This window comes from Methyloceanibacter methanicus, from assembly GCF_001723285.1.
Lineage (GTDB): Bacteria > Pseudomonadota > Alphaproteobacteria > Rhizobiales > Methyloligellaceae > Methyloceanibacter > Methyloceanibacter methanicus.
The window spans coordinates 1-56,803 of record NZ_LPWG01000003.1 but is presented as its reverse complement, the minus strand read 5'-3'; the positions used below and the strand labels follow the sequence as shown (position 1 = coordinate 56,803).

Here is a 56,803-nt window from a genome sequence, read left to right as displayed (position 1 = left end):
CACGGTCCTGTTCCTCGCGAACGATCTGCTCGATCTTGCGCAGGACCCGGTATCCCAAAGGCAGCCAGGAATAGATGCCGGCGCTGGATTGGCGGATCATGCCGGCACGCAGCATCAGCCGGTGGGAGACGATCTCCGCTTCCTTGGGATCGTCACGCAGAATGGGCAGAAAAAAGCGGCTAAGTCGCATCGTTATGCTCTGGCGGCGTTGTTGCGGGCGGTTTCCACGAGTGGCGGCTGACGTCTTGGTCTTTTTGTCCTGGGTCCTTAGCGGCGATGGGCCCCTAGCGCCCTGGATGCGGCTAATAGCCAAGTTCGGAGGGCGAGGCAATCGAGCCGGGCAACCTTTGTCGCAAGGCGGCGAGTTCCGTGCCGCGTGAGAGGCTCCGTCGGGCCGAAGGACGTGGCCGGATCGTCGTCGCACAAGGGGTCCGGGGAACGGCCCTGATTTTAGTCAGCCAACCCCTTTGCCGCGAAACAGGGCAGATTCGAGTGGAATGGGGCCGCGATCGGACGGCGTTCTTTCGGTTCACCAATAGGGTCATCAAATTCTTCGAATAAATCTGCGTCGACCGGTCACAATCATGGTGACAATTTGGCGCGGGCAAGCTAGGGTCCGCCCACAACGCAAGAGCGCTCGGTCCCCTTGGCGGATCGTGACGTGAAGCGTTTAGAGATTGGACAGAGTCGAAGACCAATTAGTGTCAAAGACCGATACGGTCCAAGTCTTGGGAGGAAAGACTCCTGGCGCGCGTCTTTACAATTGACAAGCGCAGCCGCTTTTCCGCCCCGCTCCATATCCGATCGGATAGGAGTTGTCCCGGCGGGAAGATAAGGAGTGAAACACTTAAAAGCAGGGTCCCTTGGGACCTTGCTTTTTTTTAGGCGGGCGTTGGGTCTTCGATTTGGCGTTGCGGTCTTATGACCAAACGCTCGCGCCTTGCGCCTCCGACCTCGTCTGCCACTCGGCTAATGCGCTTCTTGAACCGGTTCGTAGCGGGGAAAGAACGGAATGTCGTCCAGCGTGATCACGTGGTGCACCATCATCGCGTAGATGCCCGCAAAGACGATTCCGGACAGGATCGTCGTGGCGAGAATCTTCGGAAGCAGCTTCGGCTTATGCGGGGCGCTTTCGGCGAATCCGGCATTGCTCGCCTCGCCGGCTTCCTCCGAGGTCCGCACGCCGAAGGGCAGCACGGCGAACAGCATGATCCACCAAATCACGAAGTAGATTGCGATGCCGAAGGCGAGGCTCATGGCTTACGCCTCTTCGAGTTCGACAAGGGTCCCGCAGAAATCCTTCGGATGCAGGAACAAGACCGGCTTGCCGTGGGCGCCGATTTTGGGTTCGCCGTCGCCCAACACGCGCGCGCCGTCCTTCATCAGCTGGTCGCGCGCGGCCATGATATCGGGCACCTCGTAGCAGATATGATGGATGCCGCCGCTCGGATTACGCTCGAGGAAGGCCGCGATCGGAGATTTGTCGCCCAGGACCCCTAAGAGTTCGACCTTGGTGTTCGGCAGTTCGATGAAGACCGTTCGAACGCCATGTTCGGGCTGATCCTCTTCGGGAGAGACCTTCGCCCCCAACGTGTCGCGGTAGACCGCCGTGGCGGCCGTCAGGTCCGGCACGACAATGGCGACATGGTTCAAACGGCCAATCATGTATTTCTGCTCCAGCTTGGAAAACGCGTTTGTCCGGTAGTGTACGTGGGAATTGAGGCTCCCACCGGGCTCTTTTTGCGGCGGTTAGAGGACCGTCGTCAACACGGTGCAGACGGGTTTCTTGCCCCAGGCCTGATTCAGGCCGCCCGACGCCCCGGCGGACCGCCTCGGACACGAGTTGCGGGTCCTTGCGGCGCGGGCGCGGGATGCTCTCGACCGTCCCGATCGCGGCGTCGCGGGCGATCTCCTCGAGCGGCACGCCGTCATTGTCTTCCGCGGGCAAGCCCATCAGCGCGATTTCCGGATCGGCCACGAGTTCGCCTTTCGTCGTCAGGACGAGGGAGACCGAGGCAATACCGGCGAAGCCCAGCTTGCGGCGTTCCCGGACCTGGCCCTCATCGGCGGAGGTCAGAATCCTGCCGTCGCGGTAGAGCCTGCCGACGGGTACGTCGTCGACGATGGCCGCGGGCTTTGGCAGAAGCTGCACCATGGTGCCGTTGCGGGCCCGGATCACCTGTTTGACGCCGAGATCCTCGGCGAGTTCCGCGTGCGCCTCCAGATGCCGCCCCTCCCCATGCATCGGCACGGCAATGTCGGGCTTGAGCCAGTCATAGAGTTGTTCGAGCTCGCCGCGGCGCGGATGTCCGGACACATGCACCAACGCATCCTGGTCCGTGAGGATTTCGATGCCGTCGTCGGACAGCGCGTTTTGCACCCGGCCGACGGCCTTCTCGTTTCCGGGAATCGTGCGCGAGGAGAAAATCACCCAATCGCCCTGCTTGAGCGACACGTGCGGGTGCTCGCCGGAGGCGATGCGCGACAGGGCTGCGCGCGGCTCGCCTTGACTGCCCGTGCAAAGGGCCACGACCTTGTCTGGCGGCAACTGGGCGAAGGCCGTTTCCTGATGAAAGCGCAGTTCTGGATCGAGGTAACCGGTCGCCTGCGCCGCCTCGATGACCCGGTACATGGCGCGGCCCACCACAACGAGTTCTCGGCCCGCAGCGTGCGTCGCGTTCGCCACCGATTTGAGCCGGCCGACATTGGAGGCGAAGGTGGTGACGGCGACGCAGGCCGGCGCTTGCCGGATGAGGTTCACCAGGTTCTCGGCGACCTCGCCTTCCGAAGGCGAGACCCCTTCGCGGATGGCGTTGGTGGAATCGCAAATCAGCGCGTCGAGCCCCTCGCGGCCGATCTCACGCAAGCGGTTTTCGTCCGTCGGGGCGCTGGTGAGCGGCGTTTCGTCCAGTTTCCAGTCGCCGGTGTGGAGCACGGTGCCAAGTGGCGTCCGGATCGCAAGCGCCATGGGCTCCGGTATCGAATGGGACATGGAGATCAGCTCCACGTCGAACGGACCGATCTGGCGCCGCGCGCCCAAGGGGACGACCTCCAGCGGGAGATCGTCGTCATCCATCCGCATCTCGCTCAGCTTGCCGCGCAGCATTTCCGCGGTGAAGGGCGTGGCATAGATCGGCACGCGGCCGATCATCGGCCAGAGATCGGGGATGGCGCCGTAGTGATCTTCATGGGCGTGGGTCAGGACGAGCCCGGCGATGTTGTGGCGTTCTTCTTCGAGGAAGCGGATATCGGGAAGGATCACGTCGATCCCCGGTTCGAGCTCGCCGCCGAACGTCACCCCCATATCGACGATCAGCCAGGTATGCGCGCCTTCGCGCCCGAACCCGTACAGGTAGAGGTTCATGCCGATCTCGCCCACGCCGCCGAGGGGCACGAAGACGAACGTATTCTTTGTCTTGCTGTCCTTACCGGCCATGGCGTCAGTGCGCGAAGAAGACGTCGCCCGCCGTCACGGTGCGCGTGCCAGTGTCCGTCTTGAGCCGAAGCGCGCCCTCGAGATCGAGCCCTGCGTAGGTGCCCTCGATCTTCTCGTCGCCGATCTGCACGACGAGCTTCCGCCCGGTCGGGCCGGCGCGGTCCAGCCAGGAACGCCGTATGCTTGGGAAGGTGGCGCCCTCGTCCCAACGCGTCAGCCATTCGTGGGTGGTCGCGGCGAGAACCTCCAGGGCTTTGCCCGGCGCGACCGTCAGTCCGTAGGCGGCGAGGCTCACGGCAGGCTGAGGAACGTCCTCGGGATGGCTCGCCAGGTTGATGCCCGTGCCGATCACGACCGCGGAGCGCCTGTCGTTCGGCGCACCGAGATTCTCGAGCAGCATCCCGGCCACTTTCTCGTCGGCGAGCAGCACGTCATTGGGCCATTTCAGCAGAAGCTTCGAGCGCCCCTCATAGGCGATGAGCTTGGAGAGGGTCTCGAAGGTGATGATACCGGCCACAAGCGCAAGCTGGCTCGCCGTCTGGAGCGGGCAGTTGAGGCGGATCAGCAGGCTGGCGAAGAGATTCCCGAATTGCGAGGTCCATTCGCGGCCGGCGCGCCCCCTGCCTTTCGACTGCCGGGCCGACCAGATCCACAAGGGGCCCGGCTCGCCCATATCTGCGCGGCGCTTGGCTTCGTCATTGGTCGAGTCGACGGTGTCCAGCTGGACCAGGCGATAGCCTGCGGGGAGCTTCGGTGTAGTGCGCGCGAATTGGTTCATTCAGACCGGCGGTTAAGGGTTCAAAACGGCCGGGGCGTCGTGTCCCGCGGCGCGAAAGCGAGATTCGCTCAAAAGAGCGATTTTGCAGCGGTTCCGGCCGCCGCGACAAGCGGCGACGGATAGACGAAGAAGAACATGATCAGAAGCCCCGCGGCGCCGAGCACGACGGCGAGCGGCCGGGGCATCGGTTCGAAGCCCTTCACGGGCTCGTCGAAATACATGAGCTTCACGATCCTCAGATAGTAGTAGGCGCCGACGACGCTGAGAAGCACGCCGATGATGGCGAGTGCATACAGGCCCGCCTCGACGGCTGCGAGGAAGACGTAGAACTTGGCGAAGAAGCCGGCGAGCGGCGGGATCCCGGCGAGCGAGAACAGCAGGACGGCGAGCGCGAGCGCCATCAGCGGGCTCGTGCGCGACAGCCCGGCGAGCTGATCGATCTCCTCGACCATCTCACCGTCGCGGCGCAGCGACAGGATGACGGCGAAGGTTCCGAGTGTCATGACGAGATAGATCGCGAGATAAATGATCACGCCCTGCACGCCCTGCTCCGTCCCGGCTGCAAGGCCGACCAGCGCAAAGCCCATATGGCCGATCGAACTGTAGGCCATCAGGCGTTTGATGTTGCGCTGGCCGATGGCGGCGAAGGCGCCGAGCGCCATGGAGGCGAGCGCAAGGAAGATGACGATCTGTTGCCATTGGCCGGTAATGGCCGGGAAGGCCGAGATCACCACCCGGACGAACAAGGCCATGGCCGCGATCTTGGGCGCCGCCGCGAAGAAGGCGGTGACCGGGGACGGCGCGCCTTCGTACACGTCGGGCGTCCACATATGGAACGGTACGGCGGAAATCTTGAAGGCGAAGCCGGTCAGCAGGAACACCAATCCGAAGATCAGGCCGAGATTGGCGCCGGACGGCTGTGCCGCATTCGCGATCTGCGAGAACTCCGTGGACCCGGTAAAGCCGTAGACCAGCGATGCGCCGTAGAGCAGCATGCCGGACGACAGGGCGCCGAGGACGAAATATTTCATGCCGGCCTCGGCTGAGCGGCTCGAATCCCGCTTGAAGGCGGCGACCACGTAGAGCGCAAGGCTCTGCAATTCGAGACCCACATAAAGCGCGATGAGATCGTTGGCCGAAATCATCATCAGCATGCCGGTGGTGGCCAGCAGGAGCAGCACGGGATACTCGAATTGTATGCCCCCTGCGTTGCGCCAGAAGTCGCGCGACATGATCAGCGCGACGGCGGCCCCGGTCAGCGCCAGGAGCTTCAGCATGCGGGCGAACGGATCGACGATGAAGCTGCCGCCGAACAACGTCACGGACCCCTCGCCCATGGCGACGAAGAGTCCGGCGAGCACCAGGACGGCCACGGAAAGCCACAAGACAAGCTCGCCGCGCTCTTCGTCGCGGCCGCCGATGCCGACCATGAGGAGCGCCATGGCGCCGACCGCCAGGGTCAGCTCGGGAAGAAGGGGCAGAAGGTTGAGATGTTCGGTCATAGCGGCCTCGCTCACGGCACCAGCGCCAGGCGCGCCTGTTCGGCTGCGGCCAGGTTCGCCTTGAAGTCGGCCATCAACGCCTCGACCGAGGTCGCCGTCACGTCGAGGACCGGATTGGGATGGAAGCCGAAATAGATGGTGAGGAGGATCAACGGCACCATGACGGCGACTTCGCGCCAGGACAGGTCCTTGATGAGCTTCAACGCCGGATTGGTGATCTCGCCGAAGATGACGCGGCGATAGAGCCACAACGCATAGCAGGCCGACAGGATCACGCCCGTGGCCGCAAGCGTTGCGACCCAGGTGTTGACCTGGAACACGCCCATGAGGCTCAAGAACTCGCCGACGAAACCGGACGTGCCCGGCAGGCCCACATTGGCCATGGTGAAGATCATGAAGACCACGGCGTAGAGCGGCATGCGGTTCACGAGCCCGCCGAACACCGAGATCTCATGGGTGTGCATGCGGTCGTAGACGACGCCGACGCACAGGAACAGGCCGGCGGACACGAGCCCGTGAGAGAGCATCAGGAAGATGCCGCCCTGCAGGCCCTGCATGGTCAACGTGAAAATGCCGATCGTGACGAAGCCCATATGGGCGATGGACGAATAGGCGATCAGCTTCTTCATATCCTCCTGCGCCAATGCCACGAGCGAGGTGTAGATCACCGCGATCACCGACAGCGCGTAGATCAGCGGCGCGAAGTCGGCCGATGCCAGCGGGAACATTGGGATGGAGAAGCGCAAGAACCCGTAGCCGCCGAGCTTCAGGAGAATGCCGGCCAGCACGACCGAGCCCGCCGTGGGGGCCTGCACGTGCGCGTCCGGCAACCAGGTATGGACCGGCCACATGGGCAGCTTCACGGCGAAGGACGCGAAGAACGCCAGCCACAGCCAGGTCTGCATGTGCGGCGGGAAATCGTGCGCGAGGAGCTCGGGAATGTTGGTCGTCCCCGCCTGCCAGTACATGGCCAGGATCGCGATCAGCATCAGCAGCGAGCCGGCGAGCGTGTAGAGGAAGAATTTGAAGCTCGCATAGACGCGGTTCGAACCGCCCCAGATGCCGATGATGAGGAACATCGGAATGAGGCCGCCCTCGAAGAAGAGGTAGAACATCACGAGATCGAGCGAGCAGAACACGCCGAGCATCAGCGTTTCCAGGATCAGGAACGCGATCATGAATTCGCGCACGCGCGTCTTGATGGCGCCGTAGGTCGACAGGACCGTGAGCGGCATCAGCAGCGTGGTGAGGATCACGAACGGCATGGAAATGCCGTCGACGCCCATATGGAACCGGATCGGGCCGAGCCAGGCGCGCTCCTCGACGAACTGGAACTTGGCCGAGCCCGGATCGAAGTCGATCCACAACAGCAGCGAGATGGCGAAGGTGATCAGCGTGGTCCACAGCGCGATATAGCGGGCATTGCGGGCCGTGCTGTCGTCGTCGCCCCGCAGCGCGAAGATCAGCAGCGCGCCGACCAGCGGCAGGAACGTGACCGTCGAGAGGATGGGCCAACCGTAGCTCATGGCTTCAGCGCGCCCCCCGTCACGATGAAATAGGTGATCAGAAGCGCGACGCCGATCAGCATCACGAAGGCGTAGTGATAGATGTAGCCGGTCTGGAGCTTCACGACGCCCTTGGTGATGTCGAGGACCCGGGCGGCGACGCCATTGGGCCCGAGCCCATCGATGATCTTCCCGTCGCCCACGCGCCACAGGAAGTTGCCGAGCCACTTGCCCGGGCGCACGAAGATGCGGTCATAGAGCGCGTCGAAATACCAGGCGTGCAGGAAGAACTGGTTCGTGGCCGGGAAGCGCTTGAGCAGACCGAAGGGCACGAGCGGCCGCCACATGTAACAGTACCAGGCGATCAGGAAACCGAGCGTCATGGCGATGGTCGGCGACAGGACCAGCCAGAACGGCACGTCGTGGTGTCCGCCTTCGGGAAGCACGATGGATTCGCGCCAGAAGCTCGCCTGGTCCGCGCCGATGAACAGATGGCGGAAGCCGAGGCCGGCGAACAGCGCACCGGCGGCCAGGATCAGCAACGGCACGGCCATGGTCCAAGGCGGCTCGTGGGCATGATCGCGTACGTCCTTGGGACCGCGGAAATTGCCCTCGAAAGTCATGAACATGAGACGCCAGGTGTAGAGCGAGGTGAGGAAGGCGGCGATGAGCACCATCCAATAGGTGTATTGGCCGACCAGCGAATGGTCGAACCAGGTCGTCTCGATGATGAAGTCCTTGGACACGAAGCCCGACGTGAGCGGGAACGCGGTCAGCGCCAGCGAGCCGATCAGCATCATGAGCCAGGTGAAGGGGATGATCTTCCGAAGCCCGCCCATGCGGCGCATGTCCTGATTGTCGGCGAGGGTGTGGATCACCGCGCCCGCGCACAGGAACAGCAGCGCTTTGAAGCAGGCATGGGTGAACAGATGGAACATGCCCGCGCCGAACGCCCCCACCCCTTCGGCCGCGAACATGTAGCCGAGCTGCGAGCACGTCGAATAGGCGATGACGCGTTTGATGTCGGTCTGCACCACGGCGGCGGTGGCGGCGAAGAAGGCGCTGGTAGCGCCGATAAACGCGACGAAGGCGAGCGCGTACGGTGCCAGTTCGAACAGCGGCGACATCCGCGCGACCATGAACACGCCGGCGGTCACCATGGTCGCGGCATGGATGAGCGCGGAGACCGGCGTCGGGCCCTCCATGGCGTCCGGCAACCAGGTATGGAGCAGGAATTGCGCCGACTTGCCCATGGCGCCCATGAAGAGCAGGAAGCAGATCAGTTCCAGAACCGGCACCTGCCAGGACAGGAACGTCATGGTCTTGCCGACCTGGTCGGGCGCCGCGGCGAAGATCGTGTCGTACTGGACCGCGCCGAAGATATGGAAGATCGCGAAGATGCCGAGCAGGAAGCCGAAATCGCCCACGCGGTTGACGACGAAGGCTTTGATCGCGGCCGCGTTCGCCGATGGTTTCTTGTACCAGAATCCGATCAAGAGATAGGACGCAAGGCCCACGCCCTCCCAGCCGAAGAAGAGCTGCACCAGATCGTCCGACGTTACCAGCGCGAGCATGGCGAAGGTGAACATCGACAGGTACGCGAAGAAGCGCTCCTTATGCGGATCGTGGTCCATGTAGCCCACGGAGTACAGATGCACGACCGACGACACGGTGTTGACCACGACGAGCATCACCGCCGTCAGCGTGTCGACCCGGATCGACCAATAGGTCTCGAAAGACCCCGAATGCATGAAGCCGACGAGCGCGATGCGCACATCGTTGCCCTCGATGGCAACCTGATAGAACGCGATCCAGGACAGGAACGCGGCCACGAACAGCAGCGAGGTGGTCACGATCTCGCAGGCGCGCGCGCCAACCCAGCGGCCGAACAGCCCCGCGAAAAGGGCCCCGATCAGGGGGAGGAAGAGGATTGCGTGATACATCGCTTGCCGTCCTCAGCCCTTCAAGTGATCGATATCGGCAACGTCGATCGTGCCGCGATTGCGGAAATACACGACGACGATGGCGAGGCCGATTGCGGCTTCCGCGGCCGCGACGGTCAGGACGATCAGGGTGAAGACCTGACCGACGAGATCGCCGTGGAACGAGGAAAAAGCCACGAGGTTGATATTCACCGCCAGCAGAAGCAGTTCGATCGACATCAGGATGACGATGACGTTCTTGCGGTTCAGGAAGATGCCGAACACGCCGATCGTGAAGAGCACGGCGGCGACGGTCAGGTAGTGCGACAGACCGACGGTCATTGCAGCCCCCTTCCCGTTTCGACTTGCACGACCTCGACAGCCGTCTCGGGGGAACGCGCAACCTGGTCGGCGATGTTTTGGCGCTTGACGTCGCGCCGGTGGTGCAGCGTGAGCACGATCGCGCCGATCATGGCCACCAGCAGGATCAGCCCGGCGGCTTCGAAGAGATAGACGTAATCGGTATAGAGCAGCTGACCCAAGGCCTTCGTGTTGCTGACCTCGGCGGGCGGCGGTGCCGGCGCATCGTTCACAAGCGTCGGTGCCGTGACCCACGCGCCGACGACGAAGAGCAACTCGAACAGCAAGAGAAGGCCGACCACGAGGCCAATGGGAAGAATTTTGAGGACACCGGCCCGCAGCTCGGCGAAGTTCACGTCGAGCATCATCACGACGAACAGGAACAGCACCATCACCGCGCCGACATAGACGACGACGAGGATCATGGCCAGGAACTCGGCCCCGAGCAGCACGAACAGCCCCGCCGCGTTGAAGAAGGCGAGGATCAGGTACAGGACGGCGTGCACGGGATTCTTGGCGGACACGACCATGACGGCCGCGCCGATCAGCACGATGGCGAAGAGATAGAAGAACAGAGCGGTCAGCATCGGTGCGTCTCTCCCATTCCGGAGAGAGCGCCCAAAAGCGATCCCGCGCGTTCGCCGTGCCTAGTCAAAGAAACTCGCCCCTCAAAACGTGCCCCAAAATCCGGCCGTTGCGGCCGGAGCGTTCGCTCGACCGGCCTAGCGATAGGCCGAATCCAGCTCGATATTCTTGGCGATCTCGCGCTCCCAACGGTCCCCGTTCGAGAGCAGCCGCGCCTTGTCGTAATACAGTTCTTCCCGTGTCTCCGTCGCGAATTCGAAGTTCGGGCCTTCCACGATGGCCTCGACCGGACAGGCTTCCTGGCAGAAGCCGCAATAGATGCACTTCACCATGTCGATGTCGTAGCGCGTGGTGCGCCGGGTGCCGTCGTTGCGGCGCGGACCCGCTTCGATGGTGATGGCCTGCGCCGGGCAAATGGCCTCGCACAGCTTGCAGGCGATGCAGCGCTCTTCCCCGTTGGGATAGCGGCGCAAGGCGTGCTGGCCGCGGAAGCGCGGGCTCAACGGTCCCTTCTCGTAGGGATAGTTCAGCGTTGCCTTCGGCGCGACGAAATACTTCATCGCCAGCCAAAAGGCCGACACGAACTCCAGGAGCAGGAGCGATTTGGCAGCTTGAGCGAACCGTGTCACGCGTCGTCTCCCCTAGATCCCGTGCTGCCAGACCCGCAAGACCACGGCAACGACCAGCACCGCCGCAAGCGAGATTGGAAGGAACACTTTCCAGCCGAGCCGCATCAGCTGATCGTAGCGATAGCGCGGCACGAAGGCTTTCACCATGGAAACCAGGAAGAACAGAGCGCAGACCTTCAGGACGAACCAGATGACGCCCGGGATCCAGGTGAACGGCGCGAACGGCGCCGGCGGAAGCCACCCGCCGAGAAACAGAATGGTTCCGAGGCTGCACAGCAGAATGATGGCGACATACTCGCCGAGCATGAACAGCATGTAGGGGGTCGAGGAATACTCGACCATGTAACCCGCCACGAGTTCCGATTCCGCCTCGAGCAGATCGAAAGGCGGCCGGTTGGTCTCGGCCAGAAGCGAGATGAAGAAGATGACGAACATCGGGAACAGCGGTAGCCAGTACCACCCGAACAGGCCAAGTCCCCTATCCTGCGCCAACACGATCTCGGTGAGGTTTAGCGAGCCGGCGCACAAAAGGACCGTGATGATCACGAAGCCGATCGAGACTTCGTAGGAGACCATCTGCGCGGCCGAGCGCAGCGCGGAGAGGAAGGCGTATTTCGAGTTGGACGCCCATCCGGCGATGATGACGCCGTAGACTTCCAAGCTCGAGATCGCGAACACGTAGAGAATGCCGACATTGATGTCGGCCACGGCCCAGCCCTCGGCCACGGGGATCACGGCCCAGGCGGAAATCGCGAGGCCCGCCGTGATGATCGGCGCGATGACGAACAGTCCCTTGTTCGATCCGGCCGGGATAATGAACTCCTTGAAGAAGAACTTCAGGAGATCGGCGAAGGACTGCCACAGGCCGAACGGGCCGACCACGTTAGGCCCGCGCCGCATTTGGACCGCGGCCCAGATCTTCCGGTCCGCCAGTAGCACGAAGGCGATGAAGACCAGCAGCACCACGATCGTGACGAGGCTGTGCACGATGGTCAGGGCGGTGGGCCACCCATAGCTGGTCCAGAACTCAGCCATCGGTTCCCGTCGCTTTCCCGGCGTCCGCGCGCATCGCGCTCACGCTCGCCATGATGGCCGAGGCCCGCGCGATCGGGTTGGATAGATAGTAGTCGCCGATCGAGAGCCCGAACGGATCCTTGCCGGGCTTGGCCTTGTGGCTCGCGAACTTGACGATGGGGCCGGAGTCGGCCTTCTCGAGGGTGTCCAATTGCGCCAATTGGGGTGCAGCGGCGTACATCTTGCCGCGCAACTCTGTCAGCGTCGCGAACGGAAGCGGCTTGCCCAACGCCTCGGACAGCGCCTTCAGGATGGTCCAGTCCTCGCGGGCCTCGCCGGGCGGGAAGATCGCGCGCGCGGTCATCTGCACGCGCCCTTCCGTGTTGGCGTAGGTGCCTTCCTTCTCCGTATAGGCGGCACCCGGCAGGATCACGTCGGCGCGATGGGCGCCCTTGTCGCCATGGCTGCCTTGATAGATCACGAACGTTTCGCCGAGGGCCGACATGTCGATTTCGTCGGCGCCAAGCAGATACAGGATGTCCAGATCGCCCTTCCCGGCCGCCGCGATCATGTCTGCGGTGCCGAGGCCCTTCTCACCCGGCACGAAGCCGAGGTCGAGGCCCGCGACCCGGGCCGCCGCCGTGTGCAGCACGTTGAAGCCGTTCCACCCTTCGGCGATCGCGCCGCTCTCCGTCACGATCTTCGCGCCCACGGCGAGGATCTCGTAGCCGTCGGGCCGCGCGAACGCCGCCTGGCCCAGGATCACCATGGGCTTCGAAGCATCCTTGAGGGCCTGGGCGAAAGTCGTGTTTGCCGCTGGCCACGTCCGCCAAGGTTTCCGGGCCCGCGCCAAGCCGCGCGAGGGATAGGTCAGGTTGACATCGGTCCCGATCAAGCCCACGGGCAACCGGCCTTCCAACTGCTTCCAGCGCTTGCGGATGCGCGCGTTGAGCACCGGCGCTTCGACCTGCGGATCGCAGCCCACAAGAAGGATGGCGTCGGCCTCCTCGATACCCCCGATCGTGGTGTTGAACAGATAGGTGGCACGTCCGAGAGCCGGGTCGAATTTGGCGCCGCCCTGGCGGCAGTCCACATTCGCGGAACCCAGCTGTTCGGCCAGAGTCTTGAGCGCGAACATCTCCTCGGCGGCCGCGAGGTCGCCGGCGATGGCGCCGAACTTCGCGCCGCTCGTGGTCTTCACACGATCCGCGATGGCGGTCAGGGCCTCATCCCAGGTGCAAGGGGTGAGCTTGCCGTCCTTGCGTACGTAAGGCCGATCCAGCCGCTGGGTCCGGAGGCCGTCCCAGACATGGCGCGCCTTGTCGGAAATCCACTCCTCGTTCACCGCGTCGTTGATGCGCGGCAGGATGCGCAGGACTTCCTTGCCGCGGAAGTCGACGCGGATCGAGGAGCCCACCGCATCCATCACGTCGATGGACGGAACCTTGGAGAGTTCCCAGGGGCGCGCCTGGAACGCATAAGGCTTCGAGGTCAGCGCGCCGACCGGGCACAGATCGACCACGTTGGCCGACAGGTTCGAGTGCAGGCCGTGCTCGAGATAGGTGGTGATCTCCGCGTCCTCGCCGCGGCCGATCAGGCCGAGCTCGGGCACGCCGGCCACTTCGGTCATGAAGCGGACGCAGCGCGTGCAGTGAATGCAGCGGGTCATCGACGTCTTGATGAGCGGGCCGAGATATTTGTCCTCGACGGCGCGCTTGTTGTCCTTGAAACGCCCCGCGTCGAAGCCCGTAGCCATGGCCTGGTCCTGCAGGTCGCACTCGCCGCCCTGATCGCAGATCGGACAGTCCAGCGGGTGGTTGACCAGCAGGAATTCGAGCGTGCCTTCCTGGGCGCGGCGCGTGACTTCCGACTTCGTGTTGATGGTCGGCGGCGTACCGTCCCGGTTGGGACGCAGATCGTTGACCGACATGGCGCAGGACGCCACGGGCTTCGGCATGCCGACCACCTCGACGAGGCACATGCGGCAATTGCCGGCGATCGACAGGCGCTCGTGAAAACAGAAGCGCGGGATCTCCACGCCCACGATCTCGCAGGCCTGGATCAGCGTGATGCCGTCCGGGACGTCGTGCTCTGTTCCGTCGATGATGAGCTTCGGCATGAGGTCCCTATTCCGCGGCTTCCGGAACGGATGGCGCGATCGGCTCGGTGCGCCCGCATCGATGCGTTCCTCGATGACATGGCGGAAATTCTTGATGAGGCCCTGGATCGGCCACGCCGCGGCGTCTCCCAGGGCGCAGATCGTGTGGCCTTCGACCTGCTTGGTGACTTGGAACAGCATGTCGATTTCGTGCTTCTGCGCGTTGCCGACGGCCATGCGCTCGAGCACGCGCCACATCCAGCCCGTCCCCTCGCGGCACGGCGTGCACTGGCCGCAGGATTCGTGCTTGTAGAAATAGGACAGCCGCGCGATCGCGCGGATGATGTCCGTGGACTTGTCCATGACGATGATGCCCGCGGTGCCGAGCCCGGTTCCCAGGGCCTTCAAGGCATCGAAATCCATGGTCACGTCGGCGCAATCCTCGGCCGTCAGGCAGGGTACGGACGAACCGCCGGGGATGATCGCCAGCAAATTGTCCCAGCCGCCGCGCACGCCGCCCGCATAAGTGTCGATCAGCTCGCGCAGGGAAATGCCCATCTCCTCTTCGACCGTGCACGGCTCGTTCACGTGACCGGAGATGCAGTAGAGTTTCGTGCCCGTATTGTTCGGCTTGCCGAGGGCGGCGAACCAGGTCGCGCCGCGCCGCATGATGTCCGGGACCGAGGCGATGGTCTCGACATTGTTGACGGTCGTGGGCGCGCCGTAGAGGCCGCAATTGGCCGGGAACGGCGGCTTGAGGCGCGGCTGGCCCTTTTTGCCTTCGAGGCTCTCCAGCAGCGCGGTCTCCTCGCCGCAGATATAGGCGCCCGCGCCGTGATGGACGTAGATGTCGAAGTCCCAGCCGTTGATGTTGTTCTTGCCCACGAGCTTGGCTTCGTAGGCTTCGGCGACGGCCGCTTCGAGGATTTCGCGCTCGGCGATGAACTCGCCGCGAATGTAGATATAGGCTGTGTGGGCCCGCATGGCGAAGGAGGCCAGCATGGCGCCTCGATGAGAAGATGCGGGTCATGCCGCATGATCTCGCGGTCCTTGCAGGTGCCCGGCTCGGACTCGTCGGCGTTCACGGCCAGATAGCTCGGGCGCGGGTCGTCCTTCGGCATGAACGACCATTTCAGCCCCGTGGGGAAGCCCGCGCCGCCCCGTCCGCGGAGGCCCGAAGCCTTGACCTCTTCGATCACCGCCTCATGGCCACGCGCGATCACGTCCTTGGTGCCGTCCCAGGCGCCGCGGGCGCGGGCGGCCGGCAACTGCCAGCTGTGAAGGCCGTAGAGGTTCTTGAAGATGCGATCGGTGTCCTGAAGCATCAGTACGGCCCCGGCATCTTTGACTTGGGATCGGACGTTCCCGCATAACCCGGTTCCGGCCCGGACTTGTCGGCGCTGTAGATGGCGGGGTCGGAAAGCGTGTTCGGGCCGCTCTTGGGCGCGCATCCCTGGCGGCCGTCCTGGGGCCCGGGCGGCACGTCCTCGCCGTTGCGGAGCCGTTCGACGATCGAGGCGAGCGATTCCGGGGTCAGGTCCTCATAATAGTACTTGTTGATCTGGGCCATGGGCGCGTTCACGCAGGCCCCGAGGCATTCGACCTCGGTCCAGGAGAACAGGCCGTCGTCGCTGACCGTGTCCTTCGGGCCGATATGTTTGCGGCAGGCGTCCTTGATGTCCTCGGCGCCGTTCAGCATGCAGGGTGTCGTGCCGCAGACCTGCACGTAGTACTTGCCCACCGGCTGCAGGTTGAACATCGTGTAGAAGGTGACGACTTCGTAGACCCGGATATAGGCCATGCCGAGCATGTCGGCGATGTAGCGCAGCGCGGGTTCGGACACCCAGCCGCCATTTTGCTCCTGCGCCCGCCAAAGCAGCGAGATCACCGCAGAGGCCTGGCGCCCCTCCGGATATTTCTCGATAACAGCCTGCGCCCATTCGAGATTCTCGGGCGTGAAGACAAAGCCTTCAGGCTGTTCCGCAGCAAGGCGTCGGACGCTCATCTCAATCTTCTTTTACGGATGTGAAGGCCGTGCCCTGGCCAGCAACGTCCCGTTCCGAATTGACTTCCCCAGCACTCAGAGTCTTGCCGATCTAGGCGCATTTCGCAACTGCACAATGCGTCACCGGTCGACCTCTCCAAAGACAACGTCGATCGAACCCAGGACGGCGGAGACATCGGCCAGCATGTGCCCGCGCGCAGGAATTCGAGCGCCGCCAGATGGACGAAGCTGGGCGCGCGGATCTGCAGCGATAGGGCTTGTTGGTGCCGTCGGAGACGAGATAGACCCCGAACTCGCCCTTGGGCGCCTCGACCGCGGCATAAGCCTCGCCGGGCGGCACGTGATAGCCCTCGGTGTAGAGTTTGAAGTGGTGAATGAGGGCCTCCATGGAGCCCTTCATCTGGGCGCGCTTGGGTGGCACCATCTTGTGATTGTCTACCGTGACCGGGCCCGGCGTTTCCGTGAGACGTTCGCAGCACTGCTTCATCAGCCGGATGGACTGACGCATCTCCTCCATGCGGATGAGGTAGCGGTCGTAGCAGTCCCCGTTCTTGCCGATGGGCACGTCGAACTCGAGCTCGTCGTAGCATTCGTAAGGCTGGCTCTTGCGCAGATCCCAGGCCGCGCCCGTCGAGCGGATCATGACGCCGGTGAAGCCCCAATCCCAGGCGTCCTTCTGGCTGACGGCGCCGATGTCCACATTGCGCTGTTTGAAGATGCGGTTGTCCGTGAGCAGCCCCTCGATGTCGTCGCAGACCTCGAGGAAGGGATCGCAGAAGGCGTAGATGTCGTCCACGAGTTCGGGCGGGAGGTCCTGATGAACGCCGCCCGGGCGCACATAGGCCGCATGCATGCGGCTGCCGCTGGCGCGCTCGTAGAACACCATCAGCTTCTCGCGTCTTCGAAGCCCCAGAGCGGCGGGGTGAGCGCGCCCACGTCGAGCGCCTGCGTGGTGATGTTGAGCAGATGCGACAGGAGGCGCCCGATCTCCGAATAAAGGACGCGGATCAGCTGGCCCCGCTTGGGAATCGTCAGGCCCAGCAGCTTCTCGACCGCGAGCGCGAAGGCGTGCTCCTGGTTCATGGGCGCGACGTAGTCGAGCCGGTCGAAATACGGCAGCGCCTGCAGGTAGGTCTTGTGTTCGATCAGCTTCTCGGTGCCGCGATGGAGCAGGCCGATATGCGGATCGACGCGCTCCACCACCTCGCCGTCGAGCTCGAGAACGAGGCGGAGCACGCCATGGGCGGCCGGGTGCTGGGGGCCGAAATTGATCGTGAAGGTGCGGTCGCGTCCTGCGGGATCCCGGCGTCCGGGTTGCCGCCCACGGGCTTGGTCTCGAAATCCGGCACGATCTCCTTGTGGGTGTCGAGGTCGGTGTCGGCCATTACGCGGGCGCCTCCTCAAAGCTCTTGTCCGGACGCGCGTCCAGACTCCTGTCCCGCTTGGGCGCGAGGCCGCGCTCGAACCGGTTCCAGGCGACGATGAAGCGGTCATGGATGCCGGCGCCGATCTCGTCGACACCGTCATGGGCCCTGAGCCTGAACTTCGCGCGCGGGCCTCTGACCTCGATGCACTCGGCCTCGACGGTCACCGTGAGTCCCGGCGGCGTCGCGGCCGTATGGGACACGTCCACATGGACGCCGACGCTGCCCTCGCCTTCGTCGAGATGCGGCGCCAAGAGCTGCACGCAGGTCCATTCCATCAAGCCGATCATGAAGGCGGTCGCGAACACCTCGGGCATGGCCTGGAGTTCGGGCGACTCTTCGTACAGATGCGGCACCGTCTTCGTGGCGGGCACCTTGTAGGCGAAGCTGTGTTTCAAACCGGGGGCCAGGGTGTCTTTCACGACTTCTCCTCCCCCTCTTCGACGACACTGGCCTTTTCGTCGCCAGGGATGGCCGTCTCCATGGCTTCCCAAGGGCTGAGATAGTCGAAGTCGCGATAGTCCTGCATCAGCTGCACGGGCTCGTAGACGACGCGCTTCTGCTCGTCGTCGTAGCGAAGTTCCACGAACCCGGTGAGCGGGAAGTCCTTGCGGAGCGGATGGCCCTCGAACCCGTAATCGGTGAGGATGCGGCGCAAGTCCGGGTGCCCGTCGAACACGACGCCGTACAGATCCGAGGCTTCGCGTTCGAACCAATTGGCGGCCGGAAAGATGTCGACAATGCTCGGCACGGGCGTCTCGGCATCGGTCTTGACCTTCACGCGGATGCGCGTGTTCTTCCAAGGGCTCAAGAGGTGATAGACGATGTCGAAGCGCTCTTCGCGCTCGGGATAGTCGACGCCGCAGATGTCGATGAGACAGCCGAAGCGGCAGGTCTCGTCCTCCTTGAGGAGGGTGATGACATCGCGGATATGGTCCCGCGCGGCCTCGACCGTCAGCTCGCCCCGGATCACATGGAAACCGGCGAGCTTCGAGCCTAGCTTCCCCGAAAGGTCGCCGCCCAGTCTATTCAGTTCGTCGTCCATCAAGCCCCCGAGGACCTGGGCGGTTTAGCGTGTGATCGTGCCTGTCCGCCGTATTTTCTTTTGAAGGAGGAGCACGCCGTAGACCAGCGCTTCGGCCGTCGGCGGGCAACCGGGTACGTAGATGTCCACTGGCACGATGCGGTCGCACCCACGGACAACGGAATAGGAATAGTGATAGTAGCCCCCGCCATTGGCGCAGGAGCCCATGGAGATGACGTAGCGGGGCTCGGGCATCTGGTCGTAGACCTTGCGCAGAGCGGGCGCCATCTTGTTGCAAAGCGTGCCGGCGACGATCATCACGTCGGACTGGCGCGGGCTGCCGCGCGGGGCGAAACCGAAGCGCTCCAGATCGTAGCGGGGCATGGACGCCTGCATCATCTCCACGGCGCAGCACGCCAGCCCGAAGGTCATCCACATCAGCGAACCGGTGCGGGACCAGTTGATGAGATCGTCCACGGTCGTGAGCAGGAAGCCCTTGTCAGCAAGCTCGTCGGAAAAGGTTCCGAACGAGGTGGCTCCGGCGGTGACGAGGCCCCCGCCCTTCCCCTCGGTCTCGAACGTGACTTTCGGTATCAGTTCCATTCGAGCGCGCCCTTCCGCCACTCATAGATGAACCCGACGGTCAGGACGCCGAGAAACACGATCATGGCCCAGAATCCCAAGGCCGGGAGCCCGTCGAAAGCGACGGCCCATGGAAACAGGAAGGCGACTTCGAGGTCGAAGATGATGAAGAGCAGCGACACGAGATAGAAGCGCACGTCGAACTTCATACGCGAATCGTCGAAGGCGTCGAAGCCGCACTCGTAAGCGGAGACCTTCTCGGGATCGGGATTGTTGACCGCGATGATGTTCGGGATCACCAGCAGCACGGTGCAGATGGCAAAGGCGATCGCGATGAAGATGGCAAGTGGCAGATAGTCGAGAAGCAACTGGCCCATGGCTCTGGAAGCCTTCCTTCAACGTCTTCTGCGCGTCGACGGGCCAAAGTGGCGGGAGTGACGGGACTCGAACCCGCGGCCTCCGGCGTGACAGGCCGCGCTCTAACCAACTGAGCTACACCCCCTACCGGGCCGTAACCACGGCCGGAGGCGATCCCCAGCATGTACGGCCTTGGATTTTGGGTGTCAAGGCGCCGTGGGTAAAGACCGTATGACGAATTGCGGCGAGATGCCGCTTGGGGGTTCTCGTCCCATTGAAGCGCTGAGAAACGGCGGCTTTTCAGCCGCCTGCCCTTTGACGGCCGACGGCCGTCTTGCGCCCACGCGAGTGCGGGACGCTATTGCGGCGGCGGCACGTCCACGCGCCGGCGCTCTCTGCGCGATACCGTCTCGAGCCGGCCATCGCACGGCGAGGTGGTCTTCGTTGAGGACAATGGTGGGCGGTGACAGGCTCGAACTGCCGACATCCACGGTGTAAACGTGGCGCTCTACCAACTGAGCTAACCGCCCGCCGGGCCGGACACATCATGTCCGGGAAACGTCAAGTCCGAAGCGTTAGAGCAAGACGTGGGCCCTGCCAAGGGTGCCGTCGGACCGGACCTCCACGCTCAATTGAAAAGGCGAAGCCCCGCTCGCGCGAGGCCTCGCCAAGATCTCACCGAAGGTCTGTATTGGCAACGCCCTAGGCGTTGACCGCCTCCTTCAAGGCCTTGCCGGCACGGAACTTCGGAACGCGCGAGGCCGGAATTTGCACCTCGGCACCCGTGCGTGGGTTGCGGCCCGTGGAGGCCTTGCGCTGCGCAACTTGAAAATTGCCAAAGCCGACAATGCGCACCGTGTCGCCGCCGCTCAAAGCCTTCTCGATATTCTTGAACGTCGCGTCCACGGCCTTTTCGGCAGCATCCTTCGACAATTCGGATTCCTTCGCCACTTGGGCGACCAGCTCTGCTTTGTTCACGATGTTATCCTTTCGCTCGGCCCCATGGGTGGGGCGCTTGTTATGAACCCGTGGGCCCCTATGGGGTACGCTTCGATTCACAAACAAGTCATGTATGACTCGCGCAAAAAGCGCAGAAAATCAACATTCTTGGCCGAATCGGTGCATAACGCGCGACCAGAGGATTGGGGCGTTTTAACGGCAGCGCCGCCAAGAGGGGCGTCGGATCAGTGGGCGGTGAGGCCCGTGCCGGACTTGTCCTTGTTGGGAACGACCTGTGAAGCGCCCTCGCCTTCCTCTTCCCACACGATGGGTTGAGGCGTCCGCGTGAAGGCGATCTTCAAGACCTCGTCCACGCGCGAGACCGGCATAATCTCAAGCATATTCTTAAGCTTATCCGGTATCTCCGCGAGATCCTTGACGTTTTCCTCAGGGATAATCACGGTCTTGATGCCAGCGCGCAAGGCTGCAAGCATCTTCTCCTTGAGGCCGCCAATGGGCAGCACGCGACCGCGCAAGGTAATTTCGCCGGTCATGGCCACATCGCGCCGCACCGGAATCCCGGTCATGAGCGAGATGATCGCCGTCGCCATGGCGACGCCCGCAGACGGCCCATCCTTCGGCGTCGCGCCCTCCGGAACGTGCACATGGATATCCCGCCGTTCGAACAGCGGCGGCTCGATGCCGAAATCCACGGCCCTGGAGCGCACATAGGCGTTCGCGGCCTGAATCGATTCTTTCATGACGTCGCGCAGATTGCCGGTGACGGTCATCTTGCCCTTGCCGGGCATCATGACGCCTCGATGGTGAGGATTTCGCCGCCGACCTCGGTCCAGGCGAGTCCCGTGACGACGCCCACCTGGTCTTCCAGCTCGGCCTCGCCGTAGCGGTATTTCGGTACGCCAAGATAGTCGGCGAGGTTGTCGCGCGTGACGGTCACCTTGGTGTGGTCGGTGGTCAGCAGTTCCTTGACCGACTTGCGGGCGAGCTTCGCCAGTTCGCGCTCCAGGCTGCGGCGCCCGCCTCGCGGGTGTAGCGGCGGATGAGCTCCTGCAGGGCATCGTCATCGAGCGCGAATTCCTCCGGCTCGAGCCCGTGGTTCTTCACCTGCTCGGGGATCAGGTGCCGCCGTGCGATCTCGACCTTTTCGTCCTCGGTGTAACCGGCGATGCGGATGATCTCCATCCGGTCCATTAGCGCCGGCGGAATGTTCAGCGTGTTGGCGGTCGTGACGAACATGACGTTCGACAGATCGTAGTCCACCTCGAGATAGTGGTCGTTGAACGTGTTGTTCTGCTCCGGGTCCAGGACCTCGAGCAGCGCCGAGGCGGGATCGCCGCGGAAGTCCGCGCCCATCTTGTCGATCTCGTCGAGGAGGAAGAGCGGATTGACCTTCTTGGCCTTCCGCATGGACTGGATGACCTTGCCGGGCATGGAGCCGATATAGGTCCGGCGGTGGCCGCGGATCTCGGCTTCGTCCCGCACGCCGCCGAGGCTCATCCGCACGAATTCACGGCCTGTGGCCCTGGCGATCGACTTGCCGAGCGAGGTCTTGCCCACGCCGGGCGGCCCGACGAGGCAGAGGATCGGCCCCTTCAACATGTTGGTGCGGTTCTGGACGGCCAGATACTCGACGATCCGGTCCTTGACCTTCTCGAGCCCGTAATGGTCATGGTCGAGGACCTTTTGCGCGTCGTCCAGGTCGCGCTTGACCTTGCCTTTCGACCCCCACGGGATCGACAGGAGCCAATCCAGGTAGTTCCGGACGACGGTGGCCTCCGCGGACATGGGGCTCATCTGGCGTAGCTTCTTGAGCTCGCCCATGGCCTTTTCGCGGGCCTCGCGGGTCAACTTGGTCTTCTCGATCTTCTGTTCGAGCTCGGCCAGATCGTCCCGGCCCTCTTCGCTGTCGCCGAGTTCCTTCTGGATCGCCTTCATCTGTTCGTTCAGGTAGTACTCGCGTTGCGTCTTCTCCATCTGACGCTTCACGCGGCTCCTGATCTTCCGCTCGACCTGGAGGACGGAAATCTCGCTTTCCATCAACGTGAACACGCGCTCCAGCCGCTCGGAGACAGACGTGACCTCGAGGATCTGCTGCTTCTCGCCGATCTTGATGGCGAGGTGCGAGGCGATCGTGTCGGCGAGCTTCGAGTAGTCCTCGATATGGCTCGTCGTGCCGAGCACTTCGGGCGAAATCTTCTTGTTGAGCTTCACATAGCTTTCGAACTGAGACACGACCGAGCGCGCCAGGGCCTCGATCTCGTTCTCAGCGCCGACCTGCTCTTCGACGGGCTCGATCTCCGCCTCGAAGTAATTCTCGTTGTCGGTGTAGTTCTTGATAACGGCGCGGCGCGTACCCTCGACGAGCACCTTCACCGTGCCGTCAGGCAACTTCAGGAGCTGCAGCACGGAGGCGAGCGTGCCCATGTCGTAAATGCCCTCGGCGGTCGGCTCGTCGTCGGAGGCATTTTTCTGGGCGACCAGCAGGATCTGCTTATCGGTCCGCATGACCTCTTCGAGCGCGGCGATGGATTTCTCGCGGCCCACGAAGAGCGGCACGATCATATAGGGGAAGACCACAATGTCGCGAAGTGGCAGCACCGGGTAGAGTTCCGGGCCACCTTCCATGGTCACGGACGGGATTGTTTCAGTCATATTCTTTCCGTCGCCTTCCTTTTTGTGCGGGCCAGATCGTCGTCCAGCCGTCAAAAGCTTCGCGAAATACTGGCCTCGGCACCCCCAGTTCCGTCCAATTCGCTTGCCGGAGTATAAGCTCCTGGCCTTTGCCAGGGGGACACTGCGTCACTTTGGCTCGCCTACCCCGGAAAGTGGCGGTCGGCAGACCCGCCGTCAAGGGCCCGACCCGACGGGAAGGTTCACGCGCCGCCCGCCACAATGAGAGTGGGATTCGGGAGGGTCTTCAAGCCGACAATCATGTGGAAAAGGTCAGGCGCTGGTCCCGACTTCGTCCTGCCGGTCGGAGTAAATCCGCAAGGGCCGCGCCTTGCCATCGACCACTTCGGCGCTGATGACGACCTCTTCAACCCCGCGCATGCTGGGCAGCTCGAACATCGTGTCGAGAAGAATCCCTTCCATGATCGACCGCAGACCGCGCGCGCCCGTCTTCCGTTCGATGGCCTTCTTGGAAATGGCCAGCAGGGCCTCGTCCGCGAACGAAAGCTGCACGTCTTCCATCTCGAACAGCCGCTGATACTGGCGCACCAGCGCGTTCTTCGGCTCCGTCAGGATCCGGATCAGGGCGCTTTCGTCGAGATCGTCCAGCGTGGCAATCACCGGCACACGGCCGATGAACTCGGGAATCAGGCCGAATCTCAGCAGGTCTTCGGGCTCGATGCCGCGCAGGATGTCGCCCGTGCGGCGCTCGTCGACCATCTCCACCTTCGCGCCGAAGCCGATCGACGTGGACCGGCCGCGCGCCGAAATGATCTTCTCGAGCCCGGCAAAGGCACCGCCACACACGAACAGGATGTTCGTGGTGTCGACCTGGAGGAACTCCTGCTGCGGATGCTTGCGGCCGCCTTGCGGGGGCACGGACGCGACCGTGCCTTCCATGATCTTCAACAGCGCCTGCTGCACGCCCTCGCCCGACACGTCCCGGGTGATGGACGGGTTGTCGGATTTCCGGCTGATCTTGTCGACCTCGTCGATATAGACGATACCGCGCTGGGCCCGCTCCACGTTGTAATCGGCGGCCTGCAGCAGCTTCAGAATGATGTTTTCCACATCCTCGCCCACATAGCCGGCCTCGGTCAGCGTGGTCGCGTCCGCCATGGTGAACGGCACGTCCAAAATCCGGGCGAGCGTCTGCGCCAGAAGCGTCTTGCCGCACCCGGTAGGTCCGATCAGCAGGATGTTCGACTTGGCCAATTCCACATCGGAGTTCTTTCCCGAGTGGTTCAGGCGCTTGTAGTGGTTGTGGACCGCCACGGACAGCACGCGCTTGGCGTAATCCTGGCCGATGACGTAATCGTCGAGGACCTGACAGATTTCCTGGGGCGTGGGAACGCCGTCGCGAGATTTCACGAGGGAGCTCTTGTTCTCCTCGCGAATAATGTCCATGCAAAGCTCAACGCATTCGTCACAGATGAATACGGTTGGCCCCGCGATCAGCTTGCGGACCTCGTGCTGGCTCTTGCCGCAGAAAGAGCAGTAGAGGGTATTTTTGGAATCTGTTCCGCTCACCTTGCTCATTCCTTAAATATCCAATTTTTCTTGGTTGCTGCTGCGTACGCGCGGTTGTCCGCGCGCTCTTAAGAGATGGCCGTTGCCCGCCCTGCAAAGTGTCAGCGACTCCCTTTGACAAGTCGTCAGATTGACAATCTGACCATGTTGAGGGGGCACTGATCAAGGATTGATTAATCCTGCAAATCCTCTCGCCGTCGCGATGCTGGACGAGCCACCCGGTTGCCGTGAATCGCTATGGTGCCACGAACTGCGCCGCGCCGCCAAGGTTCAGGGCCGGAAACGGGCCCTTTAACCCTAACCGGGCCGCGGGCCCGTTCCGGGCAACGATCAGGACGCCGGCGCCGGTTCGTCTTCCTTCGGTGCGTCGCCGTGACGCTTGCTGACGACCTCGTCCACGAGCCCGAACTTCTGCGCCTCCTCGGCCGAGAAGAAGAAGTCGCGATCCAGCGTCGTCTCCACGGTCTCGTAGTCCTGGCCCGTATGGTCGACGTAGATCTCCGTCAACCGGCGCTTCATCTTGATGATGTCCTCGGCGTGACGCTCGATGTCGCTGGCCTGGCCCTGGAAGCCGCCGGAGGGCTGATGCAGCATGATCCGCGCGTTCGGTAGCGCGTAACGCATGCCCTTCTCGCCCGCGCAGAGGAGCAGCGACCCCATGGACGCGGCCTGGCCGATGCAAAGGGTCGAGACCGGTGGCCGGACGAATTGCATCGTGTCGTAGATCGCCATCCCCGAGGTCACCACGCCGCCCGGCGAGTTGATGTACATCGAGATTTCCTTCTTCGGGTTCTCGGCCTCCAAGAAGAGAAGCTGGGCCGTGATGAGCGAGGCCATGTGGTCCTCGATCACGCCCGTCACGAAGATGATCCGCTCTTTGAGCAGGCGCGAGTAGATGTCGTAGGCGCGCTCGCCGCGATTGGTCTGCTCCACCACCATGGGAACGAGCGTGCTCAAATATGTGTCGACCGGATTTTGCATGGATGTCCTGTTTGTCGGGGCTGTTGGACGAAAAAGGCGCCGGTCCCTGATTCGTCTTGTGGGAGAGCCCTCAAAATATGTGCTCGAGGCCCGAAACGGAAGAGGCCGGGCCCCTCTTCCTTAAGGCCCGCGTCAGTCTGCCCGAGGGCTAGTGGTCGTGATCATGATCGTGGTCATGGTCGTGATCGTGGTCATGATCGTGGCCTTGGCCGTCGTCCAGATCCTTGTAGAGCTCCTCGAGGCTCACGTCCTTGTCGGTCACCTTGGCGAGTTCGAGAATGTAGTCCACGACCTTGTCTTCGAAGATCGGGGCCCGAAGCTCGGCCAGCGCCTGGGGCGTGTTGCGGTAGAAGTCGTAGACTTGCCGCTCTTGTCCGGGGAACTGACGGATGCGCTCGATGAGCGCCTTGTTGACCTCGTCGTCCGAGACGGTGATCTCGTTGCTCGATCCGATCTCCGAAAGCAGCAGGCCGAGCCGGACCCGCCGTTCGGCGATCTCGCGGTATTCCTTCTTGGCGTCTTCCTCGGTGGTGCCCTCGTCTTCGAAGGTCTTCTTCGAATGCTCCTGCTCGTGGAGCACCTGATCCCAGATCGATTTGAACTCGTTGTCGACAAGCGTCGGCGGGAGCTCGAACGTGTGCCCCTCGTTGAGGGCGTCGAGCAGTGCCCGTTTCACCTTGAGGCGGGAGGCCATGTTGCGATCGAATTCCAGCCGGCCCTTCACCGTCTCGCGCATCTGCGAAACCGATTCCGCGCCAAGACTCTTGGCGAATTCGTCGTCGAGAGTCTTGGTTTCGGCCGCCGCGACTTCCTTCACCGTCACTTCGAATTTGACGGACTTGCCGGCCAGTTTCGGTTCGCCATAGGCTTCCGGGAAGGTCGCGTCGACAACCTTCTCCTCGCCCGTGGTGACGCCTTCCAGGCCTTCTTCGAAGCCCGGGATGAAGCCGCCGGCGCCGAGCGTGATCGGTGCGTCCGTGGCGGTGCCGCCCTCGAAGGCCTCGCCATCGAGCTTGCCGACGAAATCGATGGTCACGCGGTCGCCCTTCTGCGCCGGCCCGTCCTTCGGCTTGTAGCTCGGGTTGGTCGCCAGGATGCGCTCGACCGCCTCGTCGATGTCCTTGTCGGTCACCGGTGTGGTGGGGCGCTCGAGGGCGAGCGTGGCGAGGTCCATCACCTCGACCTTGGGCAGCACCTCGAAGGTCATCGTGTAGGACAGGTCGCCCGTGCCGTCGAAGATCTGATTGATCTCCGCTTCGTCCTCGGGAAGTTTGACCTGCGGCTGGAAGGCCGGGCGCTCCTCGCGCTCCGAAATGGCCTTCTGGCTCGTCTCCTGAACGGCCTGCTGCACGACCTCGGCCATGACCGAGCGGCCATAGACCTTGCGCAAGTGCTCCTTCGGCACGTGGCCGGGACGGAAGCCCTTGATCCGGGCCTTGTCCTTCAGATCGTCGAGGCGCGAGGAGAGCTTCTCCTCGAGTTCGTCGGCGCCGACCACGATCTTCAGTTCGCGGTGCAGGCCTTCTGCATTCGTCTCCGTGACGTTCATACCGTCAATCCACCATTCCTGCGGCGCCAGGGCCGCGCCTACTTCCTTGTCCTGCTGTCCAACGAAGTTGTTTCGTCAACGCGTTGGTTGGTGCGGGCGGAGGGACTTGAACCCCCACGGCCGAGGCCACCAGAACCTAAATCTGGCGTGTCTACCAATTCCACCACGCCCGCTTAAGAGGGTTCGTGCGACGGATGATCGCGCGCGACTCCCATTCGCGGCTTTATATACACACCGGCCTTGCTGGCTGCTAGGCCCCAAAACGTGCCGATTCCCAAGGGGCCGTTCCGGGCCCCTGCGGCCCTCGCCGGTCCTTCCATACCCCGCCGAACCGGCGGGGTGGAATGGGATGCCAAATGGGCGCGGATTCATGGGATTTCCGCGACTTGCAGCGGGCATCAGCCCTCAGTAGGTTGCAGATCACAAAGAATTCCCAAAGGCTCTCCCGTGACCTACCGCAACGGCATTCTCGAGGCGATCGGCAACACGCCGCTCATCAAGCTCAAACGCGCGTCCGAGGAGACGGGCTGCACAATTCTCGGCAAGGCCGAGTTCATGAATCCGGGGCAATCGGTCAAGGACCGCGCCGCCCTCTTCATCATCCGCGATGCCATGGACAAGGGGCTGCTCAAGCCCGGCGGGACGGTGGTCGAAGGCACGGCCGGCAATACAGGCATCGGGTTGACCCTGGTCGGCAATGCGCTGGGGCTCAAGACCGTCATCGTGATCCCCGAGACCCAGTCCGACGAGAAGAAGGACATGCTCCGGCTGGCCGGGGCCCAACTGATCGAAGTGCCGGCGGTGCCCTACCGGAACGAAAACAACTACGTCAAATATTCGGGCCGCCTCGCCGAGGAACTCGCGAAGTCCGAACCCAATGGCGCAATCTGGGCCAACCAGTTCGACAACGTGGCCAACAGGCAGGGCCATATCGAAACGACAGCCCAAGAGATTTGGCGCGATACGGACGGCAAGGTCGACGGATTCATCTGCGCCGTGGGGACGGGCGGGACGCTGGCCGGCGTTTCCATGGGCCTCAAGGCGCACAACCCGGACGTGACGATCGGAATCGCCGATCCCATGGGTGCGGCGCTGTACAACTACTACAAGCACGGCGAGCTCAAGTCCGAGGGCAGTTCCATCACCGAAGGGATCGGCCAGGGGCGCATCACGGCGAACCTGGAAGGCGCCACGGTCGATGCGGCCTACCAGATTCCCGATGCCGAAGCCCTGGAGGTCGTGTTCAATCTTCTGAGCGAGGAGGGTCTGTGCCTCGGCGGTTCGAGCGGCGTCAATGTCGCGGGCGCCGTCCGGCTTGCCAAAGACCTGGGACCGGGCCACACCATCGTCACGGTGCTTTGCGATTACGGCACCCGCTATCAGAGCAGGCTGTTCAATCCCGACTTCCTGCGCGAAAAAGGGCTGCCGGTGCCCTCTTGGCTCGCCGAGCCCGAACCCGCGGCACCGGCCGTATTTGTCTAGACGAGAATTGGAGACCGGAACTTTATGACGCCGAAGACATGGCTGATTGAAACCGACGAGCTTGAGCGCGAACTGGAGGCGCCGGATTTCGTTGTCATCGATGCGACCTGGTACCTGCCCGCCGAGACCAAGAACGCCCGGGAGGACTATCTCGCCGAGCATATTCCAGGCGCGGTGTTTTTCGATATCGACGACATCGCGGACGACAAGGCTCAGGCCGCGCATATGTTGCCGCCGCCCGAGAAGTTCTCGTCGCGGATGCGCAAGATGGGCATCGGCGACGGCCAGCGTGTGGTGGTTTACGATCGCCAGGGCACGTTCAGTGCCCCGCGCGTCTGGTGGACGTTCCGCGTCATGGGCGCGCAAGACGTCAGTGTGCTGAACGGCGGCTTGCTGAAGTGGAAGTCGGAAGGGCGCCCGCTCGCGATGGGCGAGCCGGCCCCGCGGACGCCCCGGCATTTCACGGCGCGGCACAATCTCGATCTCGTTCGGGACGTCGACGACATGAAACGCGTGATCAACGACAAGTCCGCCGACGTGGTCGACGCGCGCTCGCCCGAGCGTTTCGCGGGCACGGCCCCCGAACCGCGCCTGGGCTTGCGGGCCGGTCACATGCCCGGCGCAATCAACGTGCCGTACAAGCAAGTGCTCAACGGGGACGGCACGTTCAAGTCGGTGCCGGAGTTGCAGGAGCTTTTCGCGGCCGCGGGTATCGATCCGCACAAGCCCGTAGTGACCACCTGCGGTTCGGGAATCACCGCCTGTGTGCTGGCGCTGGCCCTGGGCGAAGCCGGCCATTTGCGGACCTCGGTCTATGACGGCTCTTGGGCCGAATGGGGCGCGGACGAGCGGTTGCCGATCGAGACGAGCTGAGTGGCGTCCGGCCAGCCTCGTCTCCTTGAGAGGCCTTCATGAGCAAGACGAAAAAGCACCGCAAGCCCGCGACGCGGTTGTCGCATGCGGGCCGCGATCCGGGCCGCTTCCACGGCTTCGTCAACACGCCGATCTATCGCGGGTCGACGGTTCTCTATCCCACGTTCGACAGTCTCCTCGCGAACGATCAGGAATACAGCTATGGCCGGCTCGGTACGCCGACCGTGTCGGCGCTCCAGGAGGCCCTGGCCGAGCTTGAAGGAGGACACGCGACCCTGCTCGCGCCATCGGGCCTGACCGCGATCACGACCGCGATCCTGAGTTTCGTCGCCAGCGGCGACCACATTCTCGTGTCCGACAGCGTCTACCGGCCGACCCGCCGCTTCTGCGACACGGTGCTGAAACGGCTGGGCGTGACCACGACCTATTACGACCCCGTCATCGGAAGCGGCATCGCCGATCTCATGAGCGAGCGAACGAAGCTCGTCTTCGCCGAGTCGCCCGGATCGCAAACCTTCGAAGTGCAGGACATTCCCGCCATCGCCGCGGCGGCCCATGGGGCCGGTGCCGAGGTGATCCTGGACAACACCTGGGCGACGCCGCTGTTTTTCAAGCCGTTCGACCACGGGGTGGACGTGGTTGTCCATGCGGCTACGAAATACATCGTGGGCCATGCGGACGCGATGCTGGGCGTGATCACCATGAGCGAGGCCTCGACCGCGCCCGTGGCCAAGACCCACGACATCCTCGGCCTGTGCCCGGGACCGGAGGACGTGTATCTGGCCTTGCGTGGATTGCGGACGCTTGGGGTCCGGCTGCGGCGGCATCAGGAAACGGCGCTCGCGCTTGCCGAATGGCTGTCGCAGCGTCCGGAGGTTGCCCGCGTGATCCACCCTGCCCGGCCCGACCATCCGGGTCATGCGCTGTGGCAACGGGACTTCACCGGGTCCTCGGGCCTGTTCGCGATCGTCCTCAATCCGGCCTCGCACGAAGCCTTGGCCGCCATGCTCGACGGACTTGAACTGTTCGGCATGGGCTATTCCTGGGGCGGCTACGAGAGCCTGATCCTGCCGTTCGACCCGAGCGGCTACCGCAGCGCGACGGTTTGGGAGGCGGAGGGTCCGGCCTTGCGCATCCATGCGGGGCTGGAGGACATCGAGGATCTGAAGGCCGACCTGGCGGCCGGCTTCGAACGGCTTGCGGGCGCGAGCTAAAGGCGCAGGCGCGCGCCCAACTCGTTTCTATTCCGATGCGGCCGGGAGCGGCCGGGATTTCCCGTCCTCGCCCAGGGCCACGAAGGTGAAGATGGCCTCCGTCACCTTCCGGCTCTCCTCGCTGTGGCGCGGCCGCCGCCAGGCCTCGACCCGGATGGCCATCGAGGTGCGGCCGGTCTTGACGATGCTGGCATAGAGGCTGACCTCGTCGCCGACGACAACGGGCGAGACGAATGTGACCGCATCGACGGCGACGGTTGCGCAACGCCCCCGCGCCCGCCGCGCGGCGACGTTGCCGGCCGCGAGATCCATCTGGGACATGAGCCAGCCGCCGAAGATATCGCCCGACGGGTTGGTGTCCGCCGGCATCGCGATGGTCCGCACCACCGGAACCATGTCCGGCGGCGTTTCGTCTTGGCTTTTCGTGGTCGTCTCGCCGTTCATCAGCCGCCCCAATCCATCTCAACCCGCCGTCACAATGGCAGAGTCCGGAAAAAGGGAAACCGGACAAATGGAGCCTGTGGGCGCGGCGGCGCCTTGTCCGAACGCCGAGCCGGCCGGGCTCTAAGCGGCGCGCGGGTCAACTGAAGTGATAGAACACGCCGAGCGTGATGGCGTAGATCAGCAGCACCAGCGCGGAATCGATGCCCATTCGGAAGACCGTGCGGCGCGACCGGATGATGAGTCCGGCGAGGTAGATCGAGGTGACGAGAACGCCCGAGATGATCGCAAAGGCCGTGCCCTGATCGATTGCCCCCAGGATGGGCGCGCCGCGATAGACGAGGTCCGCCGGCAGGACCATCGCCACCATCAACAGATTGCTGCCGAAGATGTTCGAGATGGCCATGCTGTATGCGCCGATGCGGACCGCGGAGATCGTGGTGCTCACCTCCGGGAGCGAGGTGGCTGTTGCGAGGAGGGTCATGCCGATAAAGCTGGAGCCAAGGCCGGTTTGTTCGGCGATGGCCGCCGAACTCGCAATCAGCGCCAGGCCGCACATCAGGATCGCGGTGCCCATCAAAGCAAAGCCGACGATCAGGCCGACCGTGCCCATGCGGTCGACGCTCGAACCCGTATCCGAACTCTCGGCGGTGCGCGGCAGGGCCGCATCGATGCTCTCGACCGGGATCCAGGACTGCACGCCGTCGTAGTGGCGCAGCATCATCACGATCCCCAGATAGGCAACCGCAAGCAGGAGCGTCCCGAGCCCGACGCCGAAGGGCAGCGCCAGTTCGCCCACGGCATGCAAGCCCAACAGCATCGCCAGAAGCGCGATCAGCAGCGTGGCCTCGAGCGCCGAGGTCGGTCCGCTCGGATACGAGGTCAGGGCATAGGTGATGAAGAGCAGATCCACAATGGCCAGGATTGCGGTCTGCATGGTGATGCCGCCGAACATGTTGCCGAGAACGAGCTGCGCCTCGCCGGTATGGGCCCCATAAAGCGTCGTCACCAGTTCCGGGAGGGACGTTGCGGCCGCGACGAAGATGAGCCCCATGAAGGCTTGCCCGATCCGTTTGCGGGCGCGATGGCGTCTGCGTAAATGGCAAGGCGCGTGCCCGCAAGCCAGACCCCAATCGCCGCAGCGGCAAACACCGCGAAGGTGATGGGAATGGGCAGTTGCGCAAGGACGGGGATCACGCGGTTGTTCTCATTAGTGTCCGAAAAACGCTGGCGGGACCGGTTCGGGCCCCCTGCCCGGGCGTATCTCATGGCTCCGCGTTATGGCGATCCGTTCGACGGCCCAACGTTCCTTCTTCCGCGAGGTCTTGAAGGCCGGTCAGGGCTTCGCGGTCCCGAGACTATAGGCCGCCAAGGTGTTGTCCAACATCATGGGAATGACGACAAGCTGCTTGTCGGCCATGTAGATCAAATCGGCGCTGCCTGATTGAGGTCGAGGAGAGTCTCGACCTTCGCTGCCCCCTTGCCCTTCACGTCGACCTTGTACAGCGCCCCTTCGGGCCAATCCGTGGCGAGATAGGAACCGGGTTTGAGCGCGCCAAGGCCGTCGAGATGCCCGACCGGCTGGCTGAGAGGCGTGACGGCCTTGTCCTCGACGTCGATCGCGAACAGGCCGGCGGTCTCCGGCTCCTGGCCCGCGCTCTTGAGGCGCCCCAAAGAGGCGACCACGAGCTTGCCGTCCTGAATGATGAGGCCGTTGGGGCCGTTGAGTGTGTCATCGGTCAGCCACGGTTCGAACACGCCGTCCTTGAGGCGCCAAATCGTGTTCATGGGCGTGTCGGAGACAAAGACGGTGCCGTCTTCGGCGACGACCAGGTCGTGAGGAAGATCGCGCCGTTGGCCTTGTACGTCTTCTCGATGCTGCCCGAGCCCGCGCTGAGTACCACCAGTCGATCGACGTCGGCCACGTAGAGCGTGCGCTCATGCAATCCCATGCCGGTCGGCGAATTGAGCCCTGTGGCCCAGCTGCGCTCCAGGATGGTGCCGTCCGGCTTGATGCGCGAGATGAAGCCGTTGCCGTCCTTGCCCATGACGGCGCCGTTGATATTCGAGACATACAGCACGTCCGTCACCGGATCGTGGAGCACGGATTCGGGTTGAGCGAGCCCCTTGGCTTCCCAGAGAAGCGTGGGCGTTTGCGCCGACGCTCTGTCCGTGCCGAGGACCGTACCGGTAACGCAGAGACATGCCAGGATGCCGAGCGCCACGCGCACGCGGCCGCCCAGGCGAGCATGTGAACGGGACGACGTACGAGATGTCCGTGACGCCATGTGATGAGGTGGCAGAGCGGAAGTCGGTTTCATCCAAGCTCCATGCGTGTTGCAGCGGGCGCGAAAGCAGGTTCGGGCCGGTACCCTACGCGGCTTTTGCCAAGGATTGAACATGTCGGTCCGGTCAACTTTCCGGCACGATATCCCGCGCGGGGCGGGTATGGACCGGCAAGCGGCCTCGCGCCACGTGCAACACGGACCGGCTCTGTGACAGGGATGGCGGCCAAGGCGAACTGGTGATCCCGGCAGGACTCGAACCTGCAACCCCCTGCTTAGAAGGCAGGTGCTCTATCCGGTTGAGCTACGGGACCACACGAACGCGAGTATAGCGCGACTCGCTCTCATTCAGTGTGTCCAGTTCAGTGTGTCCAGCTGTCCGGGCGGCCGTATTTGAAGTTCTCCGCGTAGGATTTCGGGCGGATCTTCGAGACCGGCGGCTCTTCCAGGCGGAAGGCGATCCCGTTCTCCTTGGCGTAGGCGACGGCTTCGTCCTTGGTGGCGAAGCTGAGACGGATCTGGCGCTTCGTATCGGACGAACTCGTCCATCCCATCAGCGGTTCGATGTCGCGCGGCTGGTCGGGAAGATACTCCAAGACCCAGTCCCGCGTGGCGCCCTTGCCCTGCTGCATCACGTTCTGGGCGGGTTTGTAAATTCTGGCCAGCATCGGCGTTTCCCCTCGCGTGGGTTCGGATCCAAGTGGTCGGGGCACAAGATCGAACTTGCGACCCCCTTGCTCCCAAAGCAGTGCGCTACCAGACTGCGCTATGCCCCGAAACGACCACACACCCTTGGCACGGACATGGCAGCCAAATCCGCCACAGGCAAGCCCTCTCGCCAAGACAAGAGTTCAAGGCTCATTCATACTGAGACTTGAAGCGGGAGGCTAGTCCCGCGACGTTAAGACCGCCTCACCAAAGGCCGGTGCCTTCGGACTCGAGGGCCTTCTCGGTCCCAAGCCCTGGAAAGACCACGCGGTCGCCGGGCTTGAGGCCGACTTTCGCGGCCTCCCCGGCGTTGAGCTCGAGAACCGCCACCGTCTCGCCGCCCGAACTGATGATGTCGGTGGAGAACGGTTCGGTGTTGGCCTCGATCCGCAGCACGGTCCCTTGCTCGGTGATGAAGATCATATCGAGCGGGATCGCGGTGTTCCGCATCCACATGCTCGTCGGCTGGGGCGGGTCGTAGAGAAAGATCATCCCGTGGTCTTTCGGAAGGTCCCGCCGGAACATCAGGCCGCGCGCCTTCTCGCCCGGGTCTTCCGCAATCTCGACCGTGTAGGCATGGTCGCCGCTGTGCGTCTTCAGCACCAGCGTGCCGGTTCCCTCTGCGTGACCGGATGCGAACGGCACCATCAGCAGCGCCGCCGCAAGCCACGCCGACAGGATCCGCAGTCGAAAGGGATCAGGAGTTAGTGGGAGGCCGGGCCGTTGGCACCGTCCGGCTTGATCTCGGCGGCCATCAATCCCTTGGGGCCCCGGCCGAAACGGACGAGAAGGGATTGGCCCGGTCGAAGTTCGGTAAAGCCGCACCGCCGTAGGGTCTCCATGTGCACGAAAATGTCCAGGGTCGAGGGCCCGCGCGTCAGGAAGCCAAAGCCCCGGACGCGATTGAACCACTTGACCATGACCCGCTCCCAATCGCCTTCGGGCACAACCACCACATGCGTGCGCTGGGGCAATTGGGAGGGATGGATCGCCGTTGTATCGTCCATCTCCAAGATACGGAAGGCCTGAAGCCCCTTGGGGCGGCGCAGGACTTCGCAGACGACGCGCGCGCCCTCATAGGCGGTCTGGTGGCCGTCTCTGCGCAGGCAGGTCACGTGCAGCAGAATGTCCGGTAGGTCGTCGTCGGGAACAATGAAGCCGTAGCCCTTGGAGGCGTCGAACCATTTTATTGATCCGGAGATCTCGAACACATCGACGGTAGCGTCGTCGATGGTGGCCTCTTCGGTGCGTTGGGTAAGTTCCTCCTGAAGTGGCGATGCTTTCGCCGCCATGCCGCATTCCCCCGCTGTACTAAGTAAGCCCGACTCGACGCCGCAATGTACGAATCAGATAGTGCGTAAGCCTGAGGATAACATCGGCTGTTTCAGCGGCCAGTTTATTTTTGTTTGAATGGTCTGCTTCTCCACAGTGCGAGTGCGAAGGTGTCAATGTGAGACAGCCCGATGCCCAAACATCTGATCGGCAAGAGAAACCGTTGGCTCCGTTTCGTCAGGACCTTTCGCGCGGCCGACACGGCAAAATCTCGGTGAAACATGCCCAAACTTTTCTGCCGTCGAACAAATTCGGCGTTTTGTCATATTCGAGCGCAGGCTGTGGGCGCGATGCAACAATTGAAATAAAAATTTCATTCACCGCTTGCTTGAAGGTGAATCCGTCATCTTGCCATCACGCCGCCGCGGGTCTTAGGGTCGGTCGCAACGTCACTCGAATACCCATCGAACTCACTCCGGAGGTCGCCACCGATGAAGTATCTGCACACCATGGTCCGCGTTGCGGACGTCGATGACTCGCTCGACTTCTACTGCAACAAGCTCGGGCTCAAGGAGGTGCGCCGGATGGAGAGCGAGCAAGGCCGCTTCACGCTGATCTATCTGGCGGCGCCCGGTAACGAGGACGCACAGCTCGAGCTCACCTACAACTGGGATCCGGAGGAGTACGACGGCGGGCGCAATTTCGGCCACCTCGCCTATGAGGTCGACGACATCTACGAGACCTGCGACCGGCTCATGAAGGCCGGCGTGACAATCAACCGTCCGCCGCGGGACGGCTGGATGGCCTTCATCCGTTCGCCCGACAATATCTCGATCGAACTCCTGCAGAAGGGCGAGCGTCTACCGCAGCAGGAGCCCTGGGCGTCCATGCCGAACACGGGAAGCTGGTAGGGGAAGACGCGGCGGGCCGGGAGGCGCCATGAGCCGCGAAGTTGGCACTCCCTAGGGGAATTGAACCCCTGTTTCCAGGTTGAAAACCTGGCGTCCTAACCATTAGACGAAGGGAGCGTGCCGGTGGAGTCCGCTCATATAGAAAGCTTTGCGGCTTCTCGCAAGGGCGCTGTGTAAGACGCCGCACCGCTCGTGGACAAGCCCCTAAATGGACCCTTCCTATGTGGGCGAATCCTGACTTGCGGCGGCGTCTTCGATCATGAGTTCGATGCGCTCCCGGCCCTGCCAGACAGAGCGGCGCAAATGACCCGCCACGTGGAGCCGTTGTCCCTCGGCGCCCGCGAGCAGGTCTCCCAGAGGCGAGCCTTCGACACGGAACGCAACCGCATCGATCCGGCTGCCGTCGGCCGCTTGCAGCGTGCAGCGGAGATGGCCGGTGCCGATGCTGCGAAGCCGCGTGACGCGGTGCGCCGGAAACGCGAAGCGCGGCCTTGGGTGCCCCGGACCGTAGGGGCCGGCGCGGTCCAAAAGGTCGATGAGTTCGGGCGTCGCGCCGCCGGCGGACAACGCGCCATCGAGCCCGAGGTTGCGGTTCGTGGCGGCGTTGGCCACGGAGCCGGAGAGCCGCTCGCTCAGAAAGGCTCTCGCCGCCGCCTGCTTCTCCCATTGAAGCGAGAAGCCGGCCGCCATGGCGTGTCCGCCGCCTTTGACGAAGAGCCCCTCTTCCACCGCGTCCCGCACCACCGTGCCGAGATCGACGGACGGGATCGACCGGGCGGAGCCCGTGGCCATGCCGTCGGCGTCGAGGGTCATGACGAAGGACGGGCGCTGGAAGCGTTCGGTGAGACGGCCGGCAACGAGACCCACGAGGCCCTTGTGCCAATCGGCGTCTCCGAGAAACAGAAGCGGCGCGTCCGGGTCCGCCGCAAGGGCCGCGTCGGCCATGGCGGCCGCCCCTTCCAGCATCCCGGTTTCGATCGCCTTGCGCTGGGCATTGAGGGCTTCAAGACGCGCGGCGATGGTCGCGGCCTCCGCTTCGTCTTCGGTGGCGAGGAGACGGGCGCCGAGACCCGCCGGCGCGACCCGTCCGCCCGCATTGATCCGTGGTCCGAGGACAAAGCCGAGGCTGTAGGTGGATGGGGCCTCGGTCAGCCGGGCCTCGTCGGCGAGCGCGCGGAGCCCCGCATTGTGGCGCAGCCGCAGGACCTTGAGCCCCTTGGCGATGAAGGCGCGGTTCGCGTCCTTGAACGGCACCACATCGCAGACCGTGGCGAGCGCGACCAGGTCGAGCAGTCCCAGCAGGTCGGGTTCCGCGTGATCCTGATGGGCCCCCAGGCGACGGAGCGCGGCGGCCGTGGCGACAAGGAACAGGAACACGACGCCCGCAGCCGCGAGATGACCCTGGCCCGAGAGATCGTCCTGCCGGTTCGGGTTGACGACCGCGAAGGCCGGCGGCAGGTCCTCGCCGGCCTGGTGATGATCCAGGACGATCACGTCCGCGCCGGCTGCATTGGCGGCGGCGATCGCCGCGGTGCCGGCCGTCCCGCAGTCGACGGTGAGGATGACGCCGAGGCCCTCCTCGGCAAGGCCCGTCAGGGCTTCCGGGGATGGCCCATAGCCCTCGGTGAGGCGATCGGGAATATAGGTCAGGCAGCGTTGCCGCCCTGATCGTGCATGCGCACGTAGGAAGCGCTCGACCAGGGCGACACACGACGCCCCATCCACGTCGTAGTCCCCGAAGATCCCGATCGTCTCGCCGCGCGTGATCGCTTCGGCCATCCGCTCGGCGGCACGGGTCATGTCCTGAAGGCTGGCCGGGTCCGGCATCAGGGTCCTGAGCGAGGGGTCGAGGAAGCGTTCGGCGCTCTGGAGCTCGGCCCCGCGGGCGGCGAGGATGCGCCCGAGCAGGTCGGGCAGACCATGGGCCTGCGCGATGGCCGTTGCCACATGCAGGCGGTTCGGCTCGAGCCGTTCGGTCCAACGCTGGGCCCGTGCGGATTGCTCGACGCCCAGCACGGCTTGTGCGGGCTGTTTCAAAGCCTCCTTTGGGTCGCGTTTCAGGGCTGCGGTCACGGGCGAAAGTCGGCTCGAGGCTAAAGTGGATCTGCCCTCAGAGTAGCCGATTCGAGGACGCGTCTTCGATCAGCTGAATTTTTTCGGATCGGCGTGTTCGGTCCTGATCCAGCGCCGGGTGCGCGTGGAGGCGCGCATGACGACGCTTTCGGTGGTGATCGCCGTGCTGCTGCGATGAACGCCGGCCATCATCGATCCGTCGGTAATGCCCGTCGCCGCGAAGCTGAGATCGCCCGCCACCATGTCCTTGAGCGTGTATTTCTTGGAAAGATTCGTCAGCCCCGCAAGCTTGGCCCAGGCGCGATGTTCCCGGTTGAGCGCCACGAGCCGGCCTTCCATCTGGCCGCCGAGACAGGCCAGCGCGGCGGCCGCGAGGACGCCTTCCGCCGCACCGCCAATGCCGAGATACATGTCGATCCCGGTCTGCAGGGGTTCGGTGACATGGATGACGCCGGCGATGTCGCCGTCGCCGATCAGGCGTAGCGCCGCGCCGGCGGTCCGGATCTCCTCGATGAGATGTCCATGGCGCGGCCGGTCGAGAACGCACACGGTGAGATCGGAGACCGCAACCCCTTTGGCGTCGGCCAGGGCCTTGAGATTTTCAGATGCCGTCGCACCGACATCGACGACGCAATCGGGAAAACCCGGTCCGATCGCGACCTTCTCCATGTAGATCGGCGGGACCTTGAGAAGGCTGCCCCGCTCAGCCACGACGAGGACCGACATGGCATTTGGAAGGGCCTTGGCGCACAGGGTCGTGCCTTCGATCGGATCGACGGCGAGGTCCAGGGTCGCGCCGGACGGGGAACCTTCGCCGATCCTCTCGCCGAGATAGAAGACCGGACAATCGCCTTCCTCGCCCTCGCCGACCACGACGACGCCTTCGAACGGCAGTCGCGCGATTGCGCGATGCATGGCCGCCGCTGCCGCCTCGTCGGCCGAGGCTTCGTCGCCACGGCCCAGCCATTGGGCCGCGGCCACCGCCGTTGCCTCGGTCACGCGAACGATGTCGAGCGCCAGCGCGCGGTCGAGTTCCGTTTTTTCACCTGCCTCTGCCACGTCAAAACCTCCCTCGTTTCAACGCGTGCGATTTAACATCGCCGCGGCGGCCGTCAGAGTTTCTCGATCCGGATCATCTGCGGCTTGGTATCCACATGGCCGTCCCGCTCGATGGCCGCTAGGGCCTTGCGAACGGCGGCTTCCGTGTCTCATGGGTTACCATGACGACACTGGCTTGTGGTGCGCCCTTCTTGCGAGGGCTGCGGCCTTGGCCAGGGCGCTCGCTGTGCGGCCGGCGTTGGACGATGCTCTCAAGCGAGATGCCCTGCATGGCCATGCGCTGGGCAATGGCCGCGAAGGCGCCGGTCCGGTCGTAGACCGACAGGCGGATGTAGTAGCCGCCCTCATGGGTGCGCATGGCGGCCTTCTTGTAGGCCTTCAGATGCTTGGCCTTGATGCCGAAGGGCCGCAGCACGATGCCGCGCGCCAGATCGACGATGTCACTCATGACGGCCGACGCGGTCGGGCCGCCGCCGGCGCCAGGACCGATCAGCATGACGTCGCCGACGAAATCGCCATCGATCGCGACGCAATTGGAGACGCCGTCCACATTCGCGATGGCCGTGTCCTTGGGGACCATGGTCGGATGGACGCGCTGCTCGATCCCGCTGTCGGTCCGGAGAGCGACGCCCAGAAGTTTGATCCGGTAGCCGAGATCGGTGGCCGCCTCGATGTCGGTGGGGGTGATGGTCTCGATGCCTTCCACGTAGACGGCATCGAAGCGCGTGCGCGTCCCGAACGCGAGGCTCGTGAGTAGGGCAAGCTTGTGCGCGGTATCGAATCCGCCGACGTCGAAGGTGGGATCGGCTTCCGCGTAGCCCTGGTCCTGCGCCTCTTTGAGGACGTCCGCGAAGTCGCGGCCCTCCCGCTCCATCTTCGTCAGGATGTAGTTGCAGGTGCCGTTCAGGATGCCGAACACGCGGGTGATGTCGTTGCCTTGCAGGCCCTCCCGTATGGTCTTGACCACGGGGATGCCGCCGGCCACGGCGCCTTCGAAATTGAGCGCGACCCCGTTCTTTTCGGCGAGCGCCGCGAGCGCCGATCCGTGATGGGCCAGAAGCGCCTTGTTGGCGGTAACCACATGCTTGCCGGCCTCCAGAGCCGCCTCGACGGCGTCCTTGGCGGGCCCTTCCTCGCCGCCGATCAGCTCCACGAACACGTCGATTTCGGGGTCTTTGGCGAGCGCGACCGGGTCGGACACGAAACGCATGTTCGAAAGATCGACGCCGCGTTTCTTGCGCTTGTTGCGGGCACAGACCGCGACGATCTCGACGGGTCGTCCGGTCTTCTCAGCGAGCCCGTCCGCCCGCGCGGCGATGAGCTGCAAGAGGCCAGTGCCGACAGTGCCGAGTCCGGCCAGTCCAAGCTTCAAGGGTTCGGCCATGCGAGGAGCTTAAAGTGTGCGTGTGGCCTTTGGGGCCAGGGGAATGACGTTGTGCAGCTCGTTCGCCGATTCCGTCAAGAACTTCCGAATGTTCCGCGCAGCCTGGCGAATGCGCTGCTCGTTCTCGACAAGCGCGATCCGCACGTAGCCCTCGCCGTATTCGCCAAAGCCGACGCCCGGCGCCACGGCGACCGATGCCCGCTCCAACAGGAGTTTGGAGAATTCAAGCGAGCCGATATGGGCGAACATGTCCGGGATCGGGGCCCAGGCAAACATGGTGGCGGGCGGCGACGGAATCGGCCAGCCCGCGCGGGTGATGGCATCCACGAGCGTGTCGCGGCGGCGGCGATAGACGCCACGGATTTCCTCGACGCAATCCTGCGGGCCGTTCAGCGCGGCGGCGGCCGCCACTTGGATCGGCGTGAAGGCGCCATAGTCGAGATAGGACTTCACCCGTGTCAGCGCTTGGATCAGCCGCTCATTGCCGACGGCGAAGCCGATGCGCCAGCCGGGCATGGAATAGGTCTTGGACACGGAGGTGAATTCCACCGCGATGTCCATGGCGCCGGGAACCTCGAGGAACGAGCCCGGCGGCTCCCCATCGAAATAGATCTCCGCATAGGCGAGATCGGAGAGCACGATCAGGTCGTGCTTCTTTGCGTAGGCCACGACCTCCGCATAGAAGTCCCGATTTGCGACCACCGCCGTCGGATTGGCGGGATAGTTCAACACTAGCGCCGAGGGCTTCGGCACGCTGTGGCGCATCGCCTTGTCGAGGGACACCATGAACTGGGAGTCCGTGCTGGCCGGCAGGTGCCGGATCACGCCTCCGGACATGATGAATCCAAACTCGTGGATCGGATAGGTCGGGTTCGGGACCAGGATCACATCGCCCGGAGCGGTGATGGCCTGCGCCATGTTGGCGAAGCCCTCTTTCGAACCCAGCGTCGCCACGACCTGGGTATCGGGGTTGAGCTTCACCCCGAAACGGCGATCGTAATAGGCCGCCTGTGCCCGGCGAAGACCCTGGATGCCCTTGGAGGCCGAGTAACGATTGGTCTTGGGATCGCGGACGGCCTCGACCAGCTTGTCGACGATATGCTTCGGCGTCGGCATGTCGGGATTGCCCATGCCGAAATCGATGATGTCGTCGCCGCGGGCGCGCGCTTCCGCTTTGAGCCGGTTCACCTGCTCGAAGACATACGGCGGCAGCCGCTTGATCCTATGAAATTCGTTGTGCACGGACGGTTGTCCCCACCCGATTGAGTGAAAAATGGGAGTCTGGATTTGAACCACGAAAAGGCCCTGCCCGGCAAGCGCCTCGCGATGCGACCTTCGTGGGGTTCGCTTTGAGTCTAGTTCGATTTTGGAGCGTTTTTCACCTGTTGGACCTGGGCCCGCTGGCGGTCTTTTTCATCCTTCAAATCCGAGATCGCCGCGTCACGCTCGGATTTCGTGAGCGTGTTGTCGTAGCTGCGGATCGCGTCGCTGAACCGCTGCAGGGGGCCCTCGTTGGGCAGGCTGCTCGCACATCCCGACAAAAGGATGACAGACAACACCGCCGCCAGCCAATAAGCTGAATGTGAAGACATCGCTACGATGTTGCTCTGGTGGAGTTTCCTCTGGCGAACCCAGCCGCCTCATCGCTATATTGCATAGCACAATGACAAGGTCAGCGGAAGCTGGCGTACACCACGCTCCAACACCTTGGCGGAAGCGTGGTCCAAGGGTGGGCAATTGAGGGCATTGGCATGCGGGACGACAATCGGGATGGCGAAGCGGGCGCCGGGGGGCCTAAAGGAAGCGATAAGGCTCATGGTGGTACACCGGACGACATGAACTTCGACGAGTTCGCGCGGAATATGGTGCGCTTGTTCGATCAAGGGGCGAAGGTCGCTTCGTCCTTGGCCGAACGGAACATCTCGAACGGGAACAGCCCCTACAGCATGGCTTCCGAGGTCGGCGACGCGGCAAAGACGCTCGGTTCAGTGGCACAAGCCTGGGTCAAGAACCCCGGCAAGCTCGCTCAAGCCCAGGGCGAGCTCCTGCACAGCTACGCCAATCTTTGGGGCCGGTCCGTGCGCAGGTTCCTCGGCGAGGACGTGGAGCCGATCGCCGAGCCCGAGCCCGGCGACAACAGGTTCAACGATCCGGGGTGGTCCGAGAACCAGTATTTCGATTTTTGGAAGCAGGCGTATTTGATCACCTCGCGCTGGGCGGAGGACATCACCGAGAACACCGAAGGCGTCGACGAAAGAACGCGCCGGAAGGCCATGTTCTACCTGGAACAAGTCCTGTCGGCGATGTCGCCTTCCAACAATCCTTTCACCAATCCCGAGGTGGTCCGGACCACGCTTGCGACCAACGCCGAGAACCTGGTTCAGGGCATGGCGCTCCTGGCGGAGGATATCGAGCAGTCCAAGGACCTGCTGCGGGTGAGCCAGACCGACTTGTCAGCCTTCGAGGTTGGCCGGGATCTGGCGATCACCCCGGGCAAGGTCATCTTCCAGAACGAGCTCATTCAGCTGATCCAGTATGAGCCGACCACGGAGCAAGTCTCGACGACGCCGCTGATAATCACGCCGCCCTGGATCAACAAATACTACATCCTCGACCTCAAGCCGGAGAAGTCGCTTGTCAAGTTCGCGGTGGACCAGGGCTTCACGGTGTTCATGATCTCATGGGTGAATCCCGACGAGACGCTCGCGCAGAAGAGCTTCGAAGACTACATGCATGAGGGCATTCTCAAAGCCGTCGAGGTGGTGAACCGGCAGCTTGGGCTCCATCACGTGAACCTCATGGGCTATTGCGTGGGCGGTACGCTCCTCGCCTCCACCTTGGCCTATTGCGCCGCCAAGGGTGACGATCGCATCGCGACAGCGACCTTCCTGACAGCGCAGGTCGACTTCACCGAGGCCGGCGACCTTCTGATGTTCATCGACGATGCGCAGTTGAACGCGTTGGAAGAGATGATGGCCGAGCGCGGCTTTCTCGATGGGTCGCGCATGGCGGCGGTCTTCAACATGCTAAGGCCCCGGGACCTGATCTGGCCCTATGTGGTGAATAACTATCTCCTGGGCAAAAAGCCGTTCCCGTTCGATCTGCTGTTCTGGAACGCCGATTCCACGCGCATGCCGGCCGCGAACCACGCGTTCTACTTGCGCGAGTTCTACCACGAGAACCGCCTCAGCAAGGGCGAGATGGAACTCGGCGGCGTCAAGCTCGACCTCTCCAAGATCAAGATCCCGATCTACGAGCTGTTCACGCGGGAAGACCATATTGCGCCGGCCCCGTCGGTTTACCGTGGCAGCCGACTGTTCGGCGGCGATATGCGCATTGTCATGTCGGGTTCGGGTCATATCGCCGGTGTGGTGAATCCCCCCCTCAAGAAGAAGTATCAGTATTGGACGGGTGCGCCGGCCGAGACCTTTGAAGAGTGGATGGAAACGGCGACGGAGACGGCGGGCTCTTGGTGGCCCGACTGGGCGGAGTGGCTCCAGAGTCTGTCCGGCGAGAAAGTGCCCGCGCGCGATCCGTCGTCCGGCCCGTTTCCGCCTATCGAGGATGCCCCGGGCAGCTATGTGATGTCTCACGACTAGAGCCGGTGGCGCCCGCGTTGCCGCCGTGCTTACGGGAAGAGCGGGAGCTGCTCCAGCGCCGTGGTCTCGTCGAGACCGTGCATCACATTGAAATTCTGCAGGGCCTGCCCCGCCGATCCCTTCACCAAATTGTCGATCGTCGAGATCACGATCGCCCGTCCCGGAATCCGGTCGGCGAAGACACCGATATGGCAATAGTTCGAGCCGCGGACATGCTGGGTCGCCGGAATGATGCCCTCGTCCACCACGCGCACGAACGGGCTCGACGCATAGGCCTCTCTGAGCCCCTGCCGGAGATCGTCCGCCGACGTGCCGCCCGCAAGCGGGACGTAGCAGGTGCACAGTTCGCCCCGTGTCATGGGGACGAGATGCGGGGTGAAGTTCACGGTCACGGCCCGGCCCGCCGCCTGCCCGAGTTCCTGCTCGATCTCCGGGACGTGGCGATGGGTTCCCACCCCGTAGGGCGAGAGCCCCTCGCCGGCCTCGGAGAAGAGGATGTTCTGCTTGAGGGACCGGCCCGCGCCGGACACACCCGATTTGGCGTCCACGATGATGCCGTCGGTGGCGATCAGAGCGCCTTTCGCGAGCGGCAGCAGAGCCAGGAGCACGGCGGTCGGGTAACAGCCCGGACAGGCGACGAGCCGCGCGTCCGCGATGGCCTCGCGATAATGTTCCGTGAGCCCGTAGACCGTGTCCGGCAGGAGATGGGGCGCTCCATGCTCGCCGCCGTACCACTGCGCGTACGTGTCGAGGTCGCGCAGTCGGAAGTCGGCGGACATGTCGATGACTTTGACGCGTTCGGGAAGCTTGGCGATCTCCCCATGGGCGGTGCCGTGCGGCAGACCGCAAAAGGCGACGTCCACCCCATCCCAGTCGACCTCATCGGACGTGACGAGGCTCGGCAGATCGAGGCTGGCCAAATGCGGAAACACCTTGGCGAGCGGTTGGCCCGCATGCGCCTTCGCAATGAGGGCGACGATCTCGATATTGGCATGTCTGGCGGCGAGCCGGATCAGGTCGGCGCCGGTGTAGCCCGAAGCGCCGAGCACGGCGGCCCGGAACGTCTGTGTGCTGGTCATGTCTGACCCCAAGGAAGTTGCCCCGCTTTGGAGGCTTGCCGGCTCAAAACGAAAAACGGGAGAGAGGCAGCGCCCCTCTCCCGCAACAATCCAGAAACAAGCGCGGGTATGCTAGCGCTTGGAGAACTGGAAGCTACGGCGGGCCTTGGCCTTACCGTACTTCTTACGCTCAACTGTTCGGGCATCCCGGGTCAGGAAGCCAGCCTTCTTGAGAACGCTGCGCAGTTCCGGCTCGAAATGGGTGAGCGCTTTGGAAATGCCGTGGCGGACGGCACCGGCCTGGCCTGAAAGACCCCCGCCCGAAACCGTGCAGACCACGTCGATCTGTCCATCGCGTGCGGCCGTGACCAGCGGCTGCTTCAAGATCATCTGAAGCACCGGACGGGCGAAATAGGCCGTGTGATCCTTGCCGTTCACCGTAATGTTGCCGGGGCCCTGCTTGACCCAGACACGGGCGACCGCGTCCTTCCGCTTGCCTGTGGCATAGGCGCGGCCAAGGGAATCCACCTTGCGCTCGTAGACGCGCTCGGGTGCCGGCGCATCGGCTTCGCTCTGCAGCTGAGCCAGGTCTTCTAGCGTGTTCGTATCGCTCATGGCTCTTAGGCGCTCCTTGTGTTCTTCGTGTTCAGGGCAGCGACATCCAGCGGCACGGGGTTCTGCGCCTCGTGGGGATGCTCGGGGCCTGCATAGACTTTAAGATTCTTGAGCTGCTGGCGGGCGAGCGGGCCGCGCGGGAGCATGCGCTCCACGGCCTTCTGCAGCACCCGCTCCGGATGCTTGCCGTCGAGGACTTTCTCGGCGGTGCGGCTCTTGATGCCGCCCGGATGGCCCGTGTGCCAGTAATAGGTCTTGTCGGCGCGCTTATTGCCCGAGAAGATCACGTCGCCCGCGTTGATGACGATGATGTTGTCGCCGTCATCCATATGGGGCGTGTAGCCGGGCTTGTGCTTGCCGCGCAGCCGCGACGCGATCAGCGCCGCGAGACGGCCCACCACAAGGCCGCTGGCGTCGATCAGGACCCAGGACTTTTCGATGTCCTTGGGCGTGGCGGAAAAGGTTTTCATGGTTCGCGTCACTCTTGCGTCTCAACCGAAAGATCGGCGCTTCTAACGGCTGTAAACATGCCGGTCAAGAGACTTTAATTTTTGGCGTGAAATCAAGTGGCTAAGAATGTGGTATTAGCATACCGGACAGAAGTGGATTGAATTCGCGTGCCTTTTCCGCTGGTTCCCGTTAGCGATGGGGTACCGAAGCCAAGGAGACCGAAGCGGGGCCATGACAAGCGAGGACGACATCCTTTTGAGCGACGATCAGGGGGCGGTCCGGATCCTGACCCTCAATCGCCCCAAAGCGCGCAACTGCCTTTCGATGGAACTGATGACGGCGCTGAGCGGCGCCCTCGCCCGGGCCGCCACCGACGATGCCGTCCGTGCGGTCGTGCTCGCGGGCGCCGGCCCTGCCTTCTCGTCCGGTCACGACCTCAAGGAACTGACGGCCCGCCGCAATGACCCGGACAGAGGCCGCGCCTTCTATGACGAGACGATGCGGACCTGTTCGGATCTGATGCTGTCTATCGTGCGCTTGCCCAAGCCGGTCATTGCCGCGGTGACCGGCATTGCCACGGCGGCCGGCTGCCAGCTCGTGGCCAGTTGCGATCTCGCGGTTGCCGCCACGGATGCCCGCTTCGCCACGCCCGGCGTGAATATCGGCCTGTTCTGCTCCACGCCCATGGTGGCGCTCAGCCGCAACCTGTCGCGCAAGGCGGCGATGGAGATGTTGCTTCTCGGGGACATGGTCGGTGCCGAGGACGCCTGCCGCCTCGGTCTCGTGAACCGGGTGGTCGCGCCCGACCGGGTGGTGAACGGGGCCACCGAGCTCGGCCGCAAGATCGCAAGCAAGCCGGCCCGCACCTTGAAGATTGGCAAGGAGGCGTTCTACCGCCAGGCCGAGATGCCGCTCGACGAAGCCTACGCTTACGCTGCCGAGGTCATGGTCGAGAACATGCTCGACGCCGAAGCCGAGGAAGGGATCGGCGCCTTCCTCGATAAGCGCGAACCGCAATGGCCACGCTAGGGTCGCGCGCCTGAGCTTATGAACCACGATACCTATCCGGATGCCTATATCCGCGACATCCTCCTCAAGCACGCCGTATTCGCCGTGGTGGGCGCCAGCGCCAAGACCACGCGGCCGAGCTATTACGTGATGAAATATCTTGCGGCCAAGGGCTACGACGTGATCCCGGTCAGCCCAGGACTCGGCGGCCGGACTGTCGCGGACCGGGTGGTTGTGCCGTCCCTTGCGGAGATCGGCCGGCCGGTCGACGTCGTCGACATCTTCCGTAACTCCGACGCCGCGTTCGCTGTGACCGAAGAAGCCATTCGCATCGGCGCCAAGGTGATCTGGATGCAAATCGGTGTACGGAACGATGCCGCCGCGCGCCTCGCCGAGGAGGCCGGATTGAAGGTGGTGATGAATCGCTGTCCGAAGATCGAATATGGCCGGCTCTCGGGCGAGATCGGCTGGACCGGCGTGAATTCGCGCACCCTGTCGAGCCGCCGTCCCCTTCTCGGTCCCAAAGGGGGCCAGCAGAGGACCTTGCGCGACGAGACTTAGGCTTTGGGATCGGAAGGCCCCGCGCTGCAAAATGGAAGACGCGGGCGGCCTGTTCCCCTAAGGTCGCCGAGCCTACAATGTCCGCACAAGACAAGGACGGCTTCAGGGAGGACAGCGATGTCGGAAGAGCGTACGCCTGGGTTCAATACACTCGCCATTCACGCCGGTGCGCGGCCCGATGCATCGACGGGCGCGCGGGTGACGCCGATCTATCAAACGACATCCTACGTCTTTGACGACGCGGACCATGCCGCGGCGCTGTTCAACCTCGAGACATTCGGCAATATCTATTCGCGGATCATGAACCCCACCCAGGCGGTTCTCGAAGAGCGTATGGCTGCGCTCGAAGGCGGTACGGCCGCCCTCGCCGTGGCCTCGGGCCACGCGGCCCAAGCCATCGTGTTCCATACGCTGATGGAGCCCGGAGGAGAGTTCGTCGCCGCGCGCCAGCTCTATGGCGGATCGATCAATCAGTTCGGCGAAGCTTCAAGAAGTTCGGACTGGCACGTGCAGTGGGCGGACACGACGGACGCGGAGTCCTTCCGCGCGGCGGTGAGCCCGAAAACGCGTGCGATCTTCGTCGAGTCCATCGCAAATCCGGGCGGCATCGTTACCGACATCGCGGCGATTTCGGCCGTTGCCAAGGAAGCCGGCGTCCCCCTGATCGTCGATAACACGCTGGCAACACCTTATCTCATGCAGCCAAAGGAGTATGGCGCGGACATCATCGTGCACTCGCTCACCAAGTTTCTCGGTGGCCACGGCAATTCCGTCGGCGGCGTCATCGTCGATTGCGGCACGTTCGACTGGATGGCGAGTGGGCGGTATCCCACCCTCTCCGAACCGTGCGCGAGCTATCATGGTATGACGCTGGGCGAGACGTTTGGAAACTTCGCCTTCGCCATTGCCTGCCGCGTTCTGGGACTACGCGATCTTGGGCCGGCGATCGCGCCGATGAATGCCTTTCTCATTCTGAATGGCATCGAAACGCTTCCCTTGCGCATGCAGCGTCACTGCGACAACGCACGGCAAGTCGCCGAATGGCTCTCCGACCACGACAAGGTCGCTTGGGTGAACTATGCGGGCCTGCCGGGCAACAGCTTCCACGGGACCGCCATGCTCTATTGCCCGAAAGGCGCCGGCGCCGTCTTCACCTTCGGGCTCAAAGACGGGTACGAGGCCGGCATCGCGCTTGTGGGCAAAGTGGAACTCTTCAGCCATCTGGCCAATATCGGCGACACGCGCAGCCTGATCATCCATCCGGCCTCGACCACGCATCGGCAGCTTGGAGACGAGGCGCGCGAGCGTGCCGGCGCCGGCGCGGATGTGGTACGCTTGTCGGTCGGGCTCGAGGATGTCGACGATATCATCGCCGATCTGGATCAGGCCCTCGAGGCGATCTGATCGCGGGCAGCCGCATGATCCCCCAGGGTCCGCCAGAAGAGGTAGAGCGCGGCGGGCGAACACGACGATCGCGCCGGCTTGGTGAGCAAGGCCGAGCTCGATCGGCACGGCGGCCAGCAGGGTCCAAATGCCGAGTGCCACTTGCGCCAAGGCGACGGCGGCAAGTGCGGTGGCTGCGGCCCTTAGGTGTGTGGCGCTAGGCTTTCGCGCGATCCAGATCGCCTGCGCGATCGCCGCCACGACCACCCCATAGCCCAGCATGCGGTGGTCGAACTGCACGGTGAGCGGGTTCTCGAAAAGATTGAGATACCAGGGCTCCGCTGCGCCGAGGCCAGAGGGGACGATGGTGCCGTTCATGAGCGGCCAGGTGTTGAACCCGAGGCCGCCATCGATGCCGGCAACCAGCGCCCCGGCCAGGAGCTGTACATAGACGAGCAGCAGGACGAGCCCGGAAACGATCGCCGGGGTCTTGGATCCGGCGGGCCCGCGATGCATCCGTCCCAGATCCAGGATCAGCCAAAGCGTGTAGCCGAAGATCGCGACGGCGACCCCGAAATGGGCCGCCAGGCGATACTGGCTGACATCCACCCGGTCCACGAGGCCGCTCATGACCATGTACCAGCCCAGTGCGCCTTGCAGTCCGCCGAGGACGAAAAGCCCGAGGAGACGCGGCAGCATGGGTCTTGGGATATAGCCGGCGAACCAAAACCACACGAATGGCACGAAAAAGACGATGCCGATGAAACGGCCCAGAAAGCGATGGGCCCATTCCCACCAATAGATCCTCTTGAAGCCTTCCAGGTCCATGCCCTGGTTCACTTGCGAATATTCCGGAATCTTTTTGTAGGCGTCGAATGCCTCTTGCCAATGCGCGTCCGATAGAGGCGGTATGGCGCCGAGCATGGGCTGCCACTCGGTGATGGAGAGACCGGAGTCGGTCAGCCGCGTGGCGCCCCCGACGAGGATCATGGCAACGATGAGCAGTGCGACGATTGAGAGCCAGACACGCAAGGCGCACACCTGCCGTGGCGGCATGGCTTCGGCGTCCAACGCGGGGCTTAGACTCTGCGTGTGGGGAATACTCATCGGCCCGGTGATAGCGGGCTCTTCGCCCGAACTCAATGCCGGAGGCGGCGCACTGCGGCGGCGCGAGCGCGCATGAGCGGGCGCTCGCTAAAGCTGGTCGGTACGGTCGTGCTGCTCGTCTTTCTGGCGGTCTATGTCGTGATCGCGGCGGCGATCGGCTCCGGGCGTATCGCCGAAGCCAATGGTTTCGCACAGTTCGGTTATTTCCTCGTGGCGGGGCTGTTGTGGGTCGCGCCCGCCGCGCTTCTCATCCGCTGGATGGCGAAGCCGGACTGAGACGCGTCGAATTCACGGTCCGCTAGGCGGCGTCGACACGCTGGAACCCGTTCCAGATCGCGAACGGTGCGCCGGTGAGGTACAGCGCCGTATAGGTCAGGCTCTGATATTCGCCATTGAGCGAGACGCGGGGTAGCGCCGTCAGGTGGTCCTTGTGGGCGGGGAACAACATGCCCTTGCGGGTGGTGACCGCCGTCCGGAAGCCCGGCGCCTCTGCGAGCGCGAACTCCCTGGCGCCCGCGCTTCCAGGATCGCCATAGGGATAGGCGAAATGAACCGGCCGGGTTCCAAGCTCCGACTCCAGACGGTCCGCGCTGCCCAGCATCTGGTCGACCGCCTCCTCGACGGGAAGCTTGGCGAGGGCAAGGTGGTCCTTCGTGTGCGCGCCGATGGTGACGAGCGGATCGCCAGCGAATTCGCGCAGTTCGTCCCAGTTCATGATCAGGTCCCGGCATTGCTGGGTGAGATCGATCTCATAGCGGTCCGCGAGCCCGCAGACGACCATGCGCATCTTCTGTTCGGGAAGCCCGCGCAGCCACCAATACACGGCCTCGTAGCTGCGATTCTTTTCCGCATCTGTCTTCGTGGGTAGGCGCCAGACCTCGCCATCGCGTTCCACCTCGACCGTGGGATCCGCCTTGGCGATCGCCTGCTCCAGGGCGAGCCACCACAACTCCCCGTGTCCGCTCGGGTATTCGGTCGGAACGTAGAGCGTGAAGGGCAAGCGGCGTTCCTGAAACAGCGGCAGCGCATAGTCGCAGTTGTCGCGATAGCCGTCGTCGAAGGTGAAGCAGGCGAAGCGGCCCCCTTCCCCGTGCGTGAGCCGGTCGGCGGCTTCGTCCAGCGTAATGACGTCGAGACCCGCCTCCAGTACCTGGTCCAGCACGGCCTCCAGGAAGTCCGGCGTAACCTCGAGGATCCGATTGGGCGCGAATGCGGGCGGTTCGCCCGTTTGGGGTCTGACCTGATGCAGCGTGAAAATCAGCCCTTCCCCTTGGGTGAAGGGCGCAAGCAAACGTCCCGCGCCCGTCCTGTGGAGACCGGCGAGTGCGGCCCGCATCATGGCCGTCTTTCCCTTAGCCATGGTTTTTGCCCTTAGCCATGGTCTTTGCCCTCAGCCACGGGTCACCTCCTCGGGCTTGAGCATCAACCATTAACCTCGCTCTGCCATTGTCGCCCCACTTGCCGAGTAGCTTGACGCCGGTTTCTTGCGAAAGCGTTGCCGTCCTCGAATACAGCACTGAGCTGTCCCGTGGACATTGCGAAACAGGGTTCGTTTGATGGGTTCGATGGTCTTGGCACGCTCCTCCGCGGAAATGTCTGGTATGGAGGCATCGGAATTGGCCCAGCCGGTCCTTCAGACCTCGGCGGGTCCGATCGCGCTGCAGGTGACCTCCGATCTTAAGGCGGTCCGCTCGCTTTGGCACGAGATGCAGGACGCGGTGGCCTGCACCTGCGCGCAGACGTTCGATTGGGCGCGAGCCTGGTCCGAACATGTTCTCGCGGCGGAGGACCGCACGCCGGCGATCGTCGTCGGCCACGCCGCGGACGGAAGCGCCGCCTTCCTCCTGCCTTTCGAGACAAAGCGCATCGGCGGTCTCACCGTCTTGAAATGGCTCGGACAAGATCACGCCAATTACGTGTTTGGCCTCTTCCGTCCCGAGGTCGCGGGGGTCCTGACCGATACGGACATGTCCGCCATTCTGCACGAGATCGGCCGCCGGACCGGCGCGGCCGCCGCCTTCCTGGAGGCGCAACCGTTCACGTGGGACGGCGTGCCCAACCCGTTTGCGCTGTTGTCGCATCAGCCGGCGCCCAACAGCGGCTATGCGGTGAAGCTGGGCAACTTCGAGGACCTCTATCTCAGCCGTTTCAAGAAGCGTGCGCGCCAGACCCTGCTGCGCAAGGAACGGCGCCTGCAGGAGGCCGGAACGCTCACCTATGGGTGGGCTGCGACGGAGCAAGAGAAGACCGACATTCTCGAGACGTTCTTCGCGCAAAAGGCGCAGCAATTCGCCGCCATGGGCGTGACCGACGTTTTCGTCCCCGAAGCGCGCGCCTTCTATCGGGACTTGGCGATGCTCCCGGACGGCAACGCGAGCCGCCTGCGGCTCGGCTACGTGTCCCTGGACGGGGAGATCCTGGCGACCTTCTCGGGCACGATCACCCATGGCCGCGTGTGTGTCTTGCTGTCCTCCTTGGCGGACAGCCCGTACCAGCGCCAGTCGCCGGGGGCGCAGCTCCTGCGCTACCAGATCGAGGACGCCTGCAACGAGGGCTTGCGCTATTTCGATCTTGGCGTCGGCGCGGCGCGGCATAAGTCCGAGTGGAGCAATATTGTCTATCCGCTTTTCGACAGCTACATCGCCCTGAAGCCCCAAGGGCTCGCTCTCACCTTGCCTTTCGGGGTCAAGAGCAGCGTGAAGCGCCGCATAAAGTCGAACCCGAGGCTCTGGGCCCTGGCGCAGGCTTTGCGGAAATGGGTCAACGCCCGCCGCGTCTGACGGGCCGGCCCTCTCCTCCTATGAACTAGAAACGATGGAGAAGACCGGCACCGGACCGTCCGCTGGGCCGTGCGCGGTCCGTCTCGTTAGACGGCGACTTTGCGGCCGAACAGCGAGAAGCGCCGCTGCTTTTGTTTGCCGCCCTTACCGTAGATGACGATCGGACACCCCAAGCGCTGGACGGTCGCAAGGGAGTCCCGTTCGTCTTCGGGCGTTGCGCGCGACGGCAACACGGCGACGGCGACCGGCAGTTCGAATTTGAGCGCCGGCATGAGGCTTTCGATCGCGGCCATGTCCGCATGGAGGACCACGCAGTCGTAGGTCTGTGTGAGCGCCTCGAAGACACGCATGAACTTGTCGGGCTCATAGTAGCCTTCGTTGGCTGTCGGATTGCCCGCCGGGATCACTTGCAGCGTCGAGCCCTCGTCGAGCTTCACCACGTCGGCGAAGTCCACCGATCCGGCCGCAAGGTCGGCAAAGCCGGGAACGCGCGGCAGGTTGAGCTGCCCGGAAACGACAGCGGCGCCTTGGCCAGGTCCACCAGCGCCACCTGCTCGTTGCGGTCGGCGAGGCTGCGGGCAATGGCGATCGCGGCCTGGGGCGACTCGGCCCGCGCGGCGGTGCCGGCGACCAGCATGGTGCGCGGAAGCCCCCGGTCGAACTCTCCAAACCGTGTCGATGACGTCGTCGAGGGTTGCGAGGACCGGGCCCACCTCGCCGAGGTCGGCGTGCGGGTCCTTCGGGGTCTCCCATTCGTCCTTCACGTCGGAGGCCGTTATCCGCTGCGTCAGGTAGTGCCGCAGGTCGTTTGGGCTCAGCGCTGCCATCTCACTCTCGTTCGGTTCGTCTTGCTGGGGGGCTCTCGAACGGGCCTTCGCCGTCCTTTCGGATTTTCGGGGCGCGTCCTTGGCCGACTGTTCGGTTTGCCGTCCGCGCAACCGATCGAAGAATCCCATGGAGCGGCGCGTGGCCGATCCCGGCGCCAAAGCAGGGGTCTCCTGCTTGATCATGTCCCGCCGGACACGATGGACGAAATCCATTGCGGACGACGGTGCGGCAGACGGCGGCTTGGGCTCCTCTTCCCCGGCCGTGTCATTCGCTGCCTCGCCGGCCGTCGGTGGACGCGCGGGCGCCGCGCGTTCGGAGGCTTCCCGGGTCTCGGACGACTTGGTCGTCTCGGACGGTTCGGCGCGTGTGGCGCCCGTGGCGGCAAGCGAGGCCGGTGCCGCCAGGGCCCCGGCCGACTTTTTCGTGGCGCCGTCGCTTGAGCCGTCTTCGCCTGCGACTTCGTCGCGGGTGCGATCGTCGCGCGTGTCGTCGTGAGCTTCCCGCACTTCGGCCTTCGGTTCGTCGGCCGCCTTTGATTCCCGTGGCGACTGGTCTTCGCCCGTCGGCTTGGGCTCCGCAGCCTCAAGCGGTCCGGTTTCCGCGTCCGGCGTGCGGTCGAGTTCGGCACTGCGCGGTTCGTTGACCGCAAGCCAGGTGGGCCGCTTCGCAGGCTTGGCCGGGCGCCAAATCGCGTCCGGGCCCCTTCGCCCGCGCTTGGTGTGCTCGCGCCCTTCGGTTCTGAGTCCTCGGTCCGGGCCTCGGCGGACGCCGAGGGCCTCACGGGGGCGCTTTTCACCGTGGCGGGGCTGGCCAACAGCGCCGTGGCTGGCTTTGGCGAGACCGATCCTTCCCGTCCAGACGCATCCTCGGCCTGTTTATCTTGAACTGAAGGGGCTTGAACCGAAGTTCCGGCCGCCTCGGAAGGCTTCTCCAACGCGGCTTCGGGGGCCGGGTGCGACGGGGGCACAGCCTTGCCCTGCGGCGCGTGCGCGGGACGCCTCTTCACCTTCGGTTTGCCACGCCCTTCGGGGTGGCGGCGGCTCTCGACGACCGGCTTCGTGTCGGCGTCCCCGGGCCTCGGTGCCACCGGTCTCTGCTTTCGCTCTCGCATCCGGCCGAGCGCGATCATCTCCGCGCTGGACATGTATTCCGGCTCGCTCGGTACCAATTCGTCGGGCCGGTAATAGCCCGACGGCGCCTGGCGCTGTTCGCCGCCACCGCTGACGATGATGGCCTTGGCGAGAACCGAACCGATGGAGAGCAGCGCGGTCGCCGCCATCACCAGGAGCGTTATGGGGCCACGCCGCGGGAAGGACGGCAACACGGCTGCATGGGCCCGCGACACGATCGCGGCTTGCGCAGGCACGGCGCCGATATCGTGACGCGCGGAGGCGTCGCGGTAGCGCGCCAAATACGACTCCAGCAAATCGCGATTGGCCTTGGCCTCACGTTCCAGGGCACGCAGTTTCACTTCCGCGTCGGACTGGCCTGCCGAACGGTTCTTCGCCGCATCCAGGCTTGCTCGAAGTGAGTCCTCGCGCGCGGCGGCGACTTCGGCCTGATTCTCGAGGCTCTGGATGACCTTCTGCGCTTCGGTGCGGATCTGAGCCCGCACGTCGGCCAGTTCCGATCTCAGTTGCTGAATGCGCGGATGAGACGGCAAGAGCGTCGCCGACAACTCGGCGAGCTGGCGTTGCACGAGCACCCGCTGCTCGATCAGATTGATGACCAGCTGCGAGTTCAAGACTTCCGGCGTCGCGTCGATGTCGCCGCTGGTGGCCAGCATCTTCTTGATGAGCTTTGCCCGGGCGCGCGCCTCCGATTCTTGCGCTTCGGCGAGGATCAACTGGCTGTTGAGCTCGGAGAGCTGCTGCGCGTTGAGGGTGATGTCGTTGCTTCCGGCGTAGAGGCCCTCCGAGGCCCTGAACGACTCCACCGCCTCTTCGGATTCGGCCGTCGCCGTGCGCAATGCTTTGATCTGAGCGTCGAGCCAAGCGGTGGCATCCTTCGTCTGTGCGATCTTCTCGTCGCGCTGCCAGCTGATGTAATTGTCGGCCAGCTGGTTGGCGATCTTCGCGGCCAACTGCGGATCGCCGGACGTGTATTCGACGGCGATCACAGACGAGTTCGACAACTGATACACGTCGAGATGTTCCGCCAGGGCGTTGGCGGCCCGCTCTTCTTGTGATTCTTGCGAGGCGCGCCCAAGGCTGAGCGCTTGCAGGAGCCGCTCGATCAGCGTCTTCCCGGCGTCGCGTGCAAAGGCCGCGTTCTGTGTGAGATCGAGCTCCCGCACGACCTTGAGGATCAGGTCGCGCGAGGTCAGGACCTGAACCTGACTTTGCACCGCCTGCTCGTCCAGCGTGGTGCGGTAGTTCGTGTTCCCCTGCTCCGTCGTGGGGCGCGTGAACGCGGTTTCCTCATTCAGCACCAGGACACGCACTTCGGACGTGTACAGAGGCCGCATCATCGACAGAGCAATGAAGGTCACCGCGCCGACGGCGAGGGTCAGACCTACGATCCACCCTTTGGCACGCCACAGTGCCGCCCCAAGGCTCCCGAGATCGATATCGTCGGTGGCGGGCGGAAGGCTTGAAGAATTGCTCACAGGTTTCAACTCGTTCTGGAATCAACAAATCATTAGCAATAAGCGCAGATTGCCGTAACCAAAGATTTAAGCGGCGCATCGCTTTAAGACGGCCAAAACAAGGGCGCCTCGATCTGCCATCGACCTATAACGGGACGCCCGCTCAGCATTTATTAACCATGCGAAGGGTAGGTTCGGGACGTATCGACGCCGT

The 56,803-nt window shown here is 63.8% G+C and carries 48 protein-coding genes, 6 tRNA genes and 7 pseudogenes (1 of these 61 cut by a window edge); 10 read left to right on the top strand and 51 right to left on the bottom strand.

Features of this window, described 5'->3' with window-relative positions; all coding sequences use genetic code 11:
* From proS to AUC68_RS02080, 29 genes and pseudogenes are all read right to left on the bottom strand, one after another.
* Positions 1-190: the 5' end (the start) of a proline--tRNA ligase gene (gene proS, locus AUC68_RS02210; protein WP_069436157.1), read on the bottom strand. The gene continues 1,142 nt to the left of window position 1, outside the view; only the first 190 of its 1,332 coding nucleotides appear in the window; its start codon is at positions 188-190; its stop codon lies off the left edge, out of view.
* A 779-nt stretch (positions 191-969) separates the two neighbouring features.
* Entirely contained in the window at positions 970-1,257 is a 288-nt protein-coding gene (locus AUC68_RS02205; protein ID WP_069436156.1) for a DUF1467 family protein, read from the bottom strand.
* A gap of 3 nt (positions 1,258-1,260) precedes the next feature.
* Positions 1,261-1,665: a methylmalonyl-CoA epimerase gene (gene mce, locus AUC68_RS02200; protein ID WP_069436155.1), complete on the bottom strand. Its 405-nt coding sequence runs from the start codon at positions 1,663-1,665 to the stop codon at positions 1,261-1,263.
* 205 nt (positions 1,666-1,870) lie between these two features.
* Positions 1,871-3,304: pseudogene (locus tag AUC68_RS02195) on the bottom strand (ribonuclease J); the annotation flags it as partial.
* Between the two features lie 136 nt (positions 3,305-3,440).
* A complete protein-coding gene (locus tag AUC68_RS02190) occupies positions 3,441-4,214 on the bottom strand; it encodes a biotin--[acetyl-CoA-carboxylase] ligase (protein ID WP_069436154.1) in 774 nt (257 codons plus the stop codon).
* A gap of 68 nt (positions 4,215-4,282) precedes the next feature.
* Positions 4,283-5,716 carry an NADH-quinone oxidoreductase subunit NuoN gene (gene nuoN, locus AUC68_RS02185; protein WP_069436153.1) on the bottom strand — a complete coding sequence of 478 codons (1,434 nt, stop codon included), beginning with the start codon at positions 5,714-5,716 and terminating at the stop codon, positions 4,283-4,285.
* Between the two features lie 11 nt (positions 5,717-5,727).
* Positions 5,728-7,242: an NADH-quinone oxidoreductase subunit M gene (locus AUC68_RS02180; protein WP_069436152.1), complete on the bottom strand. Its 1,515-nt coding sequence runs from the start codon at positions 7,240-7,242 to the stop codon at positions 5,728-5,730.
* The gene (gene nuoL, locus AUC68_RS02175; protein ID WP_069436151.1) at positions 7,239-9,164 is read right to left on the bottom strand and encodes an NADH-quinone oxidoreductase subunit L; all 1,926 of its coding nucleotides are present in this window, start codon (positions 9,162-9,164) and stop codon (positions 7,239-7,241) included. The genes AUC68_RS02180 and nuoL overlap by 4 nt, the downstream gene beginning before the upstream one ends.
* A gap of 12 nt (positions 9,165-9,176) precedes the next feature.
* Positions 9,177-9,485 (bottom strand): NADH-quinone oxidoreductase subunit NuoK, encoded by a 309-nt coding sequence (gene nuoK, locus AUC68_RS02170; protein WP_069436150.1) that lies wholly within the window; start codon positions 9,483-9,485, stop codon positions 9,177-9,179.
* Positions 9,482-10,090: an NADH-quinone oxidoreductase subunit J gene (locus AUC68_RS02165; protein WP_069436149.1), complete on the bottom strand. Its 609-nt coding sequence runs from the start codon at positions 10,088-10,090 to the stop codon at positions 9,482-9,484. Before AUC68_RS02165 ends, nuoK begins: the two co-directional genes overlap by 4 nt.
* 135 nt (positions 10,091-10,225) lie before the next feature.
* Positions 10,226-10,717: an NADH-quinone oxidoreductase subunit NuoI gene (nuoI, locus tag AUC68_RS02160; RefSeq protein ID WP_045367106.1), complete on the bottom strand. Its 492-nt coding sequence runs from the start codon at positions 10,715-10,717 to the stop codon at positions 10,226-10,228.
* A gap of 12 nt (positions 10,718-10,729) precedes the next feature.
* Positions 10,730-11,752, bottom strand: a complete 1,023-nt coding sequence (gene nuoH, locus AUC68_RS02155) for an NADH-quinone oxidoreductase subunit NuoH (protein WP_069436148.1) — start codon at positions 11,750-11,752, stop codon at positions 10,730-10,732.
* A complete protein-coding gene (locus tag AUC68_RS17350; RefSeq protein ID WP_244500352.1) occupies positions 11,745-11,972 on the bottom strand; it encodes a hypothetical protein in 228 nt (75 codons plus the stop codon). The genes nuoH and AUC68_RS17350 overlap by 8 nt, the downstream gene beginning before the upstream one ends.
* Positions 11,973-12,035: 63 nt before the next feature.
* Positions 12,036-13,850, bottom strand: a pseudogene (nuoG, locus tag AUC68_RS02150) (NADH-quinone oxidoreductase subunit NuoG); the annotation flags it as partial.
* Positions 13,851-13,907: 57 nt separating this feature from the next.
* A pseudogene (gene nuoF, locus AUC68_RS16255) lies at positions 13,908-15,154 on the bottom strand (NADH-quinone oxidoreductase subunit NuoF); the annotation flags it as partial.
* The gene (gene nuoE / locus AUC68_RS02145; RefSeq protein WP_069436147.1) at positions 15,154-15,834 is read right to left on the bottom strand and encodes an NADH-quinone oxidoreductase subunit NuoE; all 681 of its coding nucleotides are present in this window, start codon (positions 15,832-15,834) and stop codon (positions 15,154-15,156) included. The pseudogene nuoF and the gene nuoE, both read right to left, overlap by 1 nt.
* A 120-nt stretch (positions 15,835-15,954) precedes the next feature.
* A pseudogene (locus AUC68_RS02140) lies at positions 15,955-17,106 on the bottom strand (NADH-quinone oxidoreductase subunit D).
* Positions 17,107-17,218: 112 nt separating this feature from the next.
* A complete protein-coding gene (locus AUC68_RS02135) occupies positions 17,219-17,680 on the bottom strand; it encodes a thioesterase family protein (RefSeq protein WP_069436146.1) in 462 nt (153 codons plus the stop codon).
* Positions 17,677-18,303, bottom strand: coding sequence for an NADH-quinone oxidoreductase subunit C (locus tag AUC68_RS02130; protein ID WP_069436145.1), 627 nt, complete (start codon positions 18,301-18,303; stop codon positions 17,677-17,679). The genes AUC68_RS02135 and AUC68_RS02130 overlap by 4 nt, the downstream gene beginning before the upstream one ends.
* A gap of 24 nt (positions 18,304-18,327) precedes the next feature.
* Complete coding sequence (locus tag AUC68_RS02125) at positions 18,328-18,885, bottom strand: NuoB/complex I 20 kDa subunit family protein (protein ID WP_069436144.1); 558 nt, start codon at positions 18,883-18,885, stop codon at positions 18,328-18,330.
* Positions 18,876-19,241 carry an NADH-quinone oxidoreductase subunit A gene (locus tag AUC68_RS02120; RefSeq protein ID WP_069436143.1) on the bottom strand — a complete coding sequence of 122 codons (366 nt, stop codon included), beginning with the start codon at positions 19,239-19,241 and terminating at the stop codon, positions 18,876-18,878. The genes AUC68_RS02125 and AUC68_RS02120 overlap by 10 nt, the downstream gene beginning before the upstream one ends.
* A 49-nt stretch (positions 19,242-19,290) precedes the next feature.
* Positions 19,291-19,366, bottom strand: a tRNA-Asp gene (locus AUC68_RS02115).
* A gap of 309 nt (positions 19,367-19,675) precedes the next feature.
* A tRNA-Val gene (locus AUC68_RS02110) sits at positions 19,676-19,751 on the bottom strand.
* Positions 19,752-19,923: 172 nt separating this feature from the next.
* A complete protein-coding gene (locus AUC68_RS02105) occupies positions 19,924-20,280 on the bottom strand; it encodes an HU family DNA-binding protein (protein ID WP_158008205.1) in 357 nt (118 codons plus the stop codon).
* Positions 20,281-20,405: 125 nt separating this feature from the next.
* Positions 20,406-22,833, bottom strand: a pseudogene (gene lon / locus AUC68_RS02100) (endopeptidase La).
* 291 nt (positions 22,834-23,124) lie between these two features.
* The gene (gene clpX, locus AUC68_RS02095; protein ID WP_069436141.1) at positions 23,125-24,390 is read right to left on the bottom strand and encodes an ATP-dependent Clp protease ATP-binding subunit ClpX; all 1,266 of its coding nucleotides are present in this window, start codon (positions 24,388-24,390) and stop codon (positions 23,125-23,127) included.
* A 321-nt stretch (positions 24,391-24,711) separates the two neighbouring features.
* Positions 24,712-25,362: an ATP-dependent Clp endopeptidase proteolytic subunit ClpP gene (gene clpP / locus AUC68_RS02090; RefSeq protein WP_069436140.1), complete on the bottom strand. Its 651-nt coding sequence runs from the start codon at positions 25,360-25,362 to the stop codon at positions 24,712-24,714.
* Positions 25,363-25,510: 148 nt separating this feature from the next.
* Positions 25,511-26,911 carry a trigger factor gene (gene tig / locus AUC68_RS02085; RefSeq protein WP_069436139.1) on the bottom strand — a complete coding sequence of 467 codons (1,401 nt, stop codon included), beginning with the start codon at positions 26,909-26,911 and terminating at the stop codon, positions 25,511-25,513.
* An 88-nt stretch (positions 26,912-26,999) separates the two neighbouring features.
* Positions 27,000-27,084, bottom strand: a tRNA-Leu gene (locus tag AUC68_RS02080).
* Positions 27,085-27,358: 274 nt separating this feature from the next.
* On the opposite strand from AUC68_RS02080, the gene AUC68_RS02075 reads away from it, so the two are divergent.
* From AUC68_RS02075 to metC, 3 genes are read left to right on the top strand one after another with little or no spacing between them, the layout of a single operon-like run.
* Entirely contained in the window at positions 27,359-28,393 is a 1,035-nt protein-coding gene (locus tag AUC68_RS02075) for a cysteine synthase A (RefSeq protein ID WP_069436138.1), read from the top strand.
* Between the two features lie 24 nt (positions 28,394-28,417).
* Complete coding sequence (sseA, locus tag AUC68_RS02070) at positions 28,418-29,266, top strand: 3-mercaptopyruvate sulfurtransferase (RefSeq protein ID WP_069436137.1); 849 nt, start codon at positions 28,418-28,420, stop codon at positions 29,264-29,266.
* A 38-nt stretch (positions 29,267-29,304) separates the two neighbouring features.
* Complete coding sequence (gene metC, locus AUC68_RS02065) at positions 29,305-30,480, top strand: cystathionine beta-lyase (RefSeq protein WP_069436136.1); 1,176 nt, start codon at positions 29,305-29,307, stop codon at positions 30,478-30,480.
* A 27-nt stretch (positions 30,481-30,507) separates the two neighbouring features.
* Here metC and AUC68_RS02060 read toward each other — a convergent pair whose 3' ends face one another.
* The 9 genes from AUC68_RS02060 to AUC68_RS02020 all read right to left on the bottom strand — a co-directional run bounded on the left by AUC68_RS02060 (position 30,508) and on the right by AUC68_RS02020 (position 35,206).
* Positions 30,508-30,924 (bottom strand): acyl-CoA thioesterase, encoded by a 417-nt coding sequence (locus AUC68_RS02060; RefSeq protein ID WP_069436135.1) that lies wholly within the window; start codon positions 30,922-30,924, stop codon positions 30,508-30,510.
* Between the two features lie 136 nt (positions 30,925-31,060).
* Complete coding sequence (locus tag AUC68_RS02055; RefSeq protein ID WP_280138503.1) at positions 31,061-31,990, bottom strand: sodium:calcium antiporter; 930 nt, start codon at positions 31,988-31,990, stop codon at positions 31,061-31,063.
* A 356-nt stretch (positions 31,991-32,346) separates the two neighbouring features.
* The gene (locus tag AUC68_RS02050; RefSeq protein ID WP_069436134.1) at positions 32,347-32,709 is read right to left on the bottom strand and encodes an SMP-30/gluconolactonase/LRE family protein; all 363 of its coding nucleotides are present in this window, start codon (positions 32,707-32,709) and stop codon (positions 32,347-32,349) included.
* Complete coding sequence (locus tag AUC68_RS02045; protein WP_069436133.1) at positions 32,706-33,152, bottom strand: hypothetical protein; 447 nt, start codon at positions 33,150-33,152, stop codon at positions 32,706-32,708. The genes AUC68_RS02050 and AUC68_RS02045 overlap by 4 nt, the downstream gene beginning before the upstream one ends.
* Positions 33,153-33,443: 291 nt before the next feature.
* Positions 33,444-33,520, bottom strand: a tRNA-Arg gene (locus tag AUC68_RS02040).
* A gap of 48 nt (positions 33,521-33,568) precedes the next feature.
* Entirely contained in the window at positions 33,569-33,874 is a 306-nt protein-coding gene (locus AUC68_RS02035) for an ETC complex I subunit (protein ID WP_069436132.1), read from the bottom strand.
* Between the two features lie 33 nt (positions 33,875-33,907).
* Positions 33,908-33,982 (bottom strand) — tRNA-Pro (locus AUC68_RS02030).
* 136 nt (positions 33,983-34,118) lie between these two features.
* Positions 34,119-34,562: a DUF192 domain-containing protein gene (locus tag AUC68_RS02025; RefSeq protein ID WP_083240317.1), complete on the bottom strand. Its 444-nt coding sequence runs from the start codon at positions 34,560-34,562 to the stop codon at positions 34,119-34,121.
* A gap of 56 nt (positions 34,563-34,618) precedes the next feature.
* A complete protein-coding gene (locus AUC68_RS02020; protein WP_069436131.1) occupies positions 34,619-35,206 on the bottom strand; it encodes a cold-shock protein in 588 nt (195 codons plus the stop codon).
* 471 nt (positions 35,207-35,677) lie between these two features.
* Here AUC68_RS02020 and AUC68_RS02015 point away from each other — a divergent pair, with 471 nt between their 5' ends.
* Positions 35,678-36,097 (top strand): VOC family protein, encoded by a 420-nt coding sequence (locus AUC68_RS02015; RefSeq protein ID WP_069436130.1) that lies wholly within the window; start codon positions 35,678-35,680, stop codon positions 36,095-36,097.
* A 42-nt stretch (positions 36,098-36,139) separates the two neighbouring features.
* Here the strand turns inward: AUC68_RS02015 and AUC68_RS02010 are convergent.
* From AUC68_RS02010 to AUC68_RS01985, 6 genes and pseudogenes are all read right to left on the bottom strand, one after another.
* Positions 36,140-36,214: transfer RNA gene (locus tag AUC68_RS02010), tRNA-Glu, on the bottom strand.
* A gap of 102 nt (positions 36,215-36,316) precedes the next feature.
* Positions 36,317-38,134, bottom strand: a complete 1,818-nt coding sequence (gene recJ, locus AUC68_RS02005) for a single-stranded-DNA-specific exonuclease RecJ (protein ID WP_069436244.1) — start codon at positions 38,132-38,134, stop codon at positions 36,317-36,319.
* Positions 38,135-38,239: 105 nt separating this feature from the next.
* Positions 38,240-39,229 carry a class II fructose-bisphosphatase gene (glpX, locus tag AUC68_RS02000; RefSeq protein ID WP_069436129.1) on the bottom strand — a complete coding sequence of 330 codons (990 nt, stop codon included), beginning with the start codon at positions 39,227-39,229 and terminating at the stop codon, positions 38,240-38,242.
* Between the two features lie 53 nt (positions 39,230-39,282).
* A pseudogene (locus AUC68_RS01995) lies at positions 39,283-40,613 on the bottom strand (homoserine dehydrogenase).
* 9 nt (positions 40,614-40,622) lie between these two features.
* Positions 40,623-41,855 (bottom strand): LL-diaminopimelate aminotransferase, encoded by a 1,233-nt coding sequence (locus AUC68_RS01990; protein ID WP_069436128.1) that lies wholly within the window; start codon positions 41,853-41,855, stop codon positions 40,623-40,625.
* A 113-nt stretch (positions 41,856-41,968) separates the two neighbouring features.
* Positions 41,969-42,205, bottom strand: coding sequence for a hypothetical protein (locus tag AUC68_RS01985; RefSeq protein WP_158008204.1), 237 nt, complete (start codon positions 42,203-42,205; stop codon positions 41,969-41,971).
* A gap of 159 nt (positions 42,206-42,364) precedes the next feature.
* On the opposite strand from AUC68_RS01985, the gene AUC68_RS01980 reads away from it, so the two are divergent.
* Entirely contained in the window at positions 42,365-44,212 is a 1,848-nt protein-coding gene (locus AUC68_RS01980; protein WP_342027319.1) for a PHA/PHB synthase family protein, read from the top strand.
* Between the two features lie 29 nt (positions 44,213-44,241).
* Here AUC68_RS01980 and argC read toward each other — a convergent pair whose 3' ends face one another.
* The 3 genes from argC to rplM form a co-directional block, all read right to left on the bottom strand.
* Positions 44,242-45,291 carry an N-acetyl-gamma-glutamyl-phosphate reductase gene (argC, locus tag AUC68_RS01975; RefSeq protein WP_069436126.1) on the bottom strand — a complete coding sequence of 350 codons (1,050 nt, stop codon included), beginning with the start codon at positions 45,289-45,291 and terminating at the stop codon, positions 44,242-44,244.
* Positions 45,292-45,402: 111 nt separating this feature from the next.
* On the bottom strand, positions 45,403-45,885 hold the full coding sequence (rpsI, locus tag AUC68_RS01970; protein WP_069436125.1) for a 30S ribosomal protein S9: 483 nt from the start codon (positions 45,883-45,885) through the stop codon (positions 45,403-45,405).
* Between the two features lie 5 nt (positions 45,886-45,890).
* Entirely contained in the window at positions 45,891-46,355 is a 465-nt protein-coding gene (rplM, locus tag AUC68_RS01965) for a 50S ribosomal protein L13 (protein WP_069436124.1), read from the bottom strand.
* Positions 46,356-46,566: 211 nt separating this feature from the next.
* On the opposite strand from rplM, the gene AUC68_RS01960 reads away from it, so the two are divergent.
* The 3 genes from AUC68_RS01960 to AUC68_RS01950 all read left to right on the top strand — a co-directional run bounded on the left by AUC68_RS01960 (position 46,567) and on the right by AUC68_RS01950 (position 49,308).
* A complete protein-coding gene (locus tag AUC68_RS01960) occupies positions 46,567-47,364 on the top strand; it encodes an enoyl-CoA hydratase (protein ID WP_069436123.1) in 798 nt (265 codons plus the stop codon).
* Positions 47,365-47,382: 18 nt separating this feature from the next.
* Entirely contained in the window at positions 47,383-47,904 is a 522-nt protein-coding gene (locus tag AUC68_RS01955) for a CoA-binding protein (RefSeq protein WP_069436122.1), read from the top strand.
* Between the two features lie 117 nt (positions 47,905-48,021).
* Positions 48,022-49,308: an O-acetylhomoserine aminocarboxypropyltransferase gene (locus AUC68_RS01950; RefSeq protein ID WP_069436121.1), complete on the top strand. Its 1,287-nt coding sequence runs from the start codon at positions 48,022-48,024 to the stop codon at positions 49,306-49,308.
* A gap of 114 nt (positions 49,309-49,422) precedes the next feature.
* Here AUC68_RS01950 and AUC68_RS15480 read toward each other — a convergent pair.
* A pseudogene (locus AUC68_RS15480) lies at positions 49,423-50,277 on the bottom strand (COX15/CtaA family protein); the annotation flags it as partial.
* 189 nt (positions 50,278-50,466) lie between these two features.
* Between AUC68_RS15480 and AUC68_RS01935 the strand changes: the two are divergent.
* Positions 50,467-50,670: a DUF2842 domain-containing protein gene (locus tag AUC68_RS01935; protein WP_069436118.1), complete on the top strand. Its 204-nt coding sequence runs from the start codon at positions 50,467-50,469 to the stop codon at positions 50,668-50,670.
* Positions 50,671-50,692: 22 nt separating this feature from the next.
* Here the strand turns inward: AUC68_RS01935 and AUC68_RS01930 are convergent, their stop codons facing one another.
* Positions 50,693-51,754, bottom strand: coding sequence for a polysaccharide deacetylase family protein (locus tag AUC68_RS01930; RefSeq protein ID WP_069436117.1), 1,062 nt, complete (start codon positions 51,752-51,754; stop codon positions 50,693-50,695).
* A gap of 241 nt (positions 51,755-51,995) precedes the next feature.
* Here AUC68_RS01930 and AUC68_RS01925 point away from each other — a divergent pair, with 241 nt between their 5' ends.
* Positions 51,996-53,174: a GNAT family N-acetyltransferase gene (locus tag AUC68_RS01925; RefSeq protein WP_158008203.1), complete on the top strand. Its 1,179-nt coding sequence runs from the start codon at positions 51,996-51,998 to the stop codon at positions 53,172-53,174.
* Positions 53,175-53,260: 86 nt separating this feature from the next.
* Here AUC68_RS01925 and AUC68_RS16250 read toward each other — a convergent pair whose 3' ends face one another.
* Complete coding sequence (locus tag AUC68_RS16250; RefSeq protein WP_141701047.1) at positions 53,261-54,001, bottom strand: P-loop NTPase family protein; 741 nt, start codon at positions 53,999-54,001, stop codon at positions 53,261-53,263.
* A 179-nt stretch (positions 54,002-54,180) separates the two neighbouring features.
* Positions 54,181-56,610 carry a GumC family protein gene (locus tag AUC68_RS01910; protein WP_069436113.1) on the bottom strand — a complete coding sequence of 810 codons (2,430 nt, stop codon included), beginning with the start codon at positions 56,608-56,610 and terminating at the stop codon, positions 54,181-54,183.
* Between the last annotated feature and the right edge of the window lie 193 nt (positions 56,611-56,803).

What these genes read in the sequence shown, in the direction of transcription:
- nuoL (WP_069436151.1), bottom strand. Translation starts at nt 9,164, where the DNA reads ATGTATCACGCAATCCTCTTCCTCCCCCTGATCGGGGCCCTTTTCGCG.
- AUC68_RS01930 (WP_069436117.1), bottom strand. Translation starts at nt 51,754, where the DNA reads ATGGCTAAGGGAAAGACGGCCATGATGCGGGCCGCACTCGCCGGTCTC.
- AUC68_RS02050 (WP_069436134.1), bottom strand. Translation starts at nt 32,709, where the DNA reads ATGAACACGATTTGGCGCCTCAAGGACGGCGTGTTCGAACCGTGGCTG.
- AUC68_RS02130 (WP_069436145.1), bottom strand. Translation starts at nt 18,303, where the DNA reads ATGGACGACGAACTGAATAGACTGGGCGGCGACCTTTCGGGGAAGCTA.
- AUC68_RS02015 (WP_069436130.1), top strand. Translation starts at nt 35,678, where the DNA reads ATGAAGTATCTGCACACCATGGTCCGCGTTGCGGACGTCGATGACTCG.
- clpX (WP_069436141.1), bottom strand. Translation starts at nt 24,390, where the DNA reads ATGAGCAAGGTGAGCGGAACAGATTCCAAAAATACCCTCTACTGCTCT.
- AUC68_RS02180 (WP_069436152.1), bottom strand. Translation starts at nt 7,242, where the DNA reads ATGAGCTACGGTTGGCCCATCCTCTCGACGGTCACGTTCCTGCCGCTG.
- AUC68_RS02020 (WP_069436131.1), bottom strand. Translation starts at nt 35,206, where the DNA reads ATGGCGGCGAAAGCATCGCCACTTCAGGAGGAACTTACCCAACGCACC.
- AUC68_RS01935 (WP_069436118.1), top strand. Translation starts at nt 50,467, where the DNA reads ATGAGCGGGCGCTCGCTAAAGCTGGTCGGTACGGTCGTGCTGCTCGTC.
- AUC68_RS02125 (WP_069436144.1), bottom strand. Translation starts at nt 18,885, where the DNA reads ATGGAACTGATACCGAAAGTCACGTTCGAGACCGAGGGGAAGGGCGGG.
- nuoH (WP_069436148.1), bottom strand. Translation starts at nt 11,752, where the DNA reads ATGGCTGAGTTCTGGACCAGCTATGGGTGGCCCACCGCCCTGACCATC.
- AUC68_RS16250 (WP_141701047.1), bottom strand. Translation starts at nt 54,001, where the DNA reads ATGGCAGCGCTGAGCCCAAACGACCTGCGGCACTACCTGACGCAGCGG.
- AUC68_RS02190 (WP_069436154.1), bottom strand. Translation starts at nt 4,214, where the DNA reads ATGAACCAATTCGCGCGCACTACACCGAAGCTCCCCGCAGGCTATCGC.
- rpsI (WP_069436125.1), bottom strand. Translation starts at nt 45,885, where the DNA reads ATGAGCGATACGAACACGCTAGAAGACCTGGCTCAGCTGCAGAGCGAA.
- AUC68_RS02035 (WP_069436132.1), bottom strand. Translation starts at nt 33,874, where the DNA reads ATGCTGGCCAGAATTTACAAACCCGCCCAGAACGTGATGCAGCAGGGC.
- nuoK (WP_069436150.1), bottom strand. Translation starts at nt 9,485, where the DNA reads ATGACCGTCGGTCTGTCGCACTACCTGACCGTCGCCGCCGTGCTCTTC.
- AUC68_RS02205 (WP_069436156.1), bottom strand. Translation starts at nt 1,257, where the DNA reads ATGAGCCTCGCCTTCGGCATCGCAATCTACTTCGTGATTTGGTGGATC.
- metC (WP_069436136.1), top strand. Translation starts at nt 29,305, where the DNA reads ATGAGCAAGACGAAAAAGCACCGCAAGCCCGCGACGCGGTTGTCGCAT.
- AUC68_RS01980 (WP_342027319.1), top strand. Translation starts at nt 42,365, where the DNA reads ATGCGGGACGACAATCGGGATGGCGAAGCGGGCGCCGGGGGGCCTAAA.
- AUC68_RS01925 (WP_158008203.1), top strand. Translation starts at nt 51,996, where the DNA reads ATGGAGGCATCGGAATTGGCCCAGCCGGTCCTTCAGACCTCGGCGGGT.
- AUC68_RS02025 (WP_083240317.1), bottom strand. Translation starts at nt 34,562, where the DNA reads ATGGTGCCGTTCGCATCCGGTCACGCAGAGGGAACCGGCACGCTGGTG.
- AUC68_RS17350 (WP_244500352.1), bottom strand. Translation starts at nt 11,972, where the DNA reads ATGTACGCCGCTGCACCCCAATTGGCGCAATTGGACACCCTCGAGAAG.
- rplM (WP_069436124.1), bottom strand. Translation starts at nt 46,355, where the DNA reads ATGAAAACCTTTTCCGCCACGCCCAAGGACATCGAAAAGTCCTGGGTC.
- sseA (WP_069436137.1), top strand. Translation starts at nt 28,418, where the DNA reads ATGACGCCGAAGACATGGCTGATTGAAACCGACGAGCTTGAGCGCGAA.
- clpP (WP_069436140.1), bottom strand. Translation starts at nt 25,362, where the DNA reads ATGCAAAATCCGGTCGACACATATTTGAGCACGCTCGTTCCCATGGTG.
- AUC68_RS02060 (WP_069436135.1), bottom strand. Translation starts at nt 30,924, where the DNA reads ATGAACGGCGAGACGACCACGAAAAGCCAAGACGAAACGCCGCCGGAC.
- AUC68_RS01985 (WP_158008204.1), bottom strand. Translation starts at nt 42,205, where the DNA reads ATGTCTTCACATTCAGCTTATTGGCTGGCGGCGGTGTTGTCTGTCATC.
- AUC68_RS01960 (WP_069436123.1), top strand. Translation starts at nt 46,567, where the DNA reads ATGACAAGCGAGGACGACATCCTTTTGAGCGACGATCAGGGGGCGGTC.
- tig (WP_069436139.1), bottom strand. Translation starts at nt 26,911, where the DNA reads ATGAACGTCACGGAGACGAATGCAGAAGGCCTGCACCGCGAACTGAAG.
- nuoN (WP_069436153.1), bottom strand. Translation starts at nt 5,716, where the DNA reads ATGACCGAACATCTCAACCTTCTGCCCCTTCTTCCCGAGCTGACCCTG.
- nuoE (WP_069436147.1), bottom strand. Translation starts at nt 15,834, where the DNA reads ATGAGCGTCCGACGCCTTGCTGCGGAACAGCCTGAAGGCTTTGTCTTC.
- AUC68_RS02165 (WP_069436149.1), bottom strand. Translation starts at nt 10,090, where the DNA reads ATGCTGACCGCTCTGTTCTTCTATCTCTTCGCCATCGTGCTGATCGGC.
- AUC68_RS01950 (WP_069436121.1), top strand. Translation starts at nt 48,022, where the DNA reads ATGTCGGAAGAGCGTACGCCTGGGTTCAATACACTCGCCATTCACGCC.
- AUC68_RS02120 (WP_069436143.1), bottom strand. Translation starts at nt 19,241, where the DNA reads ATGGGCCAGTTGCTTCTCGACTATCTGCCACTTGCCATCTTCATCGCG.
- AUC68_RS01955 (WP_069436122.1), top strand. Translation starts at nt 47,383, where the DNA reads ATGAACCACGATACCTATCCGGATGCCTATATCCGCGACATCCTCCTC.
- argC (WP_069436126.1), bottom strand. Translation starts at nt 45,291, where the DNA reads ATGACCAGCACACAGACGTTCCGGGCCGCCGTGCTCGGCGCTTCGGGC.
- mce (WP_069436155.1), bottom strand. Translation starts at nt 1,665, where the DNA reads ATGATTGGCCGTTTGAACCATGTCGCCATTGTCGTGCCGGACCTGACG.